Origin of the sequence: Streptomyces sp. NPDC060194, from assembly GCF_042728285.1 — a bacterium.
Taxonomy (GTDB): Bacteria; Actinomycetota; Actinomycetes; order Streptomycetales; family Streptomycetaceae; genus Streptomyces.
In genome coordinates this window covers 1-42,679 of the sequence record NZ_JBHWZH010000044.1, presented here as the reverse complement: position 1 = coordinate 42,679, position 42,679 = coordinate 1, and the positions used below count along the sequence as shown (strand labels likewise).

The window sequence follows — 42,679 nt, the reverse complement described above, 5'->3', positions numbered from 1 at the left end:
GGCGAGGGGGCGTGCCGCCCCGCAAACCCCCCGCTCGCGGCTCCGCCGCGGATACCGGGCTCCGCCCGGTGGCCTCAAACGCCGGCCGGGCTGAAATTTTTGGGCCACCGCCCGCCCGGCAAGGCGAAGGGGCACGCCCCCGGCCCGCCGGTAAGGCGAAGGGGCACGCCCCCGGCCCGCCGGTAAGGCGAAGGGGCACGCCCCCGGCCCGCCGGCAAGGCGAAGGGGCACGCCCCCCGCCAGCCGGGCGAGTGGTTCGTGCCGCGCCGAGCACGCGCACTCGTGCCGCACGACGAGCCAGGCAGCAAGCCCTCCCACCGGCCCACGAAAACCCACCTCCCCGCGACGAAGTCCGCCCCTCTCGAACGGAGTTCGACCATGCCCCTCGCCGCAGAACACACCGGCGGCCTCCTCGCCCTGATCCCCGGCACCGCCGGTCTCCTCACCGTCGCCGCCGCCGGGATCGCCCTGCTGCTCGTGCTGATCATCAAGGTCAGACTGCAACCGTTCGTCGCCCTGCTCACGGTGAGCATCGCGGTGGGCCTCGCCGCGGGCCTGTCGGTGACGGAACTGTTCGGGACCGTCCAGAAGTCGGACGCCGTCTCGATGATCGAGACCGGGATGGGCGGCATCCTGGGCCACGTCGCGATCATCATCGGACTCGGCACGATGCTGGGCGCGATACTCGAGGTGTCGGGCGGCGCGGAAGCGTTGTCGAGCCGCCTGCTCACGTTGTTCGGCGAGAAGCGCGCACCGCTGGCGATGGGGCTGACGGGCGTCATCTTCGGCATCCCCGTCTTCTTCGACGTCGGGATCTTCGTCCTCGCCCCGATCGTGTACGCCGCGGCGAAGCGCAGCGGCCGGTCGATCCTGCTCTACGCGCTGCCCCTGCTCGCGGGCCTGTCGATGACGCACGCGTTCCTGCCCCCGCACCCGGGCCCGGTCGCGGCGGCCGGACTGTTCGAGGTGGACCTGGGCTGGATCATCCTGATGGGCGTGGTCGTCGGCGTCCCCGCGGTGCTGGCCGCGTGGGCGTACGCGGTGTGGATCGGGAACCGCCTGTTCGTGCCGGTCCCGCAGGACATGGTGGAGGCGGCCGAGGAGGCGAAGGCGGCGGTGCTCGCCGAGCAGGAGGCGGCGGGCCGCGCCCCGCACGAGGCTCCCGTCCCGCTGAGCACCGTGTTCGCGATCATCGGCACCCCGCTGCTGCTGATCCTCGCGGCGACGTTCTCGTCCATCGTCCTCGAACTCTCCACACTCCGCAGCGTGATCGAGTTCTTCGGCCACCCCTTCGTCGCGCTGACGATCGCGCTCCTGATGGCGTACTACCTGCTCGGCATCCGCCGCGGCTGGTCGCGCACGTCGCTGGAGCAGGTCTCGACGTCGTCGCTGAAGCCGGTCGCCAACATCCTGCTCGTGGTCGGCGCGGGCGGCGTCTTCGGCGCGGTCCTCCAGGGCAGCGGCGTCGCCCAGGCCCTCTCGGACACCTTCAGCGACCTCGGCCTGCCGGTCATCGTGCTCGCGTACCTGATCTCGCTCGTCCTGCGCGTCGCCCAGGGCTCCGCGACGGTCGCGATCGTCACGACGGCCGGGATCGTCGTCCCGCTCGTCGAGAACGGCGGCCACTCCCAGGCCTTCCTCGCCCTGGTCATCATGGCGATATCCGCCGGCTCGATCTTCGCCTCCCACGTCAACGACGGCGGCTTCTGGATCGTCTCCAAGTACTTCGGCATCTCGGAACGCGGCACCCTCAAGTCCTGGACCGTCCTCGAGTCCGTCCTCTCCGTCGCCGGCTTCGCGGTCGCGGCACTCGTCAGCCTGCTGGTCTAGGACCGTCCCGGGCGCGCTTCCCCGCCGCCCCGCACCCTTGTGCGCGACCCGCGTCGGGCGTTCTCATGAAGTGGATCACCGAGGACGACCGCGGAGAGCGAGGCGCACGTGAGCGACGCGACGAGGGGGAGCGCACGGCAGGGCGACGGGGCGAAGCCCGTGCTGCGGAAGGCGAGTTGGCGGTACGTGGGGCCCGGCATCGTCGTCGCGGCGACGGGCGTGGGCGCGGGCGACCTCGTCGCGACGCTGATCGCGGGCAGCAAGTTCGGGTACACGCTGCTGTGGGCCGCGGTGATCGGCTGCCTGGTCAAGATCTCCCTCGCGGAGGCGACCGGCCGCTGGCACCTCGCCACCGGCAGGACCCTCTTCGAGGGCTGGCGCAGCCTCGGCCGGTGGACGACGTACTACTTCGCCGTGTACGTCGTCGTCTGGGGCTTCGTCTACGGCGCGACCGCGATGTCGTCCAGTGCGCTCCCGCTCAACGCGCTGTTCCCGGACGGCCCGAGCGTCCGCGTCTGGGCGATGCTGTGCGGCGTGCTCGGCCTCGCGTTCGTGTGGTTCAACCGGTACGCCGTCTTCGAGAAGTTCATGACGGTCGTCATCGGAATGAAGTTCCTGGTCGTCGTCTACGTGGCCGTCCGCGTCACCCCGCACCTCGGCGAGGCCCTCGCCGGCCTCGTCCCCACCCTCCCCGACGGCTCCCTCCTCTACACGCTCGGCCTGATCGGCGGCGTCGGCGGCACGATCACCATGGCCGCGTACGGCTACTGGGTGAACGCGAAGGGGTGGACGGACTCGGGCTGGATGAAGGTCATGCGGCTCGACAACCGGGTCGCGTACGTGACGACGGGCGTGTTCGTCGTCGCGATGCTCGTCATCGGCGCGGAGCTGCTCCACGCGTCGAACATCGCGCTGACCACCGGCGACAAGGGCCTCGTCCAGCTCGGCGACATCCTGGAGGACCGCTTCGGCGCGGTGACGGCGAACCTGTTCCTGATCGGGTTCTTCGCCACGTCCTTCGGCGCGCTCGTCGGCGTCTGGCAGGGCGTCAGCCTGATGTTCGCGGACTTCGTGGAGCGCATCCGCCGCGAGAGGGCCGGCGCGGCGCCGACCCCGGGCCCGGCGCATCCCCCGACGGACGGGCCCGCCGTGCCCGCCGCGCGCGGGTCCATGGCCGAGGAGGTCGCCGCCGGCAAGCGCGAGCGCTCCCTCCCCTTCCGCGCCTACCTCCTCTGGCTGACCTTCCCCCCGATGGGCCTGCTCTTCCTCGACCAGCCCTTCGGCCTGGTCGTCGTCTACGGCGTCCTCGGCGCGTTCTTCATGCCCTTCCTCGCCCTCACCCTCCTCTGGCTCCTCAACACCCCCCGCACCCCCGCGGAATGGCGCAACGGCCTCCTCAGCAACGTCATGCTGACCGCGGCCGGCCTCCTCTTCCTCGTCCTCTGCGTCAAACAGGTCATCGACCTCGACTGGTGAGCGCGCGAGGGGCGGACACGGGCCGCCCGCGGGCGAGCCACACCCAGCCGGCGAGGCCGCCGACGGCGTCCCCGTACGCGGCCCACCTCGCCCTCACGCCGCGGGGCGGCTCGCCCCTTGCGCGGCGAACCCGCAGGGCTCAGCCGTTCGGCGCGAAGTCCACCACCAAGCGGCAGTCCATCGCCGCCGCCAGCCGTTCGAGTACCTGCAGGCCCGGGCTGAGCTTGCCCGACTCGATGCGGGAGATGACCGCCTGCCCGGTCCCCGCGCGCTCGGCGAGTTCGGCCTGCGACAGCCCGCGCGCCGTGCGCCATCCGCGCACCAGCTCGGCGCTGGTCATCGTTCCCCCTCCGAGCCGTACGGGTGGAGAGCGCCAGTGTCGAGAGTCCAGTCTCCGATGGGGATCCTGTCGCCGAACTTGTAGTTCACGGTGTTCGTGTACTTCCCGCCCTCGATCGCCCAGTGGTGCACACAGGTGCTGCGGCGGGGATCGACGATGACGTAGTGCGGGATGCCCATGACCGGGTAGTCGCGGACCTTGTCCACGTAGTCGTTCTCCGGATTGGAGGGGGAGACGACCTCCACCACGAGCGACACGGCTCCCGCGTCGACCGCACCTGCCGTCTCCATGGCCGCCTCCTCCACGACGACGACGTCGGGGCGACGCATCTTGGCGGCCAGGGGGTGCTCGATGTCAGCGGTGTAAGCGGCCAGATCCTCGGGGAGTTGCCGGGCCAGCTGGTTCGTGATCCGCATGGCGTTGAGATCGTGCGCACCCGAGGGGCTCATCATCATGACGAGCTGCCCGTTGCTGATCTCGACGTGCGGACCGAACGGCGGCGGCGGCTCGAAGTGCGCGGCGAACTCCTGCAGCTGCTGGAAGACGGTCTGCTCGGTCATGCGTCCACGCTACATGACTTATCGGTCATGCGTCGGGCGGTGAAGGCGCCGCGTGCCCATCCGGCTCGCTGCCTCCACCGCGCTCCGCCGACCCTCGCGAGGGCCGCTCCTCCGCCGACGCGTCACCGCGGTACCGCGCGAAGACGGCCCGGCTGTCGGGGGTGAAGGTCCACTGCCGCAGGGCCCGCCGAAGCTCGGGCCCGGTCAGCCAGGTGTGCGCGGCGACCTCGGCCGGGTCGGGGGTGAGGGCGTGCGACAGGACGGCGTCGCAGACGCCCAGCCGGTGGGGGCTGAGGCCGGAGCGGTTGAGAAACGTGAACCGCAGGCGGACGGCCGCCCGCACCCCGAGCTCCTCGGCGAATTCGCGGGCCGCCGCCTGCTCGTAGGACTCGCCGACCGCCGCCGCGCCGCCGACGCCGAGCTCCCAGTGGCCGGGGAAGCGGGACAGGTGCTCGGCCCGCCGGTGCACGAGGTACCGGCCCCGCCCGTCGCGGCACACCGTCACGGCGACTCGGTGCAGCCAACCCTCCCGTACGGCGTCCCGCCGACTGACCACCCCGAGGACGCGGTCCTCGGCGTCCACACGCTCCACGAGCTCGTCCATGCGGCCCACGATCGCAGCCCGCACCGACACTCAGCGCGGCAGCTCCACCCACGTCAGCCGGTCCGCGACGCCCCAGCTCCCGCCCCAGTCGTCGACGGCCGCGGCGAGGAGCCACAGCCCGCGGTGGCGGTGGGCGGCGGGTTAGGTGTCGTGCGTGGTGACGCGGAGGCCGACGGCTTCGGCGCGCAGCTCGATGCGGAGGTCGTCGCGCCGTCCCGACCGGGCCGCGCAGGCGACGAGTTCGGTGACCACCAGCCGGGTGACCGGCAGCCACCGCGGCATCCCGTGCCGCCGCAGCGCCGCGCCGACGGCGACCCGCGCGATCCCGGCGGACGCGGGGACGCCGGGCAGGGTGAGTGTGAGTGCGAGCGGGGTCGGGGCGTGGGTGGGTACGGACATGGCCAGCTCCCTTGCTGACGGGTGCGCTCCGGTTCGCGACGCACGCCCGAGCAGTGGCCTGCCTCCCCGGGCACCGAGCCGCCCCTCCCGGGGAGGGAGCGTGCGGGCAGCGCGGTGCGGTGCGCTTCAACTCGATTGCGTGAGCGTCGCGTTACAGAAGGTTAGCGCACCGGGACTACATGTCGTCCCCCTTTGGCTGGACCCGCCCCTGGGGGCAGACTGAGCGCACTCGACCCGCCAGGAGGGGTGTATGCCGCCGAGGAGCAACCCGACGCTGCGCCAGCGCCGACTCGGGGTCGAGTTGCAGAAGCTGCGGGTGGCGGCCGGACTCACCGCTGACCGGGCTGCCAAGGAGATGGGCATCCAACGGGTGGTCGTCACGGGTGTGGAGGCCGGTCGGGCCGGCGTCAGTGCCGAGCGGGTACGCCTCTTCGCCAAGACCTACGGCTGCGCCGACGACGACCTGACCGATGCGCTCGCCGAGATGACGGTCGCGCGCGGCCAGGCCTGGTGGGACCGCTTCCGGGGGCAACTGCCGCAACGATTCGCCGACATCGCCGAACTGGAGTGGCACGCCCCCCGCATCCGGTTCTGCCTCACGGTGCACCTCCCCGGCCTGTTGCAGACCCCGGACCACGCAACCGCCGTCTTCGCGGCGGCCTACCCGCCCCTTTCCGGCGCCGATGCGGACGCACGCCTCCGGCACCGGCTCGAACGCCAGCAGATCCTGGACCGCCCACCCGCCCCGCAGCTCGACGTGATCCTCCACGAGGCCGCCCTCCGCATGGAGTTCGGCGGCCCCGCCGTGGTCCGCCGCCAGCTCCGTCACCTCCTGGGCGCAAGCGAACGCAGGGCGGTGAGTCTGCGGATCATCCCGTTCAAAGCCGGTGGATTCCCCGGAGCCGGGCAGTCCGTCACCTACGTCGAGGGCGCCGTCCCCGCCCTCGACACCGTCGCGCTCGACGCCACCCACGGCCCCGAGTTCGTCGACGACGCCGACCAGCTGCAGAAGTACCGAGGTCAGCTCGACGCCGCAGCCGCCGTCGCCCTGACCACCGAGGAGTCCCGCACCTTCATCGCCCGCCTCGCCGGCGAACTCTAGGAGCCCGCATGCCCGACATCACCTGGTCCGACCCCTTCTGCGCCGAAGCCGTCAACTGCTTCCGCCTCGGCGTCGACGCCGACGGGAACGCCTACATCGCCCTCAACGGCGCGGAGGACGTCTACCTCACCGACACCCACGACGCCCTCCGCCAGATGATCGCCGACATCAAGGCCGGCAAGGCCGATCACCTCCTGTGAAGCGGGCGACGCCGCGCCGTCGAGCCCAAGGGGACGGAAACCCATGAGCGTGCTCCGACACCACGACTTCGGCACCGTGAGCCGGGAGGACGACGTCTCCAGGGCACGAGTCGAGGTGCCCGGACGGCCGGCGGTCACGATGGCCCGCGCGTCGCAGAGCGCCCCGGCGCAGGCCGTCGCCCAGGAACGCGGCCGCGACTCGAGCCGCGTCGGCGTGCACCTGTCCGGAGCCGAAGGGGGCGACGAGCCGGTCTACGGGGGCGCGGCCGTGTTCGGCGGCAGCGTCCGGCACACCCGGTTCCCCATCGTGCCGCGGGGGACGCAGGGGGTGCCGTCGGCGGAGGGGCAGGCCACCGGATGAGCCCGCCGACGCTCCGCCGCACCGTCCCGCTGTGCGTGCTGCGCTCCGGGCGGGAGCCGTACGTCGAACACGGCCACGACCCGGGCCGGTTCGTCGAGATCGGGTCGTTCACGAAGGTGCTGACGGGTACGGCCCTGGTCCGCATGGCCGAGTCGGGGCTGCTGGGCCTGGACGACCCGGTCGAGCGGTGGCTGCCCGCCGCACCCGGGACGGGCATCACGCTCCGGCTCCTGGCCGCGCACACCTCCGGCCTGCCCCGCCTGCCCCCGGGGGTGCACGGGCCCCGGAGCGACCCGTACGCGCGGTTCACCGAGGAGGTGCTCGGCGGCATGCTCATCAGCCTCGACCGCCTGACGGCGAGTCCCGCCGGTGAGCGCGCGGAGTACTCCAACTTCGGTTACGCGGTGCTGGGCGCGGCCCTCGTCGCCGCGGCGGGGCGACCGTACGAGGAGCTGCTGCGCGCGCACGTCCTCGAACCCCTGGGCGTCGCCGACGAGGTGAAGGCAGCCCCGCCGCCCGACCGCGTGCTGCGGGCGCGAGGGCGGTGGGGCGGCGTCCGGGCCGCATGGACGATGGACGGCGCCATCCTGCCGGCGGGCGGCATGTGGGCCACGCCGACCTCGGCATCCAACTCCTGAAGGAGGCACGCGCCCGCAGCGAGGGGTGACGGCCGCGTCGCACGCGAGCGCCGGGTCGGTCCCGCGGATCGGCCGACCCGCGCGGGGCCGCGACCGCTGTCGCGTCAGAGCGCGGTCACGAGCATGAAGATCGCGGCGACGAGCACCACCACGCCGACGGCGCGGTTCATCATGTACCCCGCGCGGGACGGCTCGGTCGCGTCGTAGTCCTTCACGAACGGCTTCTGCAGCGGGCGGTTGGCCTGCCAGAGCAGCTTGGGGTTCACGACCTGGACCAGCGCCAGGACGATGAACAGGCACAGCACCGCGATCGTCATTTCGGACCTCCGTGATTCGTTGGTTCGTGGCGGCGGTGCCCGGCGCTCGGGCCGGGCCTCACCTCGGCCCGTGCGCACGGCAACGACCGCACCACCGGGCCTACTTGTTCCTCTTGCCGGACCAGTGGATGACCGCGAGGATCAGAACGACCACCGCGAGGTTGGCGAGCATCTCGAAGGGGTTCTGGGTGCCGCCGGCCCCTGCCGCGAGACGGATCGCCCCATGTCTCCACCAACTCCTCCGGGTGAGGTCGTCACACACGGTCCGGCTCCGGTCACGTTGATCCACGTGCCCGGTGTTCTGCGACCGAATCCCCCTACCGGCAGCGTCGGTTGCGGCGTGTCCACGCCCACCCGCACCCCCGCGAACCGTCCGCGGGGGAGGATCGCCGTCTTCAACGTCTGACGAGGAGGCCCCGGGTGCCCCGTCGATCCGTCGCCGTCCCACCGGACGATCTGCCCGCGCGGCAGTGTGCCGTCGCGGCCGCGCTCTGGCGGTACACGGACGCGCCGCTGTTCAAGGGCACGTACGTCCGCGGGTGCGTGCCGGACCTTGAGGAGCCGCGGGTCACCGTCGTCCTGTGGGGAGGCCCCGGCGCGCGGGCGGGCTTCAACCTGTTCCTCTCCCTTCCGTTGAACATCGGGGGAAGCCCGGTCTCACCGGGGCAGGTCGTCGCCGGGCTGGGGCGGCTCGCCCGAGCCACCCACCTCTTCCCCATGAGCCCGCACCGCTTCGCGGGCCGCGTCCTCATCGAGGCGCGCTCACTGCTCGTCGACCTCCCCGCCCCGCCCCCTCCGACGGGCGCGGCGACGGTGCGCCCCGAGGCCCCACGCGGCTTCTACTTCGTCCGACCGGGACAGCTCCGCACGTACTGAGCACCACGTTCCACATCCCCGGCGCGCTCGACCGTGCGCGGATCAGCCCTGAACCGTGCAGGGCGTAGGGGGTCGGTCGAGCCCGACGGTGTCGGAGGTGAGGGAGGCGGAGGCCGGGTCGTCCCGGCAGGGCGGGCGGTGGAGGTTACCGGTGGCGGTGGTACGCCTTGTTGGCGATGCGCCAGCCACCGTCGCCGTCGCCTCCGACGTTCGCGCGGACGAGGAGGAAGACGTCGGTGAAGTGGTCCGGGCCGTGCGCGAGCATCATGGTGGCGGTCGCGACGGAGCCGTGGACGTCGAGCGTGTCGACGCGGCGGACGCGGGTCGCCTCGTCGGGGGCGGGCCGGCCGGGGAAGAGGGCGCAGTACGCGTCGAGGTCCCAGGAGGTGAACGCGCCGTCGTGGAGGCCCTCGATGTGGGCGGTGGGGAGGAACGCGTCGCGGAAGTGCGCGGGGTCGCCGGTGGCGTGCCCGCGGACGTAGGCGCGGAGGGGTTCGAGCACGGCGTCGTCGGGTGCGGGGAGGGTCGCGGCGACGGCGAAGTCCGCGTCCTGAGGCACGAGTTCGCCGACCAGGCCGATCCCGTTCCGCACCGGCGCTCCCGACGCCGCCGCGAGCAGCGCCATGTCCTTGGCCAGCGCGCCGACCGTGAACTCGGCGGAAGCTGGAGCCGAGCCCGAGCCCGAGCCCGGGCTCGATCCCGCGCCCACGCCCCCGCCCGGCTCCGCGCCCGGACGCGAGTCCGCGCCCGGGAACGTGCCGACCGTGAACTCGGCCGGGTCTGGAGCCGAGCCCGAGCCCGAGTCGCATCCCGCGCCCGCGCCCCCGCCCGGGTCCGCGCCCGGACGCGAGTCCGCGCCCGGGAACGTGCCGACAGTGAACTCGGCCGGGTCTGGAGCCGAGCCCGTGCCCGGGTCGCATCCCGCGCCCGGGCCCGCGCCCGGGTCCGCGCCCGGACGCGAGTCCGCGCCCGGGAACGTGCCGACCGTGAACTCGGCCGGGCCTGGAACCGAGCCCGAGCCCGGGTCGCATCCCGCGCCCGGGTCCGTGACCGCGCCCGGACGCGAGTCCGTGTCCGCGACGCACCGCGCGCCCCCACCCGTCGCCGACCCCCCGTCCGTCTCCACCCCGCCGCGCAGAAATGCCCGCTTACGGGCGACGAGCCCGCCGAGCGGGCCGAGTTCGAGCACGTCCAGTGCCCGCGCACGCGGCACCCCGAGCGCGTCGGCGTGCAGCAGCGCGTCGCGCAGGGCGAGGACGGACCCGGCGAGGCTGCTGTTGGCGACCAGCTTGAGCGCGGCCGCGGCGGCCGCGTCGGACGCGGGCCGGACGGTGCCCAGGTGCGCCAGGACGGGCCGGACGCGGTCGAGCGCGGCGGGATCACCGGCGGCGAGGATCTGCAGGGAACCCGCGGCCGCCGCCGGCACGGAGCCGATGAGCGGCGCGTGGACGTAGGCCGGCCCGAGGCTCCGGGCCATCCCGGCCGCCTCGGCGGGCGCGACGGTGCCGGTGTTCACCACGACCGCGCCGGGCCGCAGCGCACCGCGGACGGCGTCCAGCACCTGGGCGCAGGCCGGGCCGTCGAACAGCGCGAGGAGGACGACCTCCGCCCCGGCCACGGCCTCGGCCGGGGTGCCGGCCGTCCTGAAGGTGCCTGCCGGGCGCGCGGAGCGGGTCCAGCCGACGACGTCCTGGTGGCGGGCGGCCAGGCGGGTCGCGATCGCGCCGCCCATCCGCCCCAGGCCGAGCACCGCGATCGTGTGCGAAGTGGTCATGCCGGCCACGGTGGTCCACCGCGACCCCTGCGACAAGCGCAGATGTCGCATACCCGCCCTGCGGCCCGCGCATACCGCGCGGCATACTGCCCGCGTGGACCTGACGGTGTGGCGGAGTTTCGTGACGGTGTGCCGGCTCGGTTCGCTGTCCGCGGCGGCGGCCGAGCTGCACCGTACGCAGTCCGCGCTCTCCCGGCAGATCGCCGGCCTCGAACGCGCACTCGGCGTGCCCCTGGTGGAGCGCCACGCGCGCGGGGTGCGCCCGACACCGGCCGGCGAGGTGTTCCGGCGCCACGCCGTCGCCACGCTCGACGAGGCCGACCGCGCCGTCCGCGCCGCCCGGAACGCCCTCAACGGGGCGCCCGCCCGCACCCTCGCCGTCGGAGCGACGCCGTCCCTCGCCGCGGGCATCGTCCCCGAGGCGGTCAAGGCCCTGCTGGAGGACGGCGGGCCGACCCCGTGGAGCCTGACGCCCGGACTCAGCGCCCACCTCCACGAGCGCCTGCTCGCGGGCCACCTCGACGTCGCCGTCGTCACCGACGCCCCACCGGGCCTCACCGTCGACCCCCGGATCGACCGGCGCCACCTCGGTCAGGACGAGCTGGTCGTCGTCCTCCCCACCACCCACCCGCGCGCCGGGAGCGGCCCCCTGCCCCTCCGGTCACTGGCCCACGAGACCTGGACCGAGGACAACGACGGCTCCGCCGCGCTGCTCCACCGGCACGCCGCCCGCGCCGGCTTCACCCCGCACATCGCCCTCCCCGCCGCCGACCTCCCCGGCAAGCTCGCCCTCGTCGCCACCGGCCACGCGATCGCCCTGGCCCCCGGCTCCCTCACCCGCGCGCTGCGCCCCGACATCACCACCGTCCCCCTCACCGACCCCCCGGTCCGCGGCATCTTCGCCCTCACCCCGCGCCACGACCCCCACCCCCTGACGGGCGACCTGCTGGACCGCCTCACCGTGGCCCTCGCCCCGGCCGACCGCCGCCGCCCTACGCCTCGTTGACCTCGCGGTGACCGGCCCGAAAAGCGCGGGCGGTCGGGCGAGCGGGGGTGATAGGGAGGCGACGTGACAGAGAGACTTGACTTCGCCACCCTGCTGCGGCTGATCGACGAGCGGTCGGCCGCGTTCCTGCGTGCGGTGGCCGCCGCGCCCGACGTCGACGTGCCGGTGCCGTCCTGCCCGGAGTGGACGCTGTTCGACCTGGTGCAGCACCTGGGGACGGGCCAGCGCTGGTGGGCCGCGGTCGTCGCCGCGGGCCCGGCCGAGGGCCCGCCGGCCAAGGACACCGCGGCGGCGCCGCGCGAGCGCGAGGCGCTGACGGCCTGGTACGCCGAGTCGAACGAGCTGCTGATGAGCGCGCTGCGTGAGGTCGGCCCGGAACGCGGGTGCTGGACGTGGTGGAGCGCGGGCGTGTCCCCGGCGAACGCCTGGGCCGTCGCCCGGCGCCGGGTCCACGAGGTGCTGGTGCACACCTACGACGCCCAACTCGCCGCCGGCGCCGCAGAGCCGATGCCGTCGGACATCGCGATCGACGGCGTCGCGGAGTTCCTCGACACCTGCAACTCCACCCCGGCGGCCTGGCCGCACGAGCCCGCCGCCGTCCACTACCACGCCACCGAAGGCCGCTCCTGGCTCCTCGCACTCGACGGCACCGGCGCCTGGCCCGCACCCCTCCCGCCCGCCGCGGCACCCCCGTCCGTCTCGGCCACCGGCACGGCCGAGGAGCTGCTCCTGTTCGTCTGGGGCCGCCGCACGCCGAGCGACCTGGAGGTCCAGGGCGACCGGCGGGTCTTCGAGCGGCTGATCGCCTGGGAGCCCGAGGAGTAGCCCCGCGAGGACGCAGCCCGGCCGGCGTTTGAGGCCACCGGGCGGAGCCCGGTACGCGCGGCGGAGCCGCGAAACGCCTGTGCGGGGCGATGGCCCACAGCATGCCCCCTTTCAGCCCGGCCGGCGTTTGAGGCCGCGCGGGCGCAGCCCGTGCACCCGCGGCGGAGCCGCGACGGCCGCGTTGCCCGCCGCCCAAGGCGCGCGCGGCCCCCGGGGGACGGATCGTCGACCCCGGGGGACGCACATTCGGAGGGCCCCCGCTAGGGGAGGTTGTGGACGTGCGGCCCGACCGCGTTCGACCACGCGTTGCCCGCCGTCGCATCCCAGTTCGTGGACCAGGTCATGGCGCCACGGAGCGAGGGGTACGTGCGGGCCGGCTTGAAGGAGCCGCAGTTGGTGCCCCGGGTGAGGCAGTCGAGCGCGGCGTTGACGACGGACGGGGCGACGTAGCCGCTGCCCGCGCCGCGGGTGGAGGCGGGGACGCCGATGCCGACCTGCGAGGGGTCGAGCCCGCCCTCCAGCTGGATGCAGGCGAGCGCGGTGAGGAAGTCGACGGAGCCCTGGGAGTAGACCTTCTGGTCGCAGCCCATCATCGAACCGCTGTTGTAGTACTGCATGTTGACGACGGTCAGGATGTCCTTGACGTTGAGCGCCAGCTTGAAGTACTCGCTGGACGTCGACTGCATGTCGATGGTCTGCGGTGCCATCGTGAGGACGTAGCCGGGGGCCTTGGCCTGCAACTGCCGCAGCGCCTTCGTCAGGTACGTCGAGTTGATGCCGTGCTCGAGGTCGATGTCGACCCCGCTGAAGCCGTACTCCTGCATCAGCGCGTACGCGCTGTTCGCGAACGCCGTGGCGGAGGCGTCACTGTTGATGGTGACGTTCCCCTTCTCGCCGCCGACGGAGATGACGACCGACTTCCCGGCCGCCTTCTTCGCGGCGATGTCGGACTTGAACTCCGCGACGGACCCGTACTTGAGGGCCGGGTCGAGGTTGAAGACGATCTGCCCGGGCGTGGCCGTGGAGTCGGCGAACGAGACGGCGATGATGTCGTACTGCGCCTGCACGTCCCGCAGCTTCTGGACGGTCGCCCCGTTGTCGAAGTTCTGCCAGTACCCGGTCAGCGCGTGCTTCGGGACGGCCGGGTTGTCGCCCCCGCCCCCGCCGCTCGCCGCGGTGCGCCCGCTCACGGAGGAGGACTTCACCGACTCGCCCGCCGCGTTGGTCGCCGTGACCTGGAAGCTGTACGAGGTGTCCGCGGTCAGTCCGGTGACGGTCGCGGAGGCGCCGGTGGTGGACAGGACCTTGGTGCCGCCCCGGTAGACGTTGTAGCCGGTCGCGTTGGAGACCGGCGACCAGGTCAGCCCGAGCGAGGTGGTGGTGGGGGAGCCGACGGCGAGCCCGGTGGGGGCCGCCGGCACGACGACCGGGTCCGGGCCGGGGTCGGTGCCGCCGCCCCCGTCGGGGCCGAAGACCCGCAGGTCGTCGGCGTAGTACGGCGACTGCCCGTACCAGCCGTGCGTGTAGAGCGTCACCGACGTGGTGTTCGCCCCGGTGCGGAAGCTGGTGCTCAGCTGCTGCCAGCTGCTCGCGCCCGGCGTCCAGGTGGAGACGTCGGTGGTGCCGGTGCCGGAGACGCCGAGGTAGGCGTAGGCGCCCTGGAACCAACCGGACAGCGCGTAGGTCGAGTCGGGCTTCACGGCGACGGTCTGCGTGCACCTCGCGTTGTCCTGCCCGGACGGCGTGCCGCGCAGCGCGCCCGCGCCGGTGCGGGCGGGGGAGGAGACCGCCGTGCCGCTGCCGGCGGAGCAGGTCCAGTTGCTCAGCCCGGACTCGAAGCCCGCGTTCTTGGCGACGTTGATGTCCGCGGCGGCCGCGGTGGTGGCGGTGAGCCCGGCGAGCGTCAGCGCGCCGGTGGTGACGACGGCCAGGCCGGCGGCGAGTCTGCGCCTGCGGGGGGAACGGGGGGCGGGGGTGGTCATGTGCGGCCTCCGGGAGGGGAGTTGCTGCACTCCTGTGGGGGAGTCGGTGCGCATAATTTGGTCCAGACCAATGCGGCTGTCAAGCCCTCCCGTGCGGACCGCCGCGCCCGGCCGCAGTGCCCAGGAAGGGGTCCGTTCAATCTCTGGTTTCGGCCATCGGTATTCGCCGGAATGATCTGTCCGGAAAGCGGGTGCCGCCCGGCCGGAATTGATCATTCCCGTACCGGGGGGTCTCTCAATTCCGTTCAGGATTCACCGGTCGCGAACGCTGTGACCACCACAACAGGGCCTGTTGCGGCCTCACTTGGCGGTTTACCGGCCCATTCCGGTCCAGGTCGTACCGCGCGGGAAATCGGAAGTGGGTTCTCCCGTGCATAAGTCGTGGCTAAAGTGCTGATGCCGCGGTGCACGCCGTGCACGGCGGGCGGTGCGCGGTACCGGAACGGCGAAGATCGAAATTCGGCGGGGCCGTTGTGGCGAATGTGACGGCTGGGACGGCAGCGGCACCCCGAGGGTCAGGGGATGCCGTGGAACGACGGGGGATGTTCACGTGATGACCGCTGTGGCAGTCACCAGTGCGGACCTGGTGCTCCCCCCGACCGACCCCCAGACCCCGACCGCCGCCGTCCTCAGGGCGCCGGAGGACCGCCCCCTGGAGCACGGCCTCGCGGACCTGCACCAGCTCGTCGAGCAGCACGGCCACGTCGTCGTCGCCTACCCCGACAGCCTCCCCCTCGCGCACGAGCGGCGGCTGCACACCCTGCGCGCGATGCTGGAGACCGACCGGGTCGCCCTGGTCAGGCTCCCGCTGCCGCCGCTCGGGGTCGCGGTCCTCGCCCGCCAGCTGAGGCAGCTGACCGTGTGCGACTTCTCCCCGGGGGTGCTCGCCTCCGCCGCCCACCTGCTCCCGTACTACCTGTACACGGGCGCGCACCTGAACTCCGTCGCCCGGCTCGACCGCGTCCCGGTCACCCTCAAGTCGCACGCGAAGTCCTGGATGCCGGGCGCCACGTTCGCGGTGGTGTCGGGGCCTGAGCCGCAGCTCACGAGGGTCGCCGCCAAGGACCCCGGGACCGAGCTGACCGGCCCCGCCTACGCCACCGACCTGCTGGTCGCCGCCGGCCAGCTGCCCGCCACCTGGGTGCACGAGACGCTGGCGCCCGCCTGGCGGGTGCGGCGGGTGGTGGAGGCGGAGCTGCCGGAGGCCTCCCCGGGCTGGTGGGGGACGGGCCGGCTGGTCGAGTTCGTCGCCCACATCCCCGACATCTCCGTCCTGTACCAGCTGGTCGCCTCGGTCCGCCGCGACGACTGCCACTGGTGCGGGATGCAACTCATCGGCGATCGCTGCGGGTTCTGCACCTCGCCCGTGCCGGCCGCCGAAGCCGGCGTGCGAGCGCCGCAGCCCCACCGCACGTGAACCGCCGCACGGGACGACGCGACCGAACCACCGCCCGTCCCCCGCCCCGACCCCCGACGACCCGCCGCCCGACCGACCGCCCGCCCCGTAAAGACCGAGCCCCCCGAACGAGGTCAAGCCGCTCATGAACTCACGCCAGCGCCGCGGCGTCATACTCCTCATCCTCTCGATCCTCTGCGCCCTGGGGGCCTTCGCCGGCGTGCTGTCCGTCATCAGCGACGCGAAGTCGAAGGTCGGGCCCGAGGTCACGGCGTACCAGCTCAAGCGGGACGTCGAGCCGTACACCACGCTCAGCGCGGACCAGTTCGAGCGGATCGAGATGCCGCGGCGCTGGCTCTCCGACACCGCGGTCGAGCGGCTGACGGAGATCAACGGGAAGATCGCCGTCACCAAGCTCGCCAAGGGCTCGCTCCTCCAGCGGGACATGATCGTCGCGCGGCCGGAACTGCAGTCCGGCGAGCAGGAGATCGCGATCATGATCGACGCGGCGACCGGCGTGGCCGGAAAGATACGCCCGGGCAACGCCGTCAACATCTACGCCACGTTCGCCGGGAACGAGCGCCAGGACGCCAAAGCGACGTCCGTCTCGCGGATCATCGTCACCGGCGCGCGGGTGATCGACGTCGGCCGGCTCACCTCGCTCGAGAAACCGAAGAGCGGCGCCGCCCGCACCACCGCCCGCGAGGCCGTCCCCATCACCTTCGCCCTCGACACCCTTGACGCCCAACGCGTCGCCTACGCCGAGTCGTTCGCGGAGAACGTCCGGCTCGCCCTCCTCGCCCCCGACAGCGCCAACGCGATCGGCGACAAGGAACGCTCCTACCGCCTCGAATCCGACAGCTGAGGAACACGCCGATGACCACGCGGATCCTCCCGGCGATCGCCGACCCCGACGTCGCCCGCTCGGTGACGACCCTGCTCCACCAGCTCCCGGACGCCGAGCCGCTGCCCCCGCTCCACGACTCCACCGCCCTCATCGACACCCTCGCCCGGCTGGCGGGGGAGTCCCTCGACGAACTGCCCGAGACCGTCCTCGTCCACGAACGCATCGGCCCCGTACCGGCGTTGGAGCTGATCCGGGAGGTCGCTCTGCGCTTCCCCGCGGTCGGCGTCATCCTCATCGCCTCCGACACCGCGCCCGGACTCTTCGCCGCCGCGATGGACTCCGGCGCGCGCGGGATCGTCGCCCTGCCCATCTCCTACGAGGAGTTGGCCAACCGCGTCCAGGCGTCCGCCGCGTGGTCCACGGGCGTGCGGCGCCACCTCGGGCACAGCCCGGAGATCCAGCACGGGCCCGGCGGGTCGGTGGTGACCGTCACCGGTGCGAAGGGCGGCGTCGGCACCACCTTCACCGCCGTCCAACTCGCGCTCGCCGCACGGGCGTCGGGCCGCACCGCCGCACTCGTCGACCTCGACCTGCAGGCCGGCGACGTCGCCTCCTACCTCGACGTCCGCTTCCGCCGCTCCATCGTCGACCTCGCCGGCATCCAGGACATCAGCCCCCGCGTGCTGCAGGACGCGCTCTTCCAGCACGAGAGCGGCGTCTCGCTGCTCCTCGCCCCGGCGGAGGGCGAGCGCGGCGAGGAGGTCACCGACCGGTCCGTCCGGCAGATCCTCAGCGCGCTGCGCACCCGCTACGAGGTCGTCCTCGTCGACTGCGGCACGCAGGTGACCAGCGCGAACGCCGCCGCGGTCGAGATGGCCGACCTGGCGCTGCTGGTCACCACGCCGGACGTCGTCGCCGTCCGCGCCGCCAAGCGCGTCGTCCGGCTGTGGGAGCGGCTCTCCGTCCGCAAGGCCGCCGACACGCTCTCCGTCGTCAACCGCCACAACAGGGCGACCGAGATCCAGCCCGCGCTCATCCAGCGCATCACCGGCACCAAGGTCGCCCCCGTCACCGTCCCCGCGGCGTTCAAGGAACTCGCCGCGGTCGTCGACGCGGGTCGGCTCCAGGACCTCGACGCGAAGTCCACCGTCAAACAGGCCCTCTGGGCTCTCGCCGGCGAACTCTCCCTCGTCCGCCCCCGCGACGCCCGCCACAGCGCCCGCCTCAAGGGCGACCGCGGCGCCCTCACCCTCCGCCGCCGAAAGGAGACCGATCCCGGTGCGGAATCCTGACCTTTACGGCCCCCTGCCGCCCGAGCACGCCCCACCTGCTGTGGGCAATCGTGCCGCAGGGCGAGTGGGGTCTCCCCTGCTCGAGCGAAGCCGAGAGCTTGGGGAAGGGTGGGCACAGCCCACAGTGCCGGGCGTCAAGCGACCGTTTGCGCCCACCGCGGTCTGCCTCCCGCGGCGCGGCCGCGTACCCGGCCGCAGGCCGGAGGGGGTCCGGGGCGGAGCCCCGGGTGGGGGCCCACCGCAGAGAACGCCCCGCGCCCGCGCCGGGCGCGACCGGGGGCAGGTGTCGATCGAGTTCGCCGTGATGGGCCCCGTCATCCTGCTCGTGCTCGCCATCCTGTGGCAGGCCGTCCTCGTCGGCTACACCTTCGTCCTCGCCGGGAACGCCGCTGACAAGGTCGCCCGCGTCTGCGCCGTCGACGGCGACTGGGACGCGGCCGGCCGCGAGGACCTCGGCTCCTGGGAGGGCGACCTGGGCTGTGCGCAGGGAGGCGGGCTCGCGAACGCCTCCGCGGCGGTGCGGGCGCCGCTGCTCTTCCCGGGCGGGCCCACCATCGACATCACCGTCGACGCGGAGTCCGCCGCGGCGCTGGAGCAGGCCCCGTGAGCGCGGGCACGCGGCGCGCGCCGCGCGACCGGGGGCAGGTGTCGCTGGAGTTCGTCGCGATGCTGCCGATCCTGCTGATCGTCGCGCTCGGCGCGGTGCAGCTGGGGGTGGCGGTGTACGCATCCCAGCAGGCGGGGTCCGCGGCGCGCGCGGCGGCGCGGGTGGCCTCCCTCGACCCGGAGGACGCGGACACGACCCCGCAGGCCGCGGCGGAGGCGGCGGTCAGCGACTTCCTCGGCGCGGTGGGGGTCGCGGGCGGCCCCGCAGGCGACCAGGCGACCGTCACCGTCACCCTCCAGGTCCCCGACCTCCTCCCCGGCATCGCCATCGGCACCACCTCCCGCACGGTCACCATGCCCGTCGACGACCCGGACGCGCCATGACGTCCCGCCCGCCGTCCCTCCCCCCGCACGACGGAAAGGCCACGCACCCATGAGCCTGCGATCCCGCATCCCCACCGACCCGCAGGCCCGCACCCCCCGCGCCAGCGACGAGGCGAACCACCTCGTCCACACCTACCGCACGAAACTCCTCGAGGAGATCGACCTCGCGGAGATGTCCGCGCTGACGACGACCGACCGCCGCGCCCGCCTCGAACGCGTGCTGGGGCACATCATCAGCCGCGAGGGCCCCGTCCTGAGCACGCACGAACGCGGCGTGCTCATCCGCCGCGTGGTGGACGAGTCCCTGGGCCTCGGCATCCTGGAACCGCTCCTGGAGGACGCCTCCATCAGCGAGATCATGGTGAACGGCCCCGACCAGGTGTTCGTCGAGCGCGCCGGCCGCCTGGAGCACCTCCCGCAGATGCGGTTCACCTCGACGGAACAGCTGATGCAGACGATCGAACGCATCGTCTCGACGGTCAACCGCCGCGTGGACGAGGCGAATCCGATGGTCGACGCGCGCCTGCCGTCGGGCGAGCGCGTGAACGTGATCATCCCGCCGCTGTCCCTGACCGGCCCGATCCTCACCATCCGCCGCTTCCCCCGCGCGTACACGCTGCAGGAGATGATCGGCCTCGGCACGCTCGACGACCAGATGCTGCTGCTGCTCGCGGGCCTGGTGCGGGCCAAGTTCAACCTGATCGTCTCCGGGGCGACCGGCACCGGCAAGACCACGCTCCTCAACGCGCTGTCCGCGCTGATCCCCGACGGCGAGCGGATCGTCACCATCGAGGACTCCGCGGAGCTGCGGCTCCAGCAGTCGCACGTCATCACGCTGGAGTCGCGGCCGTCGAACGTCGAGGGCAAGGGCCGGATCACCATCCGCGACCTCGTACGGAACTCGCTCCGGATGCGCCCCGACCGCATCATCGTCGGCGAGGTCCGCGGCGGGGAGACGCTCGACATGCTGCAGGCGATGTCGACCGGCCACGACGGGTCGCTCGCCACCGTCCACGCCAACAGTGCGGAGGACGCGCTGATGCGGCTCCAGACGCTGGGGTCGATGTCCGAGGTCGAGATCCCGTTCGTCGCGATCAAGGACCAGATCAACAGTGCGGTCGACGTCATCATCCAGCTGACCCGGTTCGCCGACGGCACCCGCCGCGTCACCGAGATCGCGGTCATCGACTCGCGCGGGCGCGAGGAGTACCGCATCGTGTCCGTCTGCCGGTTCCATCCGCGGCCCATGGCCGCGGACGGCCGGATCCACGGCCACTTCCAGTACTACCCGCTGCCCCGCCGCCTCGCCGAACGCCTCTACCTCCGCAACGAGCCCATCAGCCCCGCGTTCGGAGTCGGCCACTCCGAACTGGAGCTCGCCCAACGCACCACCCCCGGCTGATGCGCACCCCCACCTCGCGCCGGGGGCACCGCTTCAGTGCCCCACTCCGCTGTGGGCAATCGTGCCGCAGGGCGTGCGACGCCCCCCCGCTGTGGGCGGTCGTGCCGCAGTGCGTGCGACGCCCCACGCCGCTGTGGGCGGTCGTGCCGCAGGACGGACGACACCCCCACCCCGCTGTGGGCAATCGTGGCGCAGGGCGGCACGGGTGGGCACAGCCCACAGTGCCCAGCGCAGCGACGTTCGCGGTCCCAGAGTTCCGCCCGCCGCCGAAGGCGGCCTCCGCGGCTCCGCCGCGGGGTACCGGGCTCCGCCCGGTGGCCTCAGACGCCGGCCGGGCCGGACTTCGGGCCACCGCGCGCCCTCCCCGCAGGAACCCGCCCGCCCGCGCAGGGCGAGAAAGGAAGGACCCCGTGAACCTCGCCACCGCCGTCCTCGCCGGCACCCTCCTCGCCTGCACCCTCGGCGTCCTGGGCCTCCACGCCTACACCCGGGGCAAGGCCCAGCGCGAGGACCTCCTCGACCGCCTCACCAGCACCGGCCCGATCCCCACCCTGCGCCGGCACCGCTTCCGCCCCCTGGACCGCCGGCTGCGCAGGACCCGCCTCGGGCGCGGGATCGCGAACCGGATCGCGACGACGGGCCTGACGCTGACCCCCGCGGAGTACGTGGTGTACGTCGTCGCCGCGCTGGCGGCCCTCGCGCTGGTCGCCGCCTCCGTGTTCGCCCCCTTCTTCGGCCTCCTCGCGGCCCTGATCGGCATCTGGGGCGCGAAGGCGTTCCTGGACTGGCAGCGGACGAAGCGCACGGAGGCGTTCATCAACCAACTTCCCGAACTGACCCGGGTGCTGGCGAACGCCACCCAGGCCGGCCTCGCGCTGCGCACGGCCATCTCGATGGCCGCGGACGAGCTGGACGATCCGGCCCGGACGGAACTCCGCCGCGTCAGTGACCAGTTGGCGGTCGGCCACAGCCTGGACGACGCGCTGAACGAGCTGAACAACCGCCTGCCGTCGCGCGAACTGACCGTGCTCGTATCAACGTTGATCCTCTCCAACCGCGCCGGCGGCACGATCGTCACCTCGCTCCGCAACCTCACCGACACCCTGGAGGAACGCAAGGAGACCCGCCGCGAGGTCACCACCCTGCTCTCGCAGGTGAAGGTGACCGCCGTCGCCGTCCCCGTCCTCGGCCTCGGCTTCCTGATCCTCGTCAACAGCATGCGCGACGGCGCGCTCGACGACATGACGGGCTCGACGCTCGGCCGCATCGCCGTCGTCGTCGCCGTCAGCCTCTACGCGCTCGGCTTCTTCTTCATCAACCGCCTGACCCGCGTCCGCATCTGACCACCGTCCTCCGCCCGTCGACCGCCCCCCCCACAGCCCACCGTCCGCCGCCCGTCAACCACCCCGCACCCCGCTGTCCCCGCCCGCAGCCCGCACCGCTGTCCACCGCCCGCTACCCGTCAACCGCCGCCCCCGAAGCCCGCCATCCGCCGCCCGCCCCCGCGACCCGCCGTCCGTCGCCCGTCAACCGCCCCGCACCCCGCCGTCCGTCGCCCGTCAACCGCCCCGCACCCCGCCGTCCGCCGCCCGCCGCCCGTCAACCGCCGCACCCGCAGCCCGCCGCCCACCCCGCAGCCCGCCGTCCTCCGCCCGTCAACCGCCCCGCAGCCCTCCGCTCGCCCCCGACCTGGAGCCCCCACCGTGTCCATGTCCGTCTCCACGCCCTACCTCGGCCTCCTCCTCCCGCTGCTCGCGGGCCTCGCGGTGTACGGGGTGCTGTACGGCATCCGCCTCTACCGCGCCGACGCCCGGCTCCCCGCCGACCTCGTCCTCGCCCTGGAGGTCGGCTCCACCCGCACCACCGCGACCGGCTCCGCCATCGACCGCATCGGCATGCGCTACGCCCCCGCCGTCCTGCGCATGATGGGCCCCGTCCGCGTCAACAAGGTCCGCCGCAAGCTCGACATGGCGGGCAACCCCTACGGCCTCACCGTCGACCGCTACGCCGCCCGCCGCGCCTTCTACGGCGGCCTCGGCGGCCTCGCCGCGCTCGCCATGCTCCTCAACGGGCAGCTCCTGATCGCCGCCCTCGTCATCGCCTACGGCCTGCTCTGGACCGACGTGATCATCTGGTCCGCGATCAGCCGCCGCAAGGACGACATCGACCGCACCCTCCCCGACTTCCTCGACGTCCTCGCCGTCGTCGTCTCCGCCGGCCTCGGCTTCCGCCAGGCCCTCGAACGCGTCGCGGAGAAGTACGAGGGCCCCTGGTCCGACGAACTCCGCATCACCCTGCGCCAGATGGACATGGGCGTCAGCCGCCGCGACGCCTTCGACCAGCTCCGCCGCCGCAACCGCTCCGACCAGGTCTCCATGTTCGTCTCCGCGCTCCAACAAGGCGAGGAACTCGGCGCCCCCATCGTCGACACCCTCATCCAGATCGCCACCGACATGCGCCGCACCGACGCCCAGAACGCCCGCCGCAAGGCCTCCAAGGCCGTCCCCAAAGCGACCCTCATCGTCACCAGCTTCATGCTCCCCGCCACGCTCATCCTCATCGGCGTCGGCTTCTACTACGCGGCGGAGGTGAACTTCACCGACCTCTTCGGCTCGTAGCCCGCAGCAGCGCCTCGCTGTTCCGCCCGTGGGCAATCGTCCCGCAGGGCGGGACGGGTGGGCACGGGACCCCGGCGCCGGGCAACCGCTCCCCACCCGCCCGCACCCCAGTCGGTCCCTACAGCCCGGCCGGCGCCTGAGGCCGCGCGGCCGCAGGCCGTGTACCCGCGGCGCACGCCGCGAAGCCGCCCCCGTCGGGGGCCCGACGACCAGAGAGGAGCCCCACGCAGTGGACATCCAACTCCAGGCGAACGCCCTGAGCGCCGCGTGCCGCCTCCTCTTCGGCTTCCGCCTCTCCATGACCACCCTCGCCACCCCCTTCGCCCTCACCGCCACCCGCGACCGCCCCACCGCCTGGCTCACCGGCGCCGCCGTCCTCGTCACGGTGATGGTCAGCTACGCCCTCCTGCGCGACTGGGACCGCTTCGGCCCCGTCCTCCTCCGCCACCCCGCCCTCCTCGGCATGGACATGCTGTTCGGCGCCCTCCTCCTCTTCGCCGCCTCCCCGAACTCCACCCTCGCCTACGTCTCCATCTGCACCCCCCTCCTCGCCGGCCTCGTCTACGGCCCCCGCGGCGCCGCCTTCTACGCCGTCCTGCAGATCCTCCTCATCGCCGCCGCCTACGCCGCCCACTCCAGCGGCCCCGACTCCACCCCCCTCCTCGTCGCCGGCCTCTGCGCCATCGCCGCCGCCGCCGGCACCTCCCTCCGCCGCCTCCTCCTCCGCCTCACCACCGCCTCCCAGGCCCTCAACGAGGCCCACGCCCGCCTCGCCGTCGCCGACGAACGCGCCCGCATGGCCCGCGAGATGCACGACTCCGTCGCCAAGACCCTCCACGGCCTCGCCCTCGCCGCGGACGCCCTCGCCCACACCGCGACGCGCTCCGACCCCACCCTCCGCACCACCGCCGACCTCGTCGCCTCCTCCGCCCGCCAGGCCGCGGCCGAGTCCCGCCTGCTGCTGGACGACCTCCGCACCCCCGCACCCCCCTCCGACCTCCCGACCGCCCTCCGCGCGGCGGCGACGACGTTCACGGCGCGCACGGGGTTGCCGGTGCGGGTGGACGTGGTGACGTGCGAGGGGGGCTGCGGCGGTTGCTCATCGCCCCGTCCGGGCGCGGTGCAGCCGCAGTCCTCTCATCCGGCGGCTGAGGCAGAAGAACTCCAGCCCGGCGAGGGGGTACCCCCTGCTCGAGCGAAGCCGAGACCTTGGGGGAAGTTGAGGCCGCCGGGCGAAGCCCGGTATCCGCGGCGGAGCCGCGAGCAGGGGGGTTTGCGGGGCGGCACGCCCCCCCGCCGCCCGGAGGGACTTGGGGAAGGGGCGGGTGGGGGCGCAACAACCGGCCGAAGGCCGGAACGCCGCGCCCCGGGGGCCGACCCCTTCACCGCGCCCCCCACCACCGCGCACCGCACCCCGGCCGGGGACGACCTCACCACCACCCTCCTCGCGATCGCGAACGAGGCCTGGGACAACACCCACCGCCACGCCGGCGCGACGGCGATCACCGTCACCGTCGCCGTAAGGCCGGACCACCTCCACGTCACGTTCCGCGACAACGGAAGGGGCCTCCCGGCCGACGCCCTCCGCAGGAGAGGCCACTACGGCCTCCTCGGCATCACCGAACGCGCCGCCCGACTGAACGCCACCCTCGACATCCGCCCACCCGGAGCCGAGATCCGCCTCACCGTCCCCATGGAGGACCCATGCCCGGCATGACCAGGACCCGCCCCCTGTCGACGCTGATCGCCGACGACAACCCCGTCGTCCGCGCCGGCCTCACCGCCCTGCTGACCGGCCGCGACGACCTCACCGTCGTCGCGCAGGCCACCAACGGCCGCGAGGCGCACGCCGCGGCGATCCGCACCCGCCCTGACGTGATCCTCCTCGACGTCAACATGCCCGACGGCGACGGCATAGCCGCCCTCCCGCACCTCACCCCCCTCGCCCCCGTCCTGATGCTGACCTACAGCCGCGAGACCGAGACCATCCGCGAGGCCCTCCGCCGGGGGGCCCGCGGCTACCTCGTCCACGGCGAGTTCACCGCGGACGAACTCGTCACCGCGGTCCGCGCCGTCCACGACGGCCGCGCGCACCTCACGCCCACCGCGGCGGACGCCCTCCTCACCCTCGTTCGCGATCCGTCTGCATCTGCACAGCACTGCGGCGCAAACTGCACTTGCGCGCCGACAACACCTGGCCTAAGAAGCGATGTTGAGCGGTCGCACGCTCATTTCGATTCGGTCACCATCCCTTCGCTTTCGCAAGGGGCTGTGAGACAGTCGTCTCCTGGAACCGGTGGGTTGAGCCGACGGGAGGTGGAGATCATGGACCTGATCGTCTCCGGCCTGGCCAACCACCAGATCGCCGCGGCGTGCTTCATCAGCGAGAAGACGGTCAAGAACCACATCAACCGCATCTTCACCAAGCTCGACGCGGGGTCCCGCGCGGAGGCGATCGCGCGATGGCTCGGCACGGACCGCGGCCGTGTGCGGGGTGGTCACCTTGCGTAGGCGGCCCCAACTCCGCGTATGGGCCCGCAGTTGGGCCCCTGGGCCCATGCGCCCCCTCCGCGCTCGGCCCTACCTTCCCCTCCATGACGATGAAGAGTGCGGGACAGCGGGCCGCGACCTCGGCCAAGGTCTACGTCGGCCACTGGGCGAACACGCGGGTGGACGCGCTGAGGAAGCGTCGGGACGCGGGACAGGGAGCGATCGAGTACGTCGGCATCACCATCCTGGTGGTGATCATCGTGCTGGCGCTGATCAACACCGACGTGGGCGCCGATATCGCCAATGCCTTCACCGATCGGATTCAGGAAGTCCTCGACGCTGGATAGTTCACCGAGTCCGCTGTGATTCAGGGCAGGCCGCTCCGCTGTACATCACTGCGGTGGCTGGCCTGCTCTTTCTTGGGCTGGTCTTTTTCGCCTTTGGGAAAGCTGATCTGAATCGGAACGGAACGCAGTCGGCGGCGGATGCTGCCGCGCTCGCTGGCGCACAAGATTCCAGGGATCAGTTTGAAGATGAGCTGCTGCTCAACATTCTCGATCCAGAGTACCTGGAGGACATCTTCAACGGTGTCGTGCCCGCCGTGGATGACGGCTGCGGAGCGGCAGCGGCATTCGCGGCCGTGAACGATGCGGCCCTCGGGCCATGTGGGGGCGCGGGCGGGGGGCGTTGGGGCACGACGGTAGTGGTCGACGCCTTGCAGCCAGTGGGTGCCAGCGTTATTCCTGGCACGGAAGGTATGGCTGCGAAGGCGACTGCCACGGCCGTCGTCGAACCACGGTGCACCTTCGAGAAGGCCGATGAGCCGACGGAGGGGGACCCAGGAGGGGAGCCGCCTCCGGATGGCGAGGAGGTGCCTTCGCCGGGCAGCCTCCTCTGTGAGGGTGAGGAAGTGCCCATCGATCCCGAGAACCTTGATCTTCTGCCTGACATGGCCGATCTGTTCGCTGTCCGCCTTGACGAAGCCTGACCCTCGACCGAACGCAAAGGAACCGCAGTGAAGACCACGAGGACTCCCAGGGCCATCCGGCGGGTGAGCGCAACCTCCCTGCTGGTGGCGAGTCTGACCTTCTCCTTGGCCGCCTGCGGCGGTGAGGATGATCCGGCGCAACCGCAGCAGTCCGCGACTGCGACGCGCGACGCTGACGAGAAGCCTGCAGACGATGGGAAGACGTACCCGAACACCAGCCAGACCATCGCCAGGCTCAAAGGCGAGGGCGGCATAGAGATGATCGTGTATGAGGCCAAGCGTGACAACGGCGGCTTTCTCACGGTGTCCGGAGAATTCAAGAATACTTCCGGGAAGCGCTACACCACCCCTGTCCAGTGGTCCGGGGAGGAGCGCGAAGTGGTCAACCAAGGTCGCTCAGTCGCGGGAATGACGCTGGTTGATTCCGTTGGAAAGAAACGCTACTACGTGCTGCGTGACACGGATAATCGGCCTCTGACGACGACAAGTTTCAAGCCGTCAATTCAGGCCGGCGAATCCCTCCCCTTCTTCGCCCAGTTCCCCGCCCCACCCGAAGGCACCGCCTCCGTCGACCTCCAGTTCCCCGGCTTCCCCAACGCCCCCATCGAGCTCTCCTGATGCGCACCCCCCACGCGAGAGGGAACTCGCGACCACCGACCCGCGCCCAGAACGCCCGCGCTCGCGCGACGACGACCGCCATCGCGACAACCCTCGCGTTCACCGCATGGACCCTCGCCGCACCGCAGGCCACCGCGGACGACGGGGACTCCCCGTACCCGTCGCCCACCGCCTCCGCCCCCGTCGAGGTCGACCCGGACGCCCCGGGCCTGAAGCTCGCGGACGGCGCGACGCTCGCGCCGTCGAAGGTGCTGGACATCAAGACGGTCGTCGAGGACCTCGGCGGCGAGGAGCGCCGCGAGGACACGAACGAGGACATCCTGTTCTCGCTCCAGTCGGAGGTCCTGTTCGGCAAGGACAGCGCGAAGCTCAGCGCGCAGGCGAAGGCCCGCATCGGCCTGATCGCCGACGAGATCGAGAAGCAGCAGAACTCCCCGACCGTCCGCGTCTTCGGCTTCACCGACGACCTCGGCTCGTCCGCCCACGGCGACGTGCTCTCCAAGCAGCGCGCCGAGGCCGTCCAAGGCGTCCTGCAGGGGGAGTTGACCGACTCCGGCATCACCTACGAGGTCCGCGGCTACGGCGAGGACTACCCCATCGCCGACAACAGCACCGAGGAGGGCCGCAAGAAGAACCGCCGCGTCGAGATCTCCTTCGCCCGCACCGAGTCCTGACCCGCACCCCCCGAACGGCTCGCGCCCCCTCGGCGCGAGCCGTTCCCGCGCGCCCGGCCGCCTGTACCTCCCGCGGTCAGACCTTCGCGAGCTCCACACTCCGGTCGCAGAGGCGCTGTATGTCGTCGATGTCCGACGTCATGATGATCCGCGCACCGGCGAAGCTCAGCGCCGTCGCCGCGACCACGGAGTCGATCGCGTACTTGTGGCCGTGCAGTCCGGCGTCCTTGAGTAACTGCATCGCTTTCCAACCGATCGCCTCGCTGACCGGAACCACCTCGAGTCGTGATGTCGTCCAGCGGAAGCGTTCCATCCGGACACCGGAGTGGTACGCCTCGAGCAGCGTCAGGATGCTCACGCCGATCACCATGTCCGCCTGCTGGGCGGCCCTGATGTACGCGGTGACCGCAGCGTCCGCACGGACGGCCTTGGCCAGCCCTTCACTGTCGAGGAGGAGGATCCCGCTGTTCAGCCTGCTTTGCGCTCGTGCCACGCTTCCGATTCCCCCCTTGGTCGTGCGCGACGCCCGCATCTTCGTCGGGCTCGTCAATGGTGAGGTCCTCGCGGCTGACGGGTTCCGGTCGGTCATCGCCCGCCGCCCGCGCCATGGCCGCTCGGATCGAGGCGGCCGCCTGATCGTGCATCTCCTGGGTGATCGGAGCGGCCTCCGCCTCGTTCCGCGCCAGCAGTTCGTCGATCAGGTCACGCTGTATCTGCCGTTCCACCGCCGCGCTGATGTAGGCGGAGAACCCCCGCGCACCCACACGCGCCTTCACCGCTGCGATGCGGTCGGCGGGCATGGACACGCTGACCTTCTGCGAGCGGGTGTCACCTGACTCGTACTGTGCTGCAGCGTCCATACACCGAAAGTAGCAGTGCGAGTAGCAATGTCGCGTGCTCGCAGGTCAACCCCCTGATGCGTCCCCGCTCAGCCGCCGCCCCGCCACCGTCGGCTTCCCCGGGCCAGCCCCGTCGGGGCGGACGGCCCGATTGCGAGGGCGCGCCCGATGCGCCCGACGCGGCGGGCGACGCTGCGGTGGTGCAGGTGGAGCTCGGCCGCGGCGCGGCGGACGGTTCTGTGCGCGCAGTACGCGGCGGGCTCGTCCGCGGCGAGGCGGGCGACCGCCCGGACGTCGGCGTCGGCGCGCAGGGCGTCGCGCGGGACCTCCGCGAGGAGCGAGAGCGCGCCGAGGGTGCGGACCTCGCCCGTGAGCGGCCAGGCGCCCCGCCTATGCTGACCGGCATGTTGCTGATCGACGGCGGCCCCGCCCCCGCCGACACGGTCGGGATGCGCACGGGCGGGGTGCCGCTCGTGCCGGACGGGTTCGTGTGGCCGGTGTGCGCGGAGTGCGGCGGAAACCAGCAGTTCCTGGTGCACCTGCCGCTGGATTCGTGCGTCGTCGCGGTGTTCTTCTGTCAGAACGACCCGGGGATGTGCGACGACTGGGACCCGGCGTCGGGCGCGAACCGGGCGTACGTCTTCGACGGCCTGCTCGCGCCCGCCGCCGTCCCCGCCGACGGGGAGACGCAGCTCGGCGCGGTGACCGCCCTGCACCCGCACCCGGACGGCGAACCCGCTCCCGCCACCGTCCTCGGCCGCCTCGCCGGCGACCCCGACTGGATCCAGAACGACGAGACCCCCGCCTGCCCCGCCTGCACCGAGCCGATGACCTTCACCGCGCAGCTCGAGGAGGGCGCGGACCACGCCACCGCGGCGAACTTCGGCAGCGGCCGCGCCTACGTCTTCCGGTGCCATCCGTGCGCCGAGGCCGCCTTCCTCTGGCAGTGCTGACCCGCCCGCGGCCGCGAAAGTGCTGGTCACGGCGGCCGTCGATCCGGCACCATGCCCGCATGCGACCGATACCGCCCGGCCTGCCGCCGGCCGACTCCCGCAAGTGGCACGGCCGACGGATGTGGGACGAGCTCGGCTACCTCCGCGTGCGCTCGCTGGCGAACCCGCAGTGGCGGCGGGACGTCCCGTGGCTGATCCACTGGTTCCGGCGCGAGCGCGAGATCGCGCCGCCGCAGGACCGGGCGCTGTACGACGCCGCGGTGGCCGCCGCCCGCGCGTACGAGCACGCGCCGGACGACGCCGCCTGGGACCGCGTGCTCGCGCCCGTCGACGCGATCCTCGCCCGCCGCCAGGTCCGCCACCTCGCCGCGGTGCGTGACCGGTGAGGCGCGCCGCCGTGTGCGCCGCCGTGCTCGCCGCGGGGGCGCTCGGGTGGGCGCTGTGGCCCCCGGACCCGACCCCGTACGAGGTGTACGCCGCACCCGCCGTCCGGGTAGACGTCCGCCCCGCGTCCACCGCGTACGCGGACGAGGCCGAGACGGCCGAGGAGCTGGCGCCGCTCGTCGAGGCGTACGTCCAGCGGCTGGCGCGCGGGGACGCCGCCGACCTCGCCGAGCTGGGCGATCCGCGCTACCGCGGGCAGGAGGCCGAGGCCCGGAAGTGGATCGCCGCGTACGGCGAACCCGCCGCGGGCGGGATCACGGCCGAGGTCTCCTCCGACGTCCCCTATCTCGCCGGCATCCACCTCACCTTCCCCGACGGCACGTCCCAGCAGGTCAGCGCGTTCCGCACGGACGGCGTCTGGGGCCTCGCGATGGGCGAGGCGGTAGGAGAGGGGTACTGACGGGATCCGTCGCGGACGCGCGGTCGGCGCCCCGTCGCCCTCGCGGCGAGGGGGCGCCCCGGCCCGCTGTCAGGGCCCCCACGGGGTCAGGCCGCGCGGCCCAGCCAGACGTCGGGGCCGAAGAACTCGTAGTGGACGTCCGCGGCCGGGACGCCCGCGGCGATCAGGTCGCCGCGGACCGCGCGGAGGAAGGGGAGCGGGCCGGAGAGGTACGCGGTGGCGCCGGCCGGCAGGTCGAGCGCGGAGACGTCCGTGTGGCCCGCCCGCGCACCGGAGTCGCCCGGCTCCTCGTACCAGAGGTGCAGGCTGCCGCCGGGCAACCGGTCTACGAGCGAACGGAGTTCATCGGCGTGCGCGTGCGCCGCCGGCGTCCGGTCGGCGTGCACGACGACGACCGTGCGGTCCGAGCCGGTCGCCGCGAGGTGGTCCAGCATCGCCAGCAGCGGTGTGCCGCCGATCCCCGCCGACGCGAGCAGCAGCGGCCCGTCGCCCGCGGGCAGGACCAACGAGCCGAAGGGTGCGGACACTTCGAGCACGTCCCCGGCCGCCGCGTGCGCGTGCAGGTGGTGGGAGACCTCGCCGGCCGGGTCCCCCACCGCCCTCTTGACGGTGATCCGCCACTCGGGCCGGCCCGGCGCGGACGACAGGCTGTACTGGCGTATCTGTCGTGCCCCGTCCGGCAGTTGGACGCGCACGCTCACGTACTGCCCCGGCCGGGACGCCGGCAGCGGCGCCCCGTCCGCGGCGGTGAGCGTCAGCGACACGGCGTCCGGCGTCTCCTCCCGCCGCGCGGCGACCCGCACGCTCCGCCACACGTCCCCGCTCTCGACCCCCGCCTCCGCGTAGAGCCGCGCCTCCAGCGCGATCAGCGCGTTCGCCATCAGCCAGTACACCTCGTCCCACGCCTGCGCGACCTCCGGCGTGACGGCGTCGCCGAGCACCTCGACGATCGCCGCGAACAGGTGCTCGTGCACGACCTTGTACTGCTCGGCGGTCACCCCCAGCGACGCGTGCTTGTTCGCGATCCGCGCGAGCATCACGTCCGGGCGGGTGTCGGGGTGCTCCAGGAGCGCGACGGCGAACGTCGCCACCGACGCCGCGAGCGCCTTCGGCTGGTCGCCGGTCGCCTGGTTGCCCCGGTTGAACACGTCCCGTAGCAGCACCGGGTGCGCCTCGAAGAGCCGCGCGTAGAACCGCTCGGTGATTTCCCCGATCGCACCCCCCACGGCGGGCAGCGTGGCACGGACGACGGGTACGGCCTGCTCGGACAGCATCGGAACTCGCAATCTGACGTCGGTGATCGGCGTACGTGATGCGGTGCGGGGGGTGCACGGGGTCGGGCGTACGGGCGCGGCCTCCGTCACCGCGCGGGCGCGTGCGGACTCGCGCCGACCCGACCCTGGTACGGGCGGGCCACGGCGCGTCGCGTCGCGCCGGTACGCGCACGACGGGAGCCTCCCCGGCGCGATCGCGCGGGTACGGAGCGGCCCGGGGTACGGCCGCGGGCAGGCTATCGGGGCGGGGGCGCCACGCGAAAGGCCGCCCGAACCTCGAACGGGCGTTTCCGCGCACGGTGCGGGCAGTCGCCGGCCCCGCCGCGACCCCCCACCCCGCCGACCGCCGCCGGTGCGCCCACCCGGCTGCCGGCCGAACGACCACGCCGGGTGAACGCCATGCCGACGACGTACGCGGTCTCCACGGCGCGGCTACGCCGCCTCCCGCCGCCTCCGGTGCGCCCACCCGGCTGCCGGCCGAACGACCACGCCGGCCGAACGCCACGCCGACGACGTACGCGGTCTCCACGGCGCGGCTACGCCGCCTCCCGCCGGCTCCGGTGCGCCCACCCGGCTGCCGGCCGAACGACCACGCTGGCCGAACGCCACGCCGACGACGTACGCGGTCTCCACGGCGCGGCTACGCCGCCTCCCGCCGCCTCCGGTGCGCCCGCCCGGCCGCGAGGCCGACCATCAGACTGGGAACCAGGACGAGCAGCTCGGGGATGCTGTGCGTCCGCCCGTCGGCAAGAGCCGCGAGCAGCGCCGACAGGGCGACGGTGCAGGCGGCGGTCACGACGACGACCAGGGCGAGCCCCTGCCACCAGTCGCGGGTCGTGTAGGTCATGTGCGCAGTATGACCGCGCTCGGTCCTGAGCGGGCATCGAGGACGTCCCGGCGAGGGCTCCCCGGGGCGCCGCCCCCTGCCGAGCCGCCCCGACCGCTCGGCAGGGCGCCCGGGATGCGGCCCCCGGTCGCGCGCGGCGGCAGCGCGGGGGCCGCGGGCAGGGCGGGGGCGACGGCACGACCACGGACGGGCCCCGTAGAAGGGCCTGTGCCACGAACAGCGCGCCGCCGCATGAGCCTCCCCGGGGCGATATCCATCGGCGCCCCGCCCTTGCCCGGCCAGGGAAGCCCGGTGGCGGACCGCGGCCGACGCGGCGGCGATCGTCGCCTGCGCGGTGGTGGTCGCGATGGCGGTCTCGGACCGAGACGGCGGGACGCGACCGGCGGAACGGGCGGCGAGCGTGTCCACCGCGTTCGGGACGCCCGAGGGCCTCACCTCGCCGGACGTGGGCGGCGAGGACACCTCGGCGCTGACGCAGGAGGGTACGACGGCGACTGCACGCACCCGGAGTCGGTCCGCCTGGCCGCGCAGGTCTGGACACGGGTCCGGGAGGCTCGGCCCGGCGACACCGTCTGTGTTTCCGTCGTGCGCGACCCGGCCTTCAGGGCCCACGACGACGCCCTCGACGTGATCGCCCGCGTCGACGCGGAGGCGCGGTCTGCGAGGACGTCCGCGCGCCGGGGTGGGGCGTGTGCCGTACTGTGCGACCTCGCGACGTACGACTACGCCTCCCTGACCGCGGAGCAGGTCGGCTCCCTCCTGCACGCGTCGGTGTCGCCGACATCGCGGCCGCGGAGACCCTGAACGAGCTGGCCGTGCACGGTTGACTTCCCGCGCCTACAGCAGGTGGTCGGCCTTGCCGGCCTTGATGTCGCGGATCATCTGCGCCAGGGCGTCGCGGGTGTCGGTGAGGTAGTCGTCCTCGCGGCCGTCGAGGGCGATGTAGGCGTTTCCCTCGGCGTCGGTGCCGAGCCGGAAGCAACTGTTGCCGTCGCCGCAGAACGGTTCTTCCCACGTGATGTCAGGCATGAGCGGGCTCCTCAGATCTGGCGTGAGATGGCGTGGATGAAGTCGCGTGACCTCTCGGAGGACAGCGCCAGCTCCTCCATCAGGTCCAGATGAGCACGGTACTTCGCCAACTGGGTCTCGGCGTAGACGAATTCCGGGCCGTGCGTAGTGTCGACCTGCACGGTGTCCAGTTCCGGCACGGGGCCCTCGGCATAGACGAACGTCAGCCCCGCCCCGGGAATGCCGCCCGCGGTGAAGGGGATGGCGAGGAGCGTGACGTTGTCGCGCTCGGACTGCTCGACGAGGTGCTCAAGCTGCGCGCGCGCCACAGCGGCGCCGCCGAACTGCATACGCAGCGCCGCCTCGTGCACGATCGCGACGAGATCGGGCGGATCGGGCCGATCCAGAATCTCCTGCCGCGCGACGCGGTGAGCGAGACGACGGGCCACGTCCGCGGGCTGCAGGGCAGGGGTCACCATGCGGAAGACGGCGAGAGCGTGCTCAGGGGTCTGGAGCAAGCCGGGAACGTGAATGGTGAAGGCCGCACGGAGGCGAGCGCTGTGCGCCTCCAACTCCGCGATATCCAGCAGCCCATGAGGCAGTTTGCCGCGATCGCCCTCCCACCATCCGGCTCGCCCGGGCGCTGCCATCTCGGCCAGTGCGTCCACGTACGCCGCGTGGTCGCAGCCGCACGCCTCCGCCAGCGTGTGTACGCGCTCCGGGCTGATGGGCCGCAACCCGTTCTCGATGTTGGACAACCGGCCGCGATCGATCGCGAGCAGTCGCGCCGCGTGCTCCGCCGTGACGCCGGCCGCCGTGCGCATCCTCCGCAGCTCGGCACCCAGCCGCATCTGCCGTTCGGTGGGGGCCGTACGCACTGCCATGCCGATCCTTCCGGAGTCCCGTTGCGGCCAGTCTGCCGGTTCGGCGCACACCCGTCCGCATCGGGTCGGGCAGGCCCCTTTCCGCAAGGAGATAATTTTTGCCTCCACGTGCGCTACATTTAGTAACGCGTCCGCTACTCACGGAAGTTGAAGCGCATCGCGCGAGCCTGCCCGCACGCTCTCTCCCTGGAGAGGGGCCGGGCCCGCGCCCAGGGAGACAGGCCACTGCTGCCGTACGGGCCGCCGACGCGTACCCTCACCGCGCCTCCACAGGGAGCCCGCCTTGTTCGTCGTGCACGCGCCGCCCACCGGGTCGGCGCACCCTCCGCATCCCGACACCCTCATGTGCAGCCTCACGCTGCCGGGCGAACCCCATGTCGGGGCGATCGCCCGCGCCGCGGTGCGTTCCGCCCTGCACGCGCACGGGTTGGACGACCTCGCCTCCGCCGCCGTTCAGGTGACCGCCGAACTCGTCTCGGCCGCTTGCCTGTTGGCCCCGGGGGAGGCCGTCTACCTCTCCCTCCGCTACCGCGACTCCACCCTCCGCCTCACCTCGTACGACCACGCCCCCCGCCCCACCCACCCCCGCCTCGCCGCGGCCTGCGACACCCGCCGCGACCGCGCCCTCCACCTCCTCGCCACCCTCGTCACCGCCTGCGCCGGGACCTGGGGCCACGCCCCCGCCCGACCCCCGACCCCCGGCACCCGCACCTGGGCCCACCTCCCCCACGTGACGACCGCCGGCTGGTGAGTGGCGACCGCGGGGCGGCGGCGGGACGATGGAGGGGACGGGGGGTTCCCTCGAGAGGCCGGCGTGATGAGTACAGAGCCGCCGCATGTCCCACCCCAGGGCGCACACGGACAGCAGCCCCCGCCACCGGGCGGTACGACCCCGCAGTGGGGCGCGCCCCCACCGGGCGGAGGCCCGTACCAGGCCCCGCCCCCACCGGGCGGCGGCGGCCCCTACCAGGGCCCACCGCCCGGCGGTTACCACCCCGGCCAGCCGCCGCCGGAGAAGAAGAAGCGGAAGAAGTGGCCCTGGGTCCTCCTGGCCTGCATCCTCCTCTTCATCGGCGGGTGCGCGGCGGTCACCGGACTCTTCGTGAACTCCGTCTCCGACGAGATCAACAAGGACGTCACCGTCACGTACAAGGTCACGGGCGACGCGCGCGACGTCACGATCGACTACACGGTCTGGGAGGACGACAACATGTCGTCCAGCACCGAACGCGACGCGAAGCTCCCGTGGACCAAGACGCAGACGACCGACAACGTCTTCGAGGGCGGCAGCCTCACCGTCTCCACCGGAGCCTCCGGCGGCACCGTCACCTGCACCGCCACCGTCAAGGGCGAGGACCCCAAGACCGCCACCGCCTCCGGCCCGTACGCGACCGCCTCCTGCGACGGCTTCTGAGGACCCCCTGCGCGCACCCTTTTTCCGCAACCCACGTCCGCCCCTTGTACGGCGCCTTCTCAGGTGACTGCCATGGGCGGACGTGGGTGGGCAAGCCCGCCGCGCAGCGGCGGGGGTTCGCCGCGGAGCGGCGCACTGGCTCTCCGGCGGGGCGGGTTGACGTCCGCTCGTCACCGCCGCCCACCCCCGCCTACGTCAGCGGAACGATGCGGAGCGGGTTCGTCGGACCGCCGGGCGCGGGGCTTCCTACCGTGGGGGAGTACGGGCTCCGCGGGGTGCGGAGTCCCGTGGCGAGGGGCGCGCGGCGCGGCCCTCTCGGCGAGGGGGGCCGCCATGCGCGTCTCGACATCCCGATTCCTGGCCGGCGCGTCACTCGCCATCGCACTCCTGTGCACCGGCGCCTGCGACAGCGGATCCGGCGGCTACGGCAGCTCGGGCGGCAGCTCCGTCGGCGGGACCGGCGGCACCGGCGGAACGACCGGCACCAGCGGCGGGTCCACCGGCACCAGCGGGACCAGCGGTGCCCCGTCCGGGGACGACCGTCCCCCCGCCCAGGGCTCCGTCCCGTCGAACGTCGTCGGCGTCTGGTGCGGCGGCCGGAACGACGACCCGAACGGCCACTGGACGTACGCGTTCGCACCCGACGCCACCTTCGCCGCGCAGAACCGCGCGGGCGGCCTCTCGGGCTACGTGGTCACCACGGGCCAGGTCATGACGTTCCATCTGAACGGCGGCACCGCCCCCGTCCGCTCCACCTGGTCCGTCGGCTACAACGCCGCGCTCGGCTCCAACGTGCTCTCCCTGGACGGCTTCACGTACCTGCCGGGCAGCTGCGGCTGACGACCGTGCGGTGAGACGCCCGTTCCGTATGCTGAACGCCGCTGCCATGATCACCGTATGACCGACGACATCCGCACGACCTACCTGGAGGCCGCCGACGCGGCCGTGCACCTGCTGGCGACGGAGCAGGTCGCGGCCCGCTGGGACACGGCGTCCGTCCTCGACGGCATGACGGTCGGCGGCCTCGCCGGCCACCTCGCCCGCAGCGTGCTGCAGGTCGAGTGGTTCCTCGACGGCGAGGTGGGGCACGGCGAGACCGTCCCGGCGGGCCGGTACTACGGCCGCCTCGCCGGCACCACCCGGCCCGACTCCGACCTGAACGTCGGCGTCCGCGCCCGCGGCGAGGAGACCGCGGCGGCCGGCCCGTCGGTCGTGGCCCGCGACGCGCGCGACGCCCACGCCCGCCTCGTCACGCGACTCCCCGCCGAGCCGGCCGACCGCCGCGTGGCCATCGCGCACCGCCCCGGCGAGGAGATGCTCCTCGACGAGTACCTGAAGACCCGCTGCGTCGAACTCGCCGTCCACCTCGAAGACCTCGCCCTCAGCGCCGACCTCCCGCCCCGCGTCCCCACCCCCTGCCTCGCCGTCGCCGTCACCACCCTCTTCTCCGCCGCCCGCGACCGCCACGGCGACCAGGCCGTCCTCCACGCCCTCGCCCGCCGCGAACGCGACGACAGGGAGGCGCTGCGCGTGCTGTAGCCCGCGACGAAGGGGGGCCCGCGCGGCCATAATCCAGGGATGCGTCACCCGGCTCCCGGCCCCGCGACGGCCGCCCCGGGCCCCGTACCGCAACGGAGGCACCTGTGGAACTCGCCCTCTCCATCGCCGCGGCCCTGATCGCCGTGAACGTGCTCGGCTTCCTCTTCGCCCGCGTGTTCATCGCCGTCCAGCGCCGCCGCTCCCGCTGACCCGACCGCTCCGGATGGGCGTTCCCCGTCAGCGAGTTGGGCCCTGGGGCCCATGTGGGCGGTGGGGTGCGGGCCGTACCCTCGGCCGGCCCGCGCCGTTCCGTGCGGCGGCCGTAGGGACCGGGGAGACACATGCAGCGCCATCAGGGTCGGATCGCGGCGGCGTGCGCCGTGGTGGCGGCGGTCGCGACGGGGTGCGGCGGGGGAGAGGGCGACGGTGCCGCAGACGGGCGGGCCACGGCCACGGCCACGGCTACGGCGTCGGCTTCGGCTTCGGCGCGGGCCCAGCCGTCGGGGTCGGTCGCCGCCCCCGCCGCGCCGACCCCCTCCGCATCCGCCCCCGCCGCGCCGTCCCCCTCCGCATCCGCCCCCACCGGCCGCCCCCTCACCCGCGCCCAGCTCGACGCCGCAGCGCTCGCCACCGGTGACGTCGACGGATGGACCGTCGCCCCGCCGGACCCCGACCTCGCCGACGGCGCGGGCGAGGAGCGGGCCGACGAACCGGCGTGCGAACCCCTCGCCGCGCTGCTCAGCGGCGTCCCCACGCCGAAGCCCCGCACCCTCGTCTACCGGCAGCTCGCCCCGGCCGGCGACAACGCGGGCGGCGAGGTCGTCACCGTCTACCTGGCCGCGTACGCGCCGGACGCGGCGGCGACGGTGCTCGGGCGGATCGACAAGGCGCTGGGGGAGTGCGCGAAGGGCTTCACCACCACCGCACCCGCCGGCCCGTCCGCGTACACCGCCGCCGAGCGGCTCCCCGCACCCCGCGCCGGTGACCAGGCGATCGCCCTGCGCCTCACCGGCGACCTGGAGGGCGACGCGTACCCGATGGTCTTCGAGGTCGTCCGCAACGGCACGACGGTCGCCGTCCTCTACGGCATGAACCTCACCGAACCGGCGAGGTCCGCCGTCCCCGAGGGCGCGTCGGCCGCCCAGGCGGAGAAGCTGCGGCGGGCGGGCTGAGCCGGCGCGCCTGTGGGCCCTCGGGCCCAAGACGCCCTGGCCGCACGGCCGTTAGCGTCCCGCGCATGCCGCGTCCCTCACGAGAGGCCGCCCGAGCCTCCGCCCCGCACACGCCCCGCCGCCCCCGGACCGGGGCCCGGCTGCTCGGCCTGCGCAGGCGGACCCGGGGGGACCGCGGGCAGGGGGCGGTCGAGTACGTCGGGATCACGCTGGTGGTCGCGGCGATCGTCGGCGGACTGCTGCTGACCGGGATCGGCGCCCCGATGGCGGACAGGTTCGCCACGGCCGTGTGCCAGGTCCTCGGCATCGACGGCTGCGGCGCGGGCGGCGAACCCGCGGCCGCGCGGGGCAACGGGGACGCGCACCAGGGCGACGGCGCGAGCGGCGGCACCGGCGGCCCGGGCGCGACCGACCCTGAGGCCGCCGACCCCCCGACCGGCCCCGACGCGACCGCCCGCGACACCCCCGACCCCGACCGCGCCGCCTACGAAGCCGCACAACGCGAACTCGCCGCCGCCCAGGCCGCCTACGCCTCCGACAACGAGAAGGCCCGCGAGGCCGCCCTCGCCCTCGCCAAGCTCCTCGCCGACGAACTCGGCATCACCGACGCCGTCGCGTGCATCACCGAGGGCGACACCTCGGCCTGCACCGAGACGCTCATCAACGTCCTCTCCAGCCTCATCGGCGGCGCGGTCGGCAAGCTCGCCGCGAAGTACGGCGCCCCGTGGAAGTGGAAGCAGGCCGCCGCCCTGGTCGCCGAGCTCAGGAAGCACGGCGGCGAGCTCTACGACGGCCTCACCGGCCTGGTGAAGAACCGCAAGCGGGTCGCCGACGCGGAACGCGCGCTGGACAGGGCCGGCGAGCGCTACGACCCGAACGCCCCCGTCAAGCCCCGCCGCCCGGACGACGACCTGTCCGTCGCCTGTCCCGCCCCCATGACCGGCGGCCGCGTCCGCCTCGGCGGCGGGACCCGGCCCCCGGCCGTCCTCGGCGAACGCCCGCCCACTTGCAAGGAGTTCCCCTCCGCCCCCAACGTCACCGGACCGGCCGCCGGCAAGACCCTCAAGACCCCGCACCCCCGCCACACCGTCGCCGGCGCGAAGCACGGCCAGGTCAAACCGAAGAACAGCGTCATCCTCAAGGGCCGCGAGGCCGAGATCGACTCCGACGTCAAGGCGATCGCGGAGGGCAGGGCGACGTTCAACACGAAGACGAGCCGGTACGAGATCAACGGCCGCTCCTACGGCGTCGAGGACACCGGCCGGGTCTACCCCGACTCCGGCCCCGGCATCGTCAACCTCGACCGCAACGAGTACGCCGCGCTCAAGGAGATCGCCAAGGCGGGCGGCGACACGTCCGTCCCCGCGATCACCAAGAACCCGCGCTTCTCCGACCCTAAGGTCGTCGAGAAGGCGAAACAGGTCTACGACGGGACGTACAAGTGATCTACGACCTGCTGCTCGCGGCTCCCGGAGCGGCCCCGGAGGCCCTGCGCGCCGCGCTCGCCGTGGCGACCGGCGCGGCGGAGGCGGACGTGGACCTCGCGGACGTCGACGCGGACCCCTCGGGCGACCACCGCGACTGGGACGCCCCCGTCCTGTGCGGCTACAGCCGGCTGCGCGGCGACCTCGCGCTGTCCCTGGACGTCTTCGTCCGCGACGACGCCGTTCCGGCCGTCCCCGCCGAGCCCGAGCTCGCCCGCCGCCTCGCCGCGGCGACGGGGGCGGCGGCGCTGTACACCGGCCCGGACGACGCCCCCTCCTCGTACTGGCGCGCGTCCCCGGACGGCACCACCGCGCACGTCCACGTGGACCCCTCGGACGACGACCCGCCGCGCTACACGGTCACCCCCGCGCCGTGAACGCTGTCCACCGGAGCCCGCAGCGGGGATGCTGGGTGGCGACGAGTGCACGGAGGGAACGAGAGCCATGACGAACGACGGTTACGGCGACCACCCGGCGTACGGGACACCGCAGCAGCCGGTCGGGCAGTACGGCCCGCCGCCCGCCCCCACCCCGCCGCGGCATCCCGCGGCCCCGGGCCCGCCCGCCTACCCGCCCCCCGGCTACGGCGGACCCGGCGGCTACGACCCGGCCTACATCGCGGGACCGCGCCGGATGCCCGCCACACTGAGCGCCGCGCGCGTCCTCGCCTACGTCGCGTTCGGCGTGGCGGTGCTGGACCTCACGGCGGGGATCGCCTTCCTGGACGTGGACGCCCGGGAGGCGGGAGCCCGCTTCGCCGGGGTGATCCTGCCGCTCGTCGCGTTCGTCCTCGCCCTGCGGGCCAGGCGCGCACGGCGGACGACGCGGGTGTGGTGGATCGTCGTCGAGTCGCTGATGCTGCTCAGCGGAATCGACGGAGGGCTGTTCCTCTCCCTGCTCGCCGTCCCGGCGATCGTCCTGCTGTCCGTCACGTCGACGGGGGACTACTTCCGCACTCCGCGTGAGCAACGCGCCTGATCAGGCGGTGACGTACAGCCGCACCCCCGGCCGCACGCCCCACCCCGCCATCGTCCCCGCCGCCGACTCCAGGACGTGGCGCGCCCGCAGCCGGGGCGCGCCCAGCCGGCCCGGCGGCAGGGTGTGGACGGCGAGCACCGTCAACTCCCGGTCCAGGTAGGCCACATCGATGGCGAACCGCATCCGGAACGTGTGCACGGACGCGGCCGGGGTGAGCAGGATCGCGCCCTCGACGCCGTCCCGGCCGAGGAGCCCGCGGGTCCGCGCCCGGAAGGACGCGGCGATCTCCAGCGGGACGACGAGCGGGATGTCCGCGGGTGCGCCCTCCGCCCGCCCTGGAACCGTCAACTCGCCCTGTCCGTCCCGCCATTGCCGTCCCATGGCGGCCATCCTGCCCGCGCGCGGGCGGCAGGTCACGCCCCGGCGGCCCCGAGGAGCAGCGCCGCGTAGGCGCCGGCGAGCATGAAGGGGCCCATCGGGATCGACTCCTTGCGCCCGGCCCGCCGCACCACCATCAGCCCGACGCCGTACACCGCCCCGAGCAGCAGGCCGAGGAACGCGCCGGCGAGGAGCACGTCCCAGCCGTACCAGCCGAGCGCCGCGCCGATCGCCACGGCGAGCTTGGCGTCGCCGAACCCCATGCCGTCCGGGTTGACCAGCACGAGCAGCAGGTAGAACCCGCCGAGCGCGACCGCGCCGAGCAGGGCGCCCGGCCAGGTCCCCGCGCCCGGCCCCGCCGCGAGCCGCACCGCCCCGAGCAGGGCGAGCACCGCGCCGGCCAGCGGCAGCGTCAGCATGTCGGGGAGCCTGCGCACGGCGACGTCGACCAGGCCGAGCAGCAGCCCGACGGGTACGGCGACGAGCCACACGGCCAGCTCGGCGTGCGGGCCGGTGGCCGCGGCAACTCCCGAACACAGCAACGCGGTTGCGGCGGCCACGGGAGCGGTGGGCGGGCCGTACCGCCCCGGCGGGGCGCATTCCCCGCACCGGGCCGGGCCCGTCCACCGTCCGACGGGGTGGCCGTCCGGGCACCTGTCCCGCCACCCGTCCTCCGGCTCGACGGACAGCCGGTACGCGGCCCGGGGGAGCAGTACGCCGACGAGTCCGCCGTACGCGGCGGCCGCGAGGATCCAGAGCACGCCGCCGAGGCTAGCGGCGAACACCTCGCCCGTACGCCGCATGCGCGTCCGGCTCCACCGCCACCTCGCGCTCGACCCCGCCCCACCGCCAAGCCGTCGTCCGGCAGGACGGGGTGACGGCCCGCCCACCCGCAGGCGAGGGCGCGCTCGGCGAGGACGCGGCGGGCGAGTCGGTGGGGGTGGTTGCGCCAGGCCCTGCCGCGTGCGGCGACGGGCGGAGGCCGCGGGTCGGCTGAGCGTGGGGCGGCGTCACGGAGGCCTGCGGACGTGTGGGGACGTGTGGTGACGCACCTCACCTGTTCAGTGGCCTAAAGCTGACGTAAATTCAGCCTGTGCGGCGTTCGTTCGCCTGAGCAAATCCGGTGTGCGCGCCGGCATCGCGCTGCGGAGGGGACCGAGCGATGCGGGTGCGCCTCCCCGGCGCGGCTCCGCCACCCGCGGCTCCGCCGCGGCGTACCGGGCTCCGCCCGGCGGCCTCAAACGCCGGCCGGGCTGAAACGGGGGGCTTGCTGTGGGCAATCGTGCCGCAGGGCGGCACGGGTGGGCACAGCCCCACGTGCCCAGCGCAAGCGACCGCACCCCGCACCACCGTCGGCCCCCCCCCCGCCCCGCAGGGGCGTTCGCGGCTCCGCCGCGGGTGCACGGGCTCCACCCGCGCGGCCTCAAACCGGTGGCTTATACACAACAGACGCGGCCGAC

At 73.5% G+C, this 42,679-nt stretch carries 51 protein-coding genes; 35 read left to right on the top strand and 16 right to left on the bottom strand.

Annotation, left to right across the window (positions count from 1 at the left end; translation table 11 throughout):
- The first annotated feature begins 378 nt into the window (after nucleotides 1-378).
- Together ACFWEG_RS12775 and ACFWEG_RS12770 are read left to right on the top strand one after the other, a co-directional pair.
- Nucleotides 379-1,830, top strand: coding sequence for a GntP family permease (locus ACFWEG_RS12775; RefSeq protein WP_387213089.1), 1,452 nt, complete (start codon nucleotides 379-381; stop codon nucleotides 1,828-1,830).
- A 108-nt stretch (nucleotides 1,831-1,938) separates the two neighbouring features.
- Nucleotides 1,939-3,306 carry an Nramp family divalent metal transporter gene (locus ACFWEG_RS12770; RefSeq protein WP_387213086.1) on the top strand — a complete coding sequence of 456 codons (1,368 nt, stop codon included), beginning with the start codon at nucleotides 1,939-1,941 and terminating at the stop codon, nucleotides 3,304-3,306.
- Nucleotides 3,307-3,445: 139 nt separating this feature from the next.
- Here the strand turns inward: ACFWEG_RS12770 and ACFWEG_RS12765 are convergent, their stop codons facing one another.
- The 4 genes from ACFWEG_RS12765 to ACFWEG_RS12750 form a co-directional block, all read right to left on the bottom strand.
- Nucleotides 3,446-3,646 (bottom strand): helix-turn-helix domain-containing protein, encoded by a 201-nt coding sequence (locus ACFWEG_RS12765; RefSeq protein ID WP_387213083.1) that lies wholly within the window; start codon nucleotides 3,644-3,646, stop codon nucleotides 3,446-3,448.
- Nucleotides 3,643-4,206, bottom strand: coding sequence for a Uma2 family endonuclease (locus ACFWEG_RS12760; protein ID WP_387213080.1), 564 nt, complete (start codon nucleotides 4,204-4,206; stop codon nucleotides 3,643-3,645). Before ACFWEG_RS12760 ends, ACFWEG_RS12765 begins: the two co-directional genes overlap by 4 nt.
- 25 nt (nucleotides 4,207-4,231) lie before the next feature.
- Nucleotides 4,232-4,810: an NUDIX domain-containing protein gene (locus tag ACFWEG_RS12755; protein WP_387213077.1), complete on the bottom strand. Its 579-nt coding sequence runs from the start codon at nucleotides 4,808-4,810 to the stop codon at nucleotides 4,232-4,234.
- A 141-nt stretch (nucleotides 4,811-4,951) separates the two neighbouring features.
- A complete protein-coding gene (locus ACFWEG_RS12750; protein WP_387213074.1) occupies nucleotides 4,952-5,209 on the bottom strand; it encodes a hypothetical protein in 258 nt (85 codons plus the stop codon).
- Nucleotides 5,210-5,459: 250 nt separating this feature from the next.
- Between ACFWEG_RS12750 and ACFWEG_RS12745 the strand changes: the two genes are divergently transcribed.
- Genes ACFWEG_RS12745 through ACFWEG_RS12730 form a run of 4 tightly spaced genes read left to right on the top strand, consistent with a single transcriptional unit; the run spans nucleotide 5,460 to nucleotide 7,510 of the window.
- Nucleotides 5,460-6,311, top strand: a complete 852-nt coding sequence (locus tag ACFWEG_RS12745) for a helix-turn-helix transcriptional regulator (RefSeq protein ID WP_387213071.1) — start codon at nucleotides 5,460-5,462, stop codon at nucleotides 6,309-6,311.
- 8 nt (nucleotides 6,312-6,319) lie between these two features.
- Nucleotides 6,320-6,511 (top strand): hypothetical protein, encoded by a 192-nt coding sequence (locus tag ACFWEG_RS12740; RefSeq protein ID WP_387213068.1) that lies wholly within the window; start codon nucleotides 6,320-6,322, stop codon nucleotides 6,509-6,511.
- 43 nt (nucleotides 6,512-6,554) lie between these two features.
- Nucleotides 6,555-6,872, top strand: a complete 318-nt coding sequence (locus tag ACFWEG_RS12735) for a hypothetical protein (RefSeq protein WP_387213065.1) — start codon at nucleotides 6,555-6,557, stop codon at nucleotides 6,870-6,872.
- Entirely contained in the window at nucleotides 6,869-7,510 is a 642-nt protein-coding gene (locus tag ACFWEG_RS12730; protein ID WP_387213062.1) for a serine hydrolase domain-containing protein, read from the top strand. The genes ACFWEG_RS12735 and ACFWEG_RS12730 overlap by 4 nt, the downstream gene beginning before the upstream one ends.
- 104 nt (nucleotides 7,511-7,614) lie before the next feature.
- On the opposite strand, the gene ACFWEG_RS12725 is transcribed toward ACFWEG_RS12730, so the two are convergent.
- The gene (locus ACFWEG_RS12725) at nucleotides 7,615-7,827 is read right to left on the bottom strand and encodes a DUF6199 family natural product biosynthesis protein (protein ID WP_387213059.1); all 213 of its coding nucleotides are present in this window, start codon (nucleotides 7,825-7,827) and stop codon (nucleotides 7,615-7,617) included.
- 100 nt (nucleotides 7,828-7,927) lie between these two features.
- Nucleotides 7,928-8,089 (bottom strand): hypothetical protein, encoded by a 162-nt coding sequence (locus ACFWEG_RS12720; protein ID WP_387213056.1) that lies wholly within the window; start codon nucleotides 8,087-8,089, stop codon nucleotides 7,928-7,930.
- A 158-nt stretch (nucleotides 8,090-8,247) separates the two neighbouring features.
- Between ACFWEG_RS12720 and ACFWEG_RS12715 the strand changes: the two genes are divergently transcribed.
- Nucleotides 8,248-8,703, top strand: coding sequence for a hypothetical protein (locus tag ACFWEG_RS12715; protein ID WP_387213054.1), 456 nt, complete (start codon nucleotides 8,248-8,250; stop codon nucleotides 8,701-8,703).
- Nucleotides 8,704-8,848: 145 nt separating this feature from the next.
- Here ACFWEG_RS12715 and ACFWEG_RS12710 read toward each other — a convergent pair whose 3' ends face one another.
- Nucleotides 8,849-10,528 (bottom strand): nuclear transport factor 2 family protein, encoded by a 1,680-nt coding sequence (locus ACFWEG_RS12710; RefSeq protein ID WP_387213051.1) that lies wholly within the window; start codon nucleotides 10,526-10,528, stop codon nucleotides 8,849-8,851.
- A gap of 43 nt (nucleotides 10,529-10,571) precedes the next feature.
- On the opposite strand from ACFWEG_RS12710, the gene ACFWEG_RS12705 reads away from it, so the two are divergent.
- Together ACFWEG_RS12705 and ACFWEG_RS12700 are read left to right on the top strand one after the other, a co-directional pair.
- Nucleotides 10,572-11,483: a LysR family transcriptional regulator gene (locus ACFWEG_RS12705; protein WP_387213048.1), complete on the top strand. Its 912-nt coding sequence runs from the start codon at nucleotides 10,572-10,574 to the stop codon at nucleotides 11,481-11,483.
- Between the two features lie 63 nt (nucleotides 11,484-11,546).
- A complete protein-coding gene (locus ACFWEG_RS12700) occupies nucleotides 11,547-12,308 on the top strand; it encodes a maleylpyruvate isomerase family mycothiol-dependent enzyme (RefSeq protein WP_387213044.1) in 762 nt (253 codons plus the stop codon).
- 260 nt (nucleotides 12,309-12,568) lie between these two features.
- Here ACFWEG_RS12700 and ACFWEG_RS12695 read toward each other — a convergent pair whose 3' ends face one another.
- Nucleotides 12,569-14,290, bottom strand: a complete 1,722-nt coding sequence (locus ACFWEG_RS12695) for a chitinase (RefSeq protein ID WP_387213042.1) — start codon at nucleotides 14,288-14,290, stop codon at nucleotides 12,569-12,571.
- Between the two features lie 553 nt (nucleotides 14,291-14,843).
- Between ACFWEG_RS12695 and ACFWEG_RS12690 the strand changes: the two genes are divergently transcribed.
- The 14 genes from ACFWEG_RS12690 to ACFWEG_RS12625 all read left to right on the top strand — a co-directional run bounded on the left by ACFWEG_RS12690 (nucleotide 14,844) and on the right by ACFWEG_RS12625 (nucleotide 27,605).
- Nucleotides 14,844-15,707, top strand: a complete 864-nt coding sequence (locus ACFWEG_RS12690; protein WP_387213039.1) for a hypothetical protein — start codon at nucleotides 14,844-14,846, stop codon at nucleotides 15,705-15,707.
- A gap of 124 nt (nucleotides 15,708-15,831) precedes the next feature.
- Entirely contained in the window at nucleotides 15,832-16,551 is a 720-nt protein-coding gene (gene cpaB, locus ACFWEG_RS12685) for a Flp pilus assembly protein CpaB (protein ID WP_387213037.1), read from the top strand.
- An 11-nt stretch (nucleotides 16,552-16,562) separates the two neighbouring features.
- Complete coding sequence (locus ACFWEG_RS12680) at nucleotides 16,563-17,825, top strand: CpaE family protein (protein ID WP_387213034.1); 1,263 nt, start codon at nucleotides 16,563-16,565, stop codon at nucleotides 17,823-17,825.
- Nucleotides 17,826-18,108: 283 nt separating this feature from the next.
- Nucleotides 18,109-18,432 (top strand): pilus assembly protein, encoded by a 324-nt coding sequence (locus ACFWEG_RS12675; protein WP_387213031.1) that lies wholly within the window; start codon nucleotides 18,109-18,111, stop codon nucleotides 18,430-18,432.
- A complete protein-coding gene (locus ACFWEG_RS12670) occupies nucleotides 18,429-18,815 on the top strand; it encodes a TadE/TadG family type IV pilus assembly protein (protein WP_387213028.1) in 387 nt (128 codons plus the stop codon). Before ACFWEG_RS12675 ends, ACFWEG_RS12670 begins: the two co-directional genes overlap by 4 nt.
- Before the next feature lie 49 nt (nucleotides 18,816-18,864).
- Entirely contained in the window at nucleotides 18,865-20,217 is a 1,353-nt protein-coding gene (locus ACFWEG_RS12665; protein WP_387213025.1) for a CpaF family protein, read from the top strand.
- Between the two features lie 410 nt (nucleotides 20,218-20,627).
- Nucleotides 20,628-21,560, top strand: coding sequence for a type II secretion system F family protein (locus tag ACFWEG_RS12660; RefSeq protein ID WP_387213022.1), 933 nt, complete (start codon nucleotides 20,628-20,630; stop codon nucleotides 21,558-21,560).
- A gap of 366 nt (nucleotides 21,561-21,926) precedes the next feature.
- Nucleotides 21,927-22,835 (top strand): DUF5936 domain-containing protein, encoded by a 909-nt coding sequence (locus ACFWEG_RS12655; protein ID WP_387213019.1) that lies wholly within the window; start codon nucleotides 21,927-21,929, stop codon nucleotides 22,833-22,835.
- A 229-nt stretch (nucleotides 22,836-23,064) separates the two neighbouring features.
- Entirely contained in the window at nucleotides 23,065-24,552 is a 1,488-nt protein-coding gene (locus ACFWEG_RS12650; RefSeq protein ID WP_387213016.1) for a sensor histidine kinase, read from the top strand.
- On the top strand, nucleotides 24,549-25,346 hold the full coding sequence (locus tag ACFWEG_RS12645) for a response regulator (protein ID WP_387213013.1): 798 nt from the start codon (nucleotides 24,549-24,551) through the stop codon (nucleotides 25,344-25,346). Before ACFWEG_RS12650 ends, ACFWEG_RS12645 begins: the two co-directional genes overlap by 4 nt.
- Nucleotides 25,347-25,429: 83 nt before the next feature.
- Nucleotides 25,430-25,672 (top strand): hypothetical protein, encoded by a 243-nt coding sequence (locus ACFWEG_RS12640; protein ID WP_387213097.1) that lies wholly within the window; start codon nucleotides 25,430-25,432, stop codon nucleotides 25,670-25,672.
- Nucleotides 25,669-26,313: a pilus assembly protein TadG-related protein gene (locus ACFWEG_RS12635; RefSeq protein WP_387213094.1), complete on the top strand. Its 645-nt coding sequence runs from the start codon at nucleotides 25,669-25,671 to the stop codon at nucleotides 26,311-26,313. Before ACFWEG_RS12640 ends, ACFWEG_RS12635 begins: the two co-directional genes overlap by 4 nt.
- A gap of 27 nt (nucleotides 26,314-26,340) precedes the next feature.
- Nucleotides 26,341-26,931 (top strand): hypothetical protein, encoded by a 591-nt coding sequence (locus ACFWEG_RS12630; RefSeq protein WP_387213010.1) that lies wholly within the window; start codon nucleotides 26,341-26,343, stop codon nucleotides 26,929-26,931.
- Nucleotides 26,931-27,605: an OmpA family protein gene (locus ACFWEG_RS12625; RefSeq protein WP_387213007.1), complete on the top strand. Its 675-nt coding sequence runs from the start codon at nucleotides 26,931-26,933 to the stop codon at nucleotides 27,603-27,605. The genes ACFWEG_RS12630 and ACFWEG_RS12625 overlap by 1 nt, the downstream gene beginning before the upstream one ends.
- Before the next feature lie 76 nt (nucleotides 27,606-27,681).
- Here the strand turns inward: ACFWEG_RS12625 and ACFWEG_RS12620 are convergent, their stop codons facing one another.
- Both ACFWEG_RS12620 and ACFWEG_RS12615 read right to left on the bottom strand, forming a co-directional pair.
- The gene (locus tag ACFWEG_RS12620; protein ID WP_387213003.1) at nucleotides 27,682-28,098 is read right to left on the bottom strand and encodes a DNA-binding protein; all 417 of its coding nucleotides are present in this window, start codon (nucleotides 28,096-28,098) and stop codon (nucleotides 27,682-27,684) included.
- Nucleotides 28,046-28,465: a hypothetical protein gene (locus ACFWEG_RS12615; RefSeq protein WP_387213000.1), complete on the bottom strand. Its 420-nt coding sequence runs from the start codon at nucleotides 28,463-28,465 to the stop codon at nucleotides 28,046-28,048. The genes ACFWEG_RS12620 and ACFWEG_RS12615 overlap by 53 nt, the downstream gene beginning before the upstream one ends.
- Before the next feature lie 179 nt (nucleotides 28,466-28,644).
- Here ACFWEG_RS12615 and ACFWEG_RS12610 point away from each other — a divergent pair, with 179 nt between their 5' ends.
- The 3 genes from ACFWEG_RS12610 to ACFWEG_RS12600 are packed head-to-tail and all read left to right on the top strand — an operon-like array spanning nucleotide 28,645 to nucleotide 30,241.
- The gene (locus ACFWEG_RS12610; protein ID WP_387212998.1) at nucleotides 28,645-29,397 is read left to right on the top strand and encodes a hypothetical protein; all 753 of its coding nucleotides are present in this window, start codon (nucleotides 28,645-28,647) and stop codon (nucleotides 29,395-29,397) included.
- Nucleotides 29,398-29,456: 59 nt separating this feature from the next.
- Nucleotides 29,457-29,783: a hypothetical protein gene (locus ACFWEG_RS12605; RefSeq protein WP_387212995.1), complete on the top strand. Its 327-nt coding sequence runs from the start codon at nucleotides 29,457-29,459 to the stop codon at nucleotides 29,781-29,783.
- Nucleotides 29,780-30,241: a hypothetical protein gene (locus ACFWEG_RS12600; RefSeq protein ID WP_387212992.1), complete on the top strand. Its 462-nt coding sequence runs from the start codon at nucleotides 29,780-29,782 to the stop codon at nucleotides 30,239-30,241. The genes ACFWEG_RS12605 and ACFWEG_RS12600 overlap by 4 nt, the downstream gene beginning before the upstream one ends.
- 86 nt (nucleotides 30,242-30,327) lie before the next feature.
- Here ACFWEG_RS12600 and ACFWEG_RS12595 read toward each other — a convergent pair whose 3' ends face one another.
- Together ACFWEG_RS12595 and ACFWEG_RS12590 are read right to left on the bottom strand one after the other, a co-directional pair.
- The gene (locus ACFWEG_RS12595) at nucleotides 30,328-31,515 is read right to left on the bottom strand and encodes a globin domain-containing protein (protein ID WP_387212989.1); all 1,188 of its coding nucleotides are present in this window, start codon (nucleotides 31,513-31,515) and stop codon (nucleotides 30,328-30,330) included.
- A gap of 640 nt (nucleotides 31,516-32,155) precedes the next feature.
- Nucleotides 32,156-32,362 (bottom strand): hypothetical protein, encoded by a 207-nt coding sequence (locus ACFWEG_RS12590; protein ID WP_387212986.1) that lies wholly within the window; start codon nucleotides 32,360-32,362, stop codon nucleotides 32,156-32,158.
- A 585-nt stretch (nucleotides 32,363-32,947) separates the two neighbouring features.
- Between ACFWEG_RS12590 and ACFWEG_RS12585 the strand changes: the two genes are divergently transcribed.
- A complete protein-coding gene (locus ACFWEG_RS12585; protein WP_387212983.1) occupies nucleotides 32,948-33,166 on the top strand; it encodes a hypothetical protein in 219 nt (72 codons plus the stop codon).
- Between the two features lie 33 nt (nucleotides 33,167-33,199).
- Here ACFWEG_RS12585 and ACFWEG_RS12580 read toward each other — a convergent pair whose 3' ends face one another.
- A complete protein-coding gene (locus ACFWEG_RS12580) occupies nucleotides 33,200-33,391 on the bottom strand; it encodes a hypothetical protein (protein ID WP_387212980.1) in 192 nt (63 codons plus the stop codon).
- Between the two features lie 11 nt (nucleotides 33,392-33,402).
- Nucleotides 33,403-34,254, bottom strand: a complete 852-nt coding sequence (locus tag ACFWEG_RS12575; protein ID WP_387212977.1) for a helix-turn-helix domain-containing protein — start codon at nucleotides 34,252-34,254, stop codon at nucleotides 33,403-33,405.
- Nucleotides 34,255-34,546: 292 nt separating this feature from the next.
- On the opposite strand from ACFWEG_RS12575, the gene ACFWEG_RS12570 reads away from it, so the two are divergent.
- From ACFWEG_RS12570 to ACFWEG_RS12535, 8 genes are all read left to right on the top strand, one after another.
- Nucleotides 34,547-35,005, top strand: coding sequence for an ATP-binding protein (locus ACFWEG_RS12570; RefSeq protein WP_387213091.1), 459 nt, complete (start codon nucleotides 34,547-34,549; stop codon nucleotides 35,003-35,005).
- Nucleotides 35,006-35,071: 66 nt separating this feature from the next.
- Nucleotides 35,072-35,668, top strand: coding sequence for a hypothetical protein (locus ACFWEG_RS12565; protein WP_387212974.1), 597 nt, complete (start codon nucleotides 35,072-35,074; stop codon nucleotides 35,666-35,668).
- A gap of 333 nt (nucleotides 35,669-36,001) precedes the next feature.
- Nucleotides 36,002-36,508: a hypothetical protein gene (locus ACFWEG_RS12560; RefSeq protein ID WP_387212971.1), complete on the top strand. Its 507-nt coding sequence runs from the start codon at nucleotides 36,002-36,004 to the stop codon at nucleotides 36,506-36,508.
- A 57-nt stretch (nucleotides 36,509-36,565) separates the two neighbouring features.
- Complete coding sequence (locus ACFWEG_RS12555) at nucleotides 36,566-37,207, top strand: maleylpyruvate isomerase N-terminal domain-containing protein (protein WP_387212968.1); 642 nt, start codon at nucleotides 36,566-36,568, stop codon at nucleotides 37,205-37,207.
- 341 nt (nucleotides 37,208-37,548) lie between these two features.
- Nucleotides 37,549-38,379, top strand: a complete 831-nt coding sequence (locus ACFWEG_RS12550) for a hypothetical protein (RefSeq protein WP_387212965.1) — start codon at nucleotides 37,549-37,551, stop codon at nucleotides 38,377-38,379.
- Nucleotides 38,380-38,444: 65 nt separating this feature from the next.
- Complete coding sequence (locus ACFWEG_RS12545) at nucleotides 38,445-39,824, top strand: hypothetical protein (RefSeq protein ID WP_387212962.1); 1,380 nt, start codon at nucleotides 38,445-38,447, stop codon at nucleotides 39,822-39,824.
- Entirely contained in the window at nucleotides 39,821-40,240 is a 420-nt protein-coding gene (locus tag ACFWEG_RS12540) for a hypothetical protein (protein ID WP_387212959.1), read from the top strand. The genes ACFWEG_RS12545 and ACFWEG_RS12540 overlap by 4 nt, the downstream gene beginning before the upstream one ends.
- A gap of 67 nt (nucleotides 40,241-40,307) precedes the next feature.
- Nucleotides 40,308-40,841: a hypothetical protein gene (locus ACFWEG_RS12535; RefSeq protein WP_387212956.1), complete on the top strand. Its 534-nt coding sequence runs from the start codon at nucleotides 40,308-40,310 to the stop codon at nucleotides 40,839-40,841.
- Here ACFWEG_RS12535 and ACFWEG_RS12530 read toward each other — a convergent pair whose 3' ends face one another.
- Together ACFWEG_RS12530 and ACFWEG_RS12525 are read right to left on the bottom strand one after the other, a co-directional pair.
- Nucleotides 40,842-41,222, bottom strand: coding sequence for a DUF192 domain-containing protein (locus ACFWEG_RS12530; protein WP_387212953.1), 381 nt, complete (start codon nucleotides 41,220-41,222; stop codon nucleotides 40,842-40,844).
- Nucleotides 41,223-41,254: 32 nt separating this feature from the next.
- Nucleotides 41,255-42,022 (bottom strand): prepilin peptidase, encoded by a 768-nt coding sequence (locus ACFWEG_RS12525; RefSeq protein WP_387212951.1) that lies wholly within the window; start codon nucleotides 42,020-42,022, stop codon nucleotides 41,255-41,257.
- Nucleotides 42,023-42,679 lie beyond the last annotated feature (657 nt).

What these genes read in the sequence shown, in the direction of transcription:
- ACFWEG_RS12605 (WP_387212995.1), top strand. Translation starts at nt 29,457, where the DNA reads ATGCGACCGATACCGCCCGGCCTGCCGCCGGCCGACTCCCGCAAGTGG.
- ACFWEG_RS12545 (WP_387212962.1), top strand. Translation starts at nt 38,445, where the DNA reads ATGCCGCGTCCCTCACGAGAGGCCGCCCGAGCCTCCGCCCCGCACACG.
- ACFWEG_RS12555 (WP_387212968.1), top strand. Translation starts at nt 36,566, where the DNA reads ATGACCGACGACATCCGCACGACCTACCTGGAGGCCGCCGACGCGGCC.
- ACFWEG_RS12760 (WP_387213080.1), bottom strand. Translation starts at nt 4,206, where the DNA reads ATGACCGAGCAGACCGTCTTCCAGCAGCTGCAGGAGTTCGCCGCGCAC.
- ACFWEG_RS12580 (WP_387212980.1), bottom strand. Translation starts at nt 33,391, where the DNA reads ATGCCTGACATCACGTGGGAAGAACCGTTCTGCGGCGACGGCAACAGT.
- ACFWEG_RS12615 (WP_387213000.1), bottom strand. Translation starts at nt 28,465, where the DNA reads ATGGACGCTGCAGCACAGTACGAGTCAGGTGACACCCGCTCGCAGAAG.
- ACFWEG_RS12640 (WP_387213097.1), top strand. Translation starts at nt 25,430, where the DNA reads ATGACGATGAAGAGTGCGGGACAGCGGGCCGCGACCTCGGCCAAGGTC.
- ACFWEG_RS12525 (WP_387212951.1), bottom strand. Translation starts at nt 42,022, where the DNA reads ATGCGGCGTACGGGCGAGGTGTTCGCCGCTAGCCTCGGCGGCGTGCTC.
- ACFWEG_RS12595 (WP_387212989.1), bottom strand. Translation starts at nt 31,515, where the DNA reads ATGCTGTCCGAGCAGGCCGTACCCGTCGTCCGTGCCACGCTGCCCGCC.
- ACFWEG_RS12690 (WP_387213039.1), top strand. Translation starts at nt 14,844, where the DNA reads ATGACCGCTGTGGCAGTCACCAGTGCGGACCTGGTGCTCCCCCCGACC.
- ACFWEG_RS12725 (WP_387213059.1), bottom strand. Translation starts at nt 7,827, where the DNA reads ATGACGATCGCGGTGCTGTGCCTGTTCATCGTCCTGGCGCTGGTCCAG.
- ACFWEG_RS12735 (WP_387213065.1), top strand. Translation starts at nt 6,555, where the DNA reads ATGAGCGTGCTCCGACACCACGACTTCGGCACCGTGAGCCGGGAGGAC.
- ACFWEG_RS12530 (WP_387212953.1), bottom strand. Translation starts at nt 41,222, where the DNA reads ATGGGACGGCAATGGCGGGACGGACAGGGCGAGTTGACGGTTCCAGGG.
- cpaB (WP_387213037.1), top strand. Translation starts at nt 15,832, where the DNA reads ATGAACTCACGCCAGCGCCGCGGCGTCATACTCCTCATCCTCTCGATC.
- ACFWEG_RS12710 (WP_387213051.1), bottom strand. Translation starts at nt 10,528, where the DNA reads ATGCGACATCTGCGCTTGTCGCAGGGGTCGCGGTGGACCACCGTGGCC.
- ACFWEG_RS12750 (WP_387213074.1), bottom strand. Translation starts at nt 5,209, where the DNA reads ATGTCCGTACCCACCCACGCCCCGACCCCGCTCGCACTCACACTCACC.
- ACFWEG_RS12565 (WP_387212974.1), top strand. Translation starts at nt 35,072, where the DNA reads ATGAGTACAGAGCCGCCGCATGTCCCACCCCAGGGCGCACACGGACAG.
- ACFWEG_RS12645 (WP_387213013.1), top strand. Translation starts at nt 24,549, where the DNA reads ATGACCAGGACCCGCCCCCTGTCGACGCTGATCGCCGACGACAACCCC.
- ACFWEG_RS12730 (WP_387213062.1), top strand. Translation starts at nt 6,869, where the DNA reads ATGAGCCCGCCGACGCTCCGCCGCACCGTCCCGCTGTGCGTGCTGCGC.
- ACFWEG_RS12765 (WP_387213083.1), bottom strand. Translation starts at nt 3,646, where the DNA reads ATGACCAGCGCCGAGCTGGTGCGCGGATGGCGCACGGCGCGCGGGCTG.
- ACFWEG_RS12680 (WP_387213034.1), top strand. Translation starts at nt 16,563, where the DNA reads ATGACCACGCGGATCCTCCCGGCGATCGCCGACCCCGACGTCGCCCGC.
- ACFWEG_RS12665 (WP_387213025.1), top strand. Translation starts at nt 18,865, where the DNA reads ATGAGCCTGCGATCCCGCATCCCCACCGACCCGCAGGCCCGCACCCCC.
- ACFWEG_RS12625 (WP_387213007.1), top strand. Translation starts at nt 26,931, where the DNA reads ATGCGCACCCCCCACGCGAGAGGGAACTCGCGACCACCGACCCGCGCC.
- ACFWEG_RS12575 (WP_387212977.1), bottom strand. Translation starts at nt 34,254, where the DNA reads ATGGCAGTGCGTACGGCCCCCACCGAACGGCAGATGCGGCTGGGTGCC.
- ACFWEG_RS12755 (WP_387213077.1), bottom strand. Translation starts at nt 4,810, where the DNA reads ATGGACGAGCTCGTGGAGCGTGTGGACGCCGAGGACCGCGTCCTCGGG.
- ACFWEG_RS12590 (WP_387212986.1), bottom strand. Translation starts at nt 32,362, where the DNA reads ATGACCTACACGACCCGCGACTGGTGGCAGGGGCTCGCCCTGGTCGTC.
- ACFWEG_RS12550 (WP_387212965.1), top strand. Translation starts at nt 37,549, where the DNA reads ATGCAGCGCCATCAGGGTCGGATCGCGGCGGCGTGCGCCGTGGTGGCG.
- ACFWEG_RS12535 (WP_387212956.1), top strand. Translation starts at nt 40,308, where the DNA reads ATGACGAACGACGGTTACGGCGACCACCCGGCGTACGGGACACCGCAG.
- ACFWEG_RS12745 (WP_387213071.1), top strand. Translation starts at nt 5,460, where the DNA reads ATGCCGCCGAGGAGCAACCCGACGCTGCGCCAGCGCCGACTCGGGGTC.
- ACFWEG_RS12740 (WP_387213068.1), top strand. Translation starts at nt 6,320, where the DNA reads ATGCCCGACATCACCTGGTCCGACCCCTTCTGCGCCGAAGCCGTCAAC.
- ACFWEG_RS12695 (WP_387213042.1), bottom strand. Translation starts at nt 14,290, where the DNA reads ATGACCACCCCCGCCCCCCGTTCCCCCCGCAGGCGCAGACTCGCCGCC.
- ACFWEG_RS12655 (WP_387213019.1), top strand. Translation starts at nt 21,927, where the DNA reads ATGTCCGTCTCCACGCCCTACCTCGGCCTCCTCCTCCCGCTGCTCGCG.
- ACFWEG_RS12775 (WP_387213089.1), top strand. Translation starts at nt 379, where the DNA reads ATGCCCCTCGCCGCAGAACACACCGGCGGCCTCCTCGCCCTGATCCCC.
- ACFWEG_RS12560 (WP_387212971.1), top strand. Translation starts at nt 36,002, where the DNA reads ATGCGCGTCTCGACATCCCGATTCCTGGCCGGCGCGTCACTCGCCATC.